56 protein-coding genes (1 of these 56 running past the window's edge) are annotated in these 56,106 nt (G+C 60.9%); 19 read left to right on the top strand and 37 right to left on the bottom strand.

The features are described 5' to 3' along the window. Window positions 1–301 carry the beginning of a helix-turn-helix transcriptional regulator gene (locus tag ACTIE1_RS00310; protein WP_439563212.1) on the bottom strand. 650 nt of this gene lie to the left of the window's left edge, so 301 of the gene's 951 nt are visible here — the first part of the coding sequence; its start codon is at window positions 299–301; its stop codon lies beyond the left edge, outside the window. Window positions 302–503: 202 nt separating this feature from the next. On the opposite strand from ACTIE1_RS00310, the gene ACTIE1_RS00305 reads away from it, so the two are divergent. Next, window positions 504–3,149 carry a cation-translocating P-type ATPase gene (locus ACTIE1_RS00305; protein WP_439560369.1) on the top strand — a complete coding sequence of 882 codons (2,646 nt, stop codon included), beginning with the start codon at window positions 504–506 and terminating at the stop codon, window positions 3,147–3,149. A 128-nt stretch (window positions 3,150–3,277) separates the two neighbouring features. After that, entirely contained in the window at window positions 3,278–4,438 is a 1,161-nt protein-coding gene (locus ACTIE1_RS00300) for a hypothetical protein (RefSeq protein WP_439560370.1), read from the top strand. A gap of 23 nt (window positions 4,439–4,461) precedes the next feature. Here the strand turns inward: ACTIE1_RS00300 and radC are convergent, their stop codons facing one another. The 3 genes from radC to dnaK form a co-directional block, all read right to left on the bottom strand. Then, window positions 4,462–5,217, bottom strand: a complete 756-nt coding sequence (gene radC, locus ACTIE1_RS00295) for a RadC family protein (protein ID WP_439560371.1) — start codon at window positions 5,215–5,217, stop codon at window positions 4,462–4,464. A gap of 56 nt (window positions 5,218–5,273) precedes the next feature. After that, window positions 5,274–6,434: a molecular chaperone DnaJ gene (gene dnaJ / locus ACTIE1_RS00290; protein WP_439560372.1), complete on the bottom strand. Its 1,161-nt coding sequence runs from the start codon at window positions 6,432–6,434 to the stop codon at window positions 5,274–5,276. A 72-nt stretch (window positions 6,435–6,506) separates the two neighbouring features. Beyond that, window positions 6,507–8,420, bottom strand: a complete 1,914-nt coding sequence (gene dnaK, locus ACTIE1_RS00285) for a molecular chaperone DnaK (protein ID WP_439560373.1) — start codon at window positions 8,418–8,420, stop codon at window positions 6,507–6,509. 261 nt (window positions 8,421–8,681) lie between these two features. Here dnaK and ACTIE1_RS00280 point away from each other — a divergent pair, with 261 nt between their 5' ends. Further along, the gene (locus ACTIE1_RS00280; RefSeq protein WP_439560374.1) at window positions 8,682–9,803 is read left to right on the top strand and encodes a baeRF11 domain-containing protein; all 1,122 of its coding nucleotides are present in this window, start codon (window positions 8,682–8,684) and stop codon (window positions 9,801–9,803) included. A 206-nt stretch (window positions 9,804–10,009) separates the two neighbouring features. Here the strand turns inward: ACTIE1_RS00280 and ACTIE1_RS00275 are convergent, their stop codons facing one another. From ACTIE1_RS00275 to ACTIE1_RS00265, 3 genes are all read right to left on the bottom strand, one after another. Next, on the bottom strand, window positions 10,010–12,016 hold the full coding sequence (locus ACTIE1_RS00275) for a M3 family metallopeptidase (RefSeq protein ID WP_439560375.1): 2,007 nt from the start codon (window positions 12,014–12,016) through the stop codon (window positions 10,010–10,012). An 89-nt stretch (window positions 12,017–12,105) separates the two neighbouring features. After that, window positions 12,106–12,543 carry an NUDIX hydrolase gene (locus tag ACTIE1_RS00270; protein ID WP_439560565.1) on the bottom strand — a complete coding sequence of 146 codons (438 nt, stop codon included), beginning with the start codon at window positions 12,541–12,543 and terminating at the stop codon, window positions 12,106–12,108. Between the two features lie 52 nt (window positions 12,544–12,595). After that, on the bottom strand, window positions 12,596–15,082 hold the full coding sequence (locus ACTIE1_RS00265) for a GcvT family protein (RefSeq protein ID WP_439560376.1): 2,487 nt from the start codon (window positions 15,080–15,082) through the stop codon (window positions 12,596–12,598). Between the two features lie 175 nt (window positions 15,083–15,257). Here ACTIE1_RS00265 and panC point away from each other — a divergent pair, with 175 nt between their 5' ends. The 5 genes from panC (at window position 15,258) to ACTIE1_RS00240 (ending at window position 19,526) form a co-directional block, all read left to right on the top strand. Beyond that, window positions 15,258–16,127 carry a pantoate--beta-alanine ligase gene (gene panC, locus ACTIE1_RS00260; protein WP_439560377.1) on the top strand — a complete coding sequence of 290 codons (870 nt, stop codon included), beginning with the start codon at window positions 15,258–15,260 and terminating at the stop codon, window positions 16,125–16,127. Continuing rightward, window positions 16,124–16,933, top strand: coding sequence for a 3-methyl-2-oxobutanoate hydroxymethyltransferase (panB, locus tag ACTIE1_RS00255; RefSeq protein ID WP_439560378.1), 810 nt, complete (start codon window positions 16,124–16,126; stop codon window positions 16,931–16,933). The genes panC and panB overlap by 4 nt, the downstream gene beginning before the upstream one ends. Window positions 16,934–17,007: 74 nt before the next feature. Then, entirely contained in the window at window positions 17,008–17,856 is an 849-nt protein-coding gene (locus ACTIE1_RS00250; RefSeq protein ID WP_439560379.1) for a methylated-DNA--[protein]-cysteine S-methyltransferase, read from the top strand. 111 nt (window positions 17,857–17,967) lie between these two features. Further along, on the top strand, window positions 17,968–18,615 hold the full coding sequence (locus tag ACTIE1_RS00245; RefSeq protein WP_439560380.1) for an OmpA family protein: 648 nt from the start codon (window positions 17,968–17,970) through the stop codon (window positions 18,613–18,615). 140 nt (window positions 18,616–18,755) lie between these two features. After that, window positions 18,756–19,526 carry an FCD domain-containing protein gene (locus tag ACTIE1_RS00240; RefSeq protein ID WP_439560381.1) on the top strand — a complete coding sequence of 257 codons (771 nt, stop codon included), beginning with the start codon at window positions 18,756–18,758 and terminating at the stop codon, window positions 19,524–19,526. 79 nt (window positions 19,527–19,605) lie between these two features. Here the strand turns inward: ACTIE1_RS00240 and ACTIE1_RS00235 are convergent, their stop codons facing one another. The 5 genes from ACTIE1_RS00235 to ACTIE1_RS00215 all read right to left on the bottom strand — a co-directional run bounded on the left by ACTIE1_RS00235 (window position 19,606) and on the right by ACTIE1_RS00215 (window position 22,151). Beyond that, window positions 19,606–20,175, bottom strand: a complete 570-nt coding sequence (locus tag ACTIE1_RS00235) for a F0F1 ATP synthase subunit B family protein (protein ID WP_439560382.1) — start codon at window positions 20,173–20,175, stop codon at window positions 19,606–19,608. Then, a complete protein-coding gene (locus ACTIE1_RS00230) occupies window positions 20,172–20,693 on the bottom strand; it encodes a F0F1 ATP synthase subunit B' (protein ID WP_439560383.1) in 522 nt (173 codons plus the stop codon). The genes ACTIE1_RS00235 and ACTIE1_RS00230 overlap by 4 nt, the downstream gene beginning before the upstream one ends. Window positions 20,694–20,766: 73 nt before the next feature. Continuing rightward, window positions 20,767–21,003, bottom strand: coding sequence for a F0F1 ATP synthase subunit C (locus ACTIE1_RS00225; protein WP_071470100.1), 237 nt, complete (start codon window positions 21,001–21,003; stop codon window positions 20,767–20,769). A 61-nt stretch (window positions 21,004–21,064) separates the two neighbouring features. Then, on the bottom strand, window positions 21,065–21,838 hold the full coding sequence (locus tag ACTIE1_RS00220) for a F0F1 ATP synthase subunit A (RefSeq protein WP_439563211.1): 774 nt from the start codon (window positions 21,836–21,838) through the stop codon (window positions 21,065–21,067). Further along, window positions 21,798–22,151 carry an AtpZ/AtpI family protein gene (locus tag ACTIE1_RS00215; RefSeq protein WP_439560384.1) on the bottom strand — a complete coding sequence of 118 codons (354 nt, stop codon included), beginning with the start codon at window positions 22,149–22,151 and terminating at the stop codon, window positions 21,798–21,800. The genes ACTIE1_RS00220 and ACTIE1_RS00215 overlap by 41 nt, the downstream gene beginning before the upstream one ends. Before the next feature lie 216 nt (window positions 22,152–22,367). Here ACTIE1_RS00215 and ACTIE1_RS00210 point away from each other — a divergent pair, with 216 nt between their 5' ends. Continuing rightward, window positions 22,368–22,718: an ArsR/SmtB family transcription factor gene (locus tag ACTIE1_RS00210; RefSeq protein WP_439560385.1), complete on the top strand. Its 351-nt coding sequence runs from the start codon at window positions 22,368–22,370 to the stop codon at window positions 22,716–22,718. A gap of 57 nt (window positions 22,719–22,775) precedes the next feature. Here the strand turns inward: ACTIE1_RS00210 and ACTIE1_RS00205 are convergent, their stop codons facing one another. The 4 genes from ACTIE1_RS00205 to ACTIE1_RS00190 form a co-directional block, all read right to left on the bottom strand. Continuing rightward, window positions 22,776–23,207 carry a TIGR01244 family sulfur transferase gene (locus ACTIE1_RS00205; RefSeq protein WP_439560386.1) on the bottom strand — a complete coding sequence of 144 codons (432 nt, stop codon included), beginning with the start codon at window positions 23,205–23,207 and terminating at the stop codon, window positions 22,776–22,778. A 17-nt stretch (window positions 23,208–23,224) separates the two neighbouring features. After that, complete coding sequence (locus tag ACTIE1_RS00200; RefSeq protein ID WP_439560387.1) at window positions 23,225–23,659, bottom strand: DUF6691 family protein; 435 nt, start codon at window positions 23,657–23,659, stop codon at window positions 23,225–23,227. Beyond that, a complete protein-coding gene (locus ACTIE1_RS00195; RefSeq protein ID WP_439560566.1) occupies window positions 23,659–24,087 on the bottom strand; it encodes a YeeE/YedE family protein in 429 nt (142 codons plus the stop codon). Before ACTIE1_RS00195 ends, ACTIE1_RS00200 begins: the two co-directional genes overlap by 1 nt. A gap of 75 nt (window positions 24,088–24,162) precedes the next feature. Beyond that, window positions 24,163–25,026 (bottom strand): MBL fold metallo-hydrolase, encoded by an 864-nt coding sequence (locus ACTIE1_RS00190; RefSeq protein WP_439560567.1) that lies wholly within the window; start codon window positions 25,024–25,026, stop codon window positions 24,163–24,165. Between the two features lie 328 nt (window positions 25,027–25,354). Here ACTIE1_RS00190 and ACTIE1_RS00185 point away from each other — a divergent pair, with 328 nt between their 5' ends. After that, on the top strand, window positions 25,355–26,173 hold the full coding sequence (locus ACTIE1_RS00185; RefSeq protein ID WP_439560388.1) for a sugar phosphate isomerase/epimerase family protein: 819 nt from the start codon (window positions 25,355–25,357) through the stop codon (window positions 26,171–26,173). Window positions 26,174–26,277: 104 nt separating this feature from the next. Here ACTIE1_RS00185 and ACTIE1_RS00180 read toward each other — a convergent pair whose 3' ends face one another. The 8 genes from ACTIE1_RS00180 to nrdR form a co-directional block, all read right to left on the bottom strand. Continuing rightward, on the bottom strand, window positions 26,278–26,877 hold the full coding sequence (locus ACTIE1_RS00180) for a superoxide dismutase (RefSeq protein ID WP_439560389.1): 600 nt from the start codon (window positions 26,875–26,877) through the stop codon (window positions 26,278–26,280). Between the two features lie 106 nt (window positions 26,878–26,983). Next, entirely contained in the window at window positions 26,984–27,550 is a 567-nt protein-coding gene (locus tag ACTIE1_RS00175; RefSeq protein ID WP_439563210.1) for a sarcosine oxidase subunit gamma, read from the bottom strand. Next, window positions 27,543–30,557 (bottom strand): sarcosine oxidase subunit alpha family protein, encoded by a 3,015-nt coding sequence (locus ACTIE1_RS00170; protein WP_439560391.1) that lies wholly within the window; start codon window positions 30,555–30,557, stop codon window positions 27,543–27,545. Before ACTIE1_RS00170 ends, ACTIE1_RS00175 begins: the two co-directional genes overlap by 8 nt. Then, window positions 30,554–30,877, bottom strand: coding sequence for a sarcosine oxidase subunit delta (locus ACTIE1_RS00165; RefSeq protein WP_439563209.1), 324 nt, complete (start codon window positions 30,875–30,877; stop codon window positions 30,554–30,556). The genes ACTIE1_RS00170 and ACTIE1_RS00165 overlap by 4 nt, the downstream gene beginning before the upstream one ends. Before the next feature lie 124 nt (window positions 30,878–31,001). Further along, window positions 31,002–32,246 (bottom strand): sarcosine oxidase subunit beta family protein, encoded by a 1,245-nt coding sequence (locus ACTIE1_RS00160; protein ID WP_439563208.1) that lies wholly within the window; start codon window positions 32,244–32,246, stop codon window positions 31,002–31,004. Between the two features lie 306 nt (window positions 32,247–32,552). Further along, complete coding sequence (locus tag ACTIE1_RS00155; protein ID WP_439560395.1) at window positions 32,553–33,011, bottom strand: nucleoside deaminase; 459 nt, start codon at window positions 33,009–33,011, stop codon at window positions 32,553–32,555. Between the two features lie 103 nt (window positions 33,012–33,114). After that, window positions 33,115–34,194, bottom strand: a complete 1,080-nt coding sequence (ribD, locus tag ACTIE1_RS00150) for a bifunctional diaminohydroxyphosphoribosylaminopyrimidine deaminase/5-amino-6-(5-phosphoribosylamino)uracil reductase RibD (RefSeq protein ID WP_439560568.1) — start codon at window positions 34,192–34,194, stop codon at window positions 33,115–33,117. Window positions 34,195–34,224: 30 nt separating this feature from the next. Further along, window positions 34,225–34,692: a transcriptional regulator NrdR gene (gene nrdR, locus ACTIE1_RS00145; protein WP_277804597.1), complete on the bottom strand. Its 468-nt coding sequence runs from the start codon at window positions 34,690–34,692 to the stop codon at window positions 34,225–34,227. Window positions 34,693–34,950: 258 nt separating this feature from the next. On the opposite strand from nrdR, the gene ACTIE1_RS00140 reads away from it, so the two are divergent. The 4 genes from ACTIE1_RS00140 to ACTIE1_RS00125 all read left to right on the top strand — a co-directional run bounded on the left by ACTIE1_RS00140 (window position 34,951) and on the right by ACTIE1_RS00125 (window position 39,686). Next, complete coding sequence (locus ACTIE1_RS00140; protein WP_439560396.1) at window positions 34,951–35,619, top strand: SDR family NAD(P)-dependent oxidoreductase; 669 nt, start codon at window positions 34,951–34,953, stop codon at window positions 35,617–35,619. 192 nt (window positions 35,620–35,811) lie between these two features. Next, a complete protein-coding gene (locus ACTIE1_RS00135; RefSeq protein ID WP_439560397.1) occupies window positions 35,812–37,131 on the top strand; it encodes a pilus assembly protein TadG-related protein in 1,320 nt (439 codons plus the stop codon). Then, window positions 37,128–37,679: a TadE/TadG family type IV pilus assembly protein gene (locus tag ACTIE1_RS00130; protein ID WP_439560398.1), complete on the top strand. Its 552-nt coding sequence runs from the start codon at window positions 37,128–37,130 to the stop codon at window positions 37,677–37,679. Before ACTIE1_RS00135 ends, ACTIE1_RS00130 begins: the two co-directional genes overlap by 4 nt. A gap of 6 nt (window positions 37,680–37,685) precedes the next feature. Further along, complete coding sequence (locus ACTIE1_RS00125; RefSeq protein WP_439560399.1) at window positions 37,686–39,686, top strand: hypothetical protein; 2,001 nt, start codon at window positions 37,686–37,688, stop codon at window positions 39,684–39,686. Between the two features lie 58 nt (window positions 39,687–39,744). On the opposite strand, the gene ACTIE1_RS00120 is transcribed toward ACTIE1_RS00125, so the two are convergent. Further along, window positions 39,745–40,467 (bottom strand): GntR family transcriptional regulator, encoded by a 723-nt coding sequence (locus ACTIE1_RS00120; RefSeq protein WP_439560400.1) that lies wholly within the window; start codon window positions 40,465–40,467, stop codon window positions 39,745–39,747. Window positions 40,468–40,638: 171 nt separating this feature from the next. On the opposite strand from ACTIE1_RS00120, the gene ACTIE1_RS00115 reads away from it, so the two are divergent. Further along, window positions 40,639–41,385 (top strand): aspartate/glutamate racemase family protein, encoded by a 747-nt coding sequence (locus tag ACTIE1_RS00115; protein WP_439560401.1) that lies wholly within the window; start codon window positions 40,639–40,641, stop codon window positions 41,383–41,385. A 23-nt stretch (window positions 41,386–41,408) separates the two neighbouring features. Here ACTIE1_RS00115 and ACTIE1_RS00110 read toward each other — a convergent pair whose 3' ends face one another. The 5 genes from ACTIE1_RS00110 to ACTIE1_RS00090 form a co-directional block, all read right to left on the bottom strand. Then, entirely contained in the window at window positions 41,409–42,404 is a 996-nt protein-coding gene (locus tag ACTIE1_RS00110; protein ID WP_439560402.1) for an ABC transporter ATP-binding protein, read from the bottom strand. Beyond that, window positions 42,401–43,417, bottom strand: a complete 1,017-nt coding sequence (locus tag ACTIE1_RS00105) for an ABC transporter ATP-binding protein (RefSeq protein WP_439560403.1) — start codon at window positions 43,415–43,417, stop codon at window positions 42,401–42,403. The genes ACTIE1_RS00110 and ACTIE1_RS00105 overlap by 4 nt, the downstream gene beginning before the upstream one ends. After that, complete coding sequence (locus ACTIE1_RS00100; RefSeq protein WP_439560404.1) at window positions 43,414–44,301, bottom strand: ABC transporter permease; 888 nt, start codon at window positions 44,299–44,301, stop codon at window positions 43,414–43,416. The genes ACTIE1_RS00105 and ACTIE1_RS00100 overlap by 4 nt, the downstream gene beginning before the upstream one ends. Window positions 44,302–44,307: 6 nt before the next feature. Then, entirely contained in the window at window positions 44,308–45,258 is a 951-nt protein-coding gene (locus ACTIE1_RS00095) for an ABC transporter permease (protein ID WP_439560405.1), read from the bottom strand. 68 nt (window positions 45,259–45,326) lie between these two features. After that, entirely contained in the window at window positions 45,327–46,955 is a 1,629-nt protein-coding gene (locus ACTIE1_RS00090) for an ABC transporter substrate-binding protein (protein ID WP_439560406.1), read from the bottom strand. Between the two features lie 327 nt (window positions 46,956–47,282). Here ACTIE1_RS00090 and ACTIE1_RS00085 point away from each other — a divergent pair, with 327 nt between their 5' ends. The 3 genes from ACTIE1_RS00085 to ACTIE1_RS00075 all read left to right on the top strand — a co-directional run bounded on the left by ACTIE1_RS00085 (window position 47,283) and on the right by ACTIE1_RS00075 (window position 48,406). Then, window positions 47,283–47,480: a CsbD family protein gene (locus ACTIE1_RS00085; protein ID WP_277806719.1), complete on the top strand. Its 198-nt coding sequence runs from the start codon at window positions 47,283–47,285 to the stop codon at window positions 47,478–47,480. A gap of 129 nt (window positions 47,481–47,609) precedes the next feature. Beyond that, the gene (locus tag ACTIE1_RS00080; RefSeq protein WP_439560407.1) at window positions 47,610–48,011 is read left to right on the top strand and encodes a DUF883 family protein; all 402 of its coding nucleotides are present in this window, start codon (window positions 47,610–47,612) and stop codon (window positions 48,009–48,011) included. 20 nt (window positions 48,012–48,031) lie between these two features. Next, complete coding sequence (locus ACTIE1_RS00075) at window positions 48,032–48,406, top strand: hypothetical protein (protein ID WP_439560408.1); 375 nt, start codon at window positions 48,032–48,034, stop codon at window positions 48,404–48,406. A 126-nt stretch (window positions 48,407–48,532) separates the two neighbouring features. Here the strand turns inward: ACTIE1_RS00075 and ACTIE1_RS00070 are convergent, their stop codons facing one another. Further along, window positions 48,533–49,708 carry an AI-2E family transporter gene (locus ACTIE1_RS00070; RefSeq protein WP_439560409.1) on the bottom strand — a complete coding sequence of 392 codons (1,176 nt, stop codon included), beginning with the start codon at window positions 49,706–49,708 and terminating at the stop codon, window positions 48,533–48,535. Window positions 49,709–49,978: 270 nt separating this feature from the next. On the opposite strand from ACTIE1_RS00070, the gene ACTIE1_RS00065 reads away from it, so the two are divergent. After that, complete coding sequence (locus ACTIE1_RS00065) at window positions 49,979–50,251, top strand: hypothetical protein (RefSeq protein ID WP_439560410.1); 273 nt, start codon at window positions 49,979–49,981, stop codon at window positions 50,249–50,251. Window positions 50,252–50,316: 65 nt separating this feature from the next. Here ACTIE1_RS00065 and ACTIE1_RS00060 read toward each other — a convergent pair whose 3' ends face one another. The 6 genes from ACTIE1_RS00060 to ACTIE1_RS00035 form a co-directional block, all read right to left on the bottom strand. Further along, a complete protein-coding gene (locus tag ACTIE1_RS00060; RefSeq protein ID WP_439560411.1) occupies window positions 50,317–51,414 on the bottom strand; it encodes an AI-2E family transporter in 1,098 nt (365 codons plus the stop codon). Window positions 51,415–51,642: 228 nt separating this feature from the next. Continuing rightward, entirely contained in the window at window positions 51,643–51,945 is a 303-nt protein-coding gene (locus ACTIE1_RS00055) for a hypothetical protein (RefSeq protein WP_439560412.1), read from the bottom strand. Beyond that, window positions 51,942–54,488: a cytochrome c oxidase subunit I gene (gene ctaD / locus ACTIE1_RS00050; RefSeq protein ID WP_439560569.1), complete on the bottom strand. Its 2,547-nt coding sequence runs from the start codon at window positions 54,486–54,488 to the stop codon at window positions 51,942–51,944. The genes ACTIE1_RS00055 and ctaD overlap by 4 nt, the downstream gene beginning before the upstream one ends. 23 nt (window positions 54,489–54,511) lie before the next feature. After that, on the bottom strand, window positions 54,512–55,177 hold the full coding sequence (locus ACTIE1_RS00045; protein ID WP_439560413.1) for a cytochrome c oxidase subunit II: 666 nt from the start codon (window positions 55,175–55,177) through the stop codon (window positions 54,512–54,514). Next, the gene (locus ACTIE1_RS00040) at window positions 55,174–55,680 is read right to left on the bottom strand and encodes a CopD family protein (protein ID WP_439560414.1); all 507 of its coding nucleotides are present in this window, start codon (window positions 55,678–55,680) and stop codon (window positions 55,174–55,176) included. Before ACTIE1_RS00040 ends, ACTIE1_RS00045 begins: the two co-directional genes overlap by 4 nt. Beyond that, a partial coding sequence (locus tag ACTIE1_RS00035) for a cytochrome c oxidase assembly protein (RefSeq protein WP_439563207.1) occupies window positions 55,677–56,106 on the bottom strand: 430 nt, incomplete at its 5' end. The genes ACTIE1_RS00040 and ACTIE1_RS00035, both read right to left, overlap by 4 nt.

Below are 56,106 nucleotides of genomic sequence, written 5' to 3'. Positions count from 1 at the left end.
CGACTGCGCGGTTATCCTTGCCCAACCATTTCATTTCCTGCGCAAGCGCGCGGTCGCGCAATTCCTCGCCCGAATATACGCGACCAGCACGCAACCCTGAAAACAACAAGGGCATTGGCACAACGTCACGCTGCATCGCGCCCGCCTTGTCCCAGCCCCAAACCTGCGGCGGCACGAAAAGCTGCACCGCGTCTGTCTGGAACACTATCGCAAATTCCTTAAGAAACCCGTCCCACGCGCATTTGTGCGACGCGGCATCGCCCAGCTTCAACAACAATGCAGAGTCTTCGGGGTCCAGCATCAGCGTTCCACAGGTCTGAGAGAGGGCGGGCAGAATATGCCTCCCCCTCCCATTTGGCAGGTTTGCCCACGTTAGGGCCGCAGCGGCGTCATGTCGACGCAAATCGTCAGGAAAACCGGCGTTGCGGGTTGCGCAGGATCAAACCATCACCCACCATAACCTGTTAGATCGGCAGACAAGCACAAGACAAGAAAGTGATGACATGCGCGAAAACTGCACAGCTTGGGCAAGCCCCGCTCAGGACGTTCTAACAGCGCTTGACAGCCAGCCCGACGGGCTGCCGCCGGAGCAGATAAGCCAGCGGCAGGACCGCCACGGCCCGAACATGTTGCCACAAGCCCCCCGCCCCGGCCCGCTGATGCGACTGGCGCGGCAGTTCAACAATGTGCTGATTCTGGTCCTGATGGCGGCCGCGCTGATTACCGCCGCGTTGGGGCACTGGATTGATACAGGCGTCATCATGGCTGTGGTCATCATCAATGCCGTAATCGGTTTCGTTCAGGAAGGCCGCGCCGAAGCGGCGCTTGACGCATTGCGCGACATGCTTGCGCCCAAGGCAAATGTCATTCGCGCAGGCAAAAGGCAGGCCATCGCAGGCGTTGATCTGGTGCCCGGTGACATTGTGCTGCTGGATGCAGGCGACAAGGTTCCCGCAGATCTGCGCTTGTTGGACGTTGCAGGGCTGTCGGTAGAAGAAGCTATTCTGACAGGCGAATCCGTGCCTGTGCGCAAGTCTGTTGCCCCTGTGGACAGCGCCGCAGATCTGGGCGACCGCAAAAGCATGGCGTTCAGTGGCACCATGGTTGCCGAAGGCACCGCAACAGGGGTTGTCACCGCAACAGGCAAAAACACCGAGATTGGCCGCATCAGCACAATGATGGGTCAGGTCCAGACGTTGAAAACCCCGCTGATCCGCCAGATGGAGGCCTTTGCGAAATACCTGACAGGGTTCATTCTGGCACTGTCCGCAGGGATACTGGCCTTCACGGTAACGTTCCGCGACACCCCTTTCGCCGAGGCATTCATGATCGTCGTGGGCCTGTTCGTGGCCGCCATCCCCGAAGGATTGCCCGCAGTGCTGACAGTCACACTGGCCATAGGCGTGCAGACCATGGCACGGCGCAACGCCATTATCCGCCGCCTGCCGATCATCGAGACACTGGGCGCGGTATCCACAATCTGTTCGGATAAAACCGGCACATTGACCCGCAACGAGATGATGGTCGCCTCGGTCGTGACTGCGGCAGACACGCTGAGTGTGACAGGCGACGGCTATTCCCCCGACGGGCACATCGATGGCGGCCACCGCGCAACGCTGGACGCGATGGCCAGAATTGCTGCCTTGTGCAACACTGCGGCCCTTGTGCAAGGCCCGCAGGGCTGGCGCGTCGAGGGGGACCCGATGGAAGGCGCGTTGCTGGCCTTCGCCGCACGGGCGGGGCGTGACCCCGACCAGCGCCCGAAGCCACGCGCCAGCATTCCGTTCGATGCGCGCTACCGCTATATGGCGGTGCTGCATGAAGGGCTTGTCCTGCTGAAAGGCGCGCCTGAACAGGTGATTGCGCATTGTGACCGGCAAATGGGGCCGGACGGGCCGCAGCCGCTGCAGCGCGCCTACTGGAATGATGCGGCCCAGACCATTGCCAATGACGGCCAGCGGGTTCTGGCGCTGGCACAAATGGACCATGGCGGCGACGACCTGAGCCATGAAACTGTGGCGAAGGGGCTTGTTCTGGTAGGTCTGGTCGGGCTGATCGACCCGCCGCGCGACGAAGCCATCGCCGCCGTTGCCGAATGCCACCGCGCCGGAATTTCCGTCAAGATGATCACCGGCGACCATGCCGGAACTGCCGCCGCGATTGGCCGCCAGATCGGGCTTGAACGCACCGACACGCCCCTGACCGGCGCCGAGATTGACCAGATGGACGACACCACGCTGGAAGCTGCGATCCGCCGCACCGACATATTCGCGCGCACCAGCCCCGAACACAAGCTGCGACTGGTGCAGGCACTTCAGGCACGCGGGGCGGTGGTGGCCATGACGGGCGACGGGGTGAATGACGCGCCCGCCCTGAAACGCGCGGATGCGGGCATTGCCATGGGACAAAAAGGGTCCGAGGCCGCGCGCGAGGCGTCGGATTTTGTTCTGGCCGATGACAATTTCGCCTCGATCGCGGAAGCTGTCAAACAGGGGCGCGCGGTCTATGCCAACCTGAAGAAGGTGATCACATTCCTGCTGCCGGTGAACGGAGGAGAGTCGATTTCCCTGATCATAGCTGTGTTGTTCGGGCTGATGCTGCCCATCACGCCCCTGCAAATTCTGTGGGTCAATATGGTCAGTTCGGTGGCGCTGGCCATGTCGCTGGCCTTTGAACGCGCCGAGGCAGGGATCATGCGCCAGCCGCCCCGCCCTGCCCATGCGCCGATCATGTCGCGCTTTATCCTGTGGCGGGTGTTTCTGGTGTCCATCCTGTTTGCCATTGGCATTTTCGGACAGTTCGGGCTGGCACAGGCACAGGGTGCAGGGCTGGATGAGGCGCGCACCATGGCGCTGAACACCCTTGTCGCCATGGAGGTATTCTACCTGTTTTCCGTGCGCTACCGGCAGGGGGCCTCCATGACATGGGACGGCGTAAAAGGCACACCGGCGGTGTTGATCGCTGTCGCACTGGTGGTGGTGCTGCAAGCGGTGTTCACATATTTGCCGGTCATGCAAACCCTGTTTGACACAGTCGCGTTAAGTGCATGGCAACTGGCCCAATGTGCGCTGGCGGGCGTGATCCTGCTGATGGTTCTGGAACTGGACAAATACGCCGCGCAAACATGGAAAAACCTCAAGACCACCTGACGCCGCATATGGATTGTCCCCCCACAGCTCGGGCAGGGACAATCTGACATAAACGTCAATCTTTGGCCCAATTCCAGCCAGAATCACCTGCCATCAGACAGGCTGAGTTTTAGTGTCTGGAGCATGTCATGAACCGTCAAATCGTTATTCGCGGAACCGCAATCGCCATTGCCGGCATCGCCGCCTCAATCTTTGCAGCCAAGGAATTCATCGGTGACGGACAACAGCACACGGCCCGGACCCAGACCAAACCTGCGGCCGAACATGGCAACGGCGGCGTTGTCGGCGCAAGCCTGATCGGTGCGGGGTCGCTGGCGGCCGAACCGGGCAATCCCGCCCCTGCCCCTGCCGCTGTCGATGCATCACAGGAACCCGTTCTGCACCTTGCCACTGACGCCGCCCCCGCCGAGATGTCACCCGCCGCAGCGGCCAACCAGCCCGAACTGGTTCTGGGGGCGCTGGATACCGATCTTCGCAGTGATGGGACACCGCGTCTGGATGCAGATTTCCGCCCCGATCTTGCGTTGGAACTGGCCGAGGCGGTCCTTGACGAACACCCCGCAGATTGCACGGCGCATATGACACTGGAGCCCAGCATCGACGCGCTTGTGAACATGAATATTGTGGCCCCGTGCCATATGTCGGAACGTGTTGTGGTCAGCCATGGTGATCTGGCATTCAGCGCTTACACCGATGAGGATGGCATGTTGTCCGCCTATATTCCCGCGCTGTCCGAAGATGCCAGCATCGACGTATATCTGGCGGATGGCACATTGTTGCAGGCCCGCACACTGGTCGAGGATGTCGCATTGCACCACCGTGTCATCGTTCAGTGGACCGGCGATATCGGCCTTAGCCTACATGCCTTCCACCGTGGCGCGGAATATGGCAGCAGTGGCCATGTCCACGCATCAAGCCCGTTTGACCCCGACCTTCAGGAAGCCTTCATCATCGGGCTGGGCGAAGCGCGCGGCCCCGAAGACATGCTGGCACATATCTATTCCGTGCCGACCGAGTTGCTGACCATGGCACGGGTGGAACTGGAAGCGGCCCATGACCTGCGCAGCTGCGGCAAGGACCTGTCCGCCTATATCTTGCAAAGCAATGGCGGGCAGACAGCGGGCCTGAAAGAACTGTCGCTGGCCATGCCCGATTGCGGACAGGATCAGGGGATGGCCGTGATTTCGCTGCCGTTCGAATATGCACAGCACGCGCAACCGCTGGACGCGGAAGATGACGCGCTGGTCCTTGCCAACAGTCAGGAAGAACCGGAAATCAGCGCACGTTAAGCGCCGCGCCAAGCGCCTTGCCGCTACAGCAACCCGCTGCTGCGAAAACTCAATTCGCACGATTGTCCGATAACAATATGATCATGCAGGGTTATCGACAACGCATCGCAGGCGGCAAGAATGGTCTGTGTCATGTCGATATCTGCCTGTGACGGGGTCGGGTCACCCGACGGGTGATTGTGCACCAATATCAACGCAGATGCATTCAGTTCCAACGCGCGGCGCAGAATTTCGCGCGGATAGACCGGCACATGATCCACCGTGCCCTGCCCCTGCGCCTCATCCGCGACAAGGACATTCTTGCGGTCCAGAAACAACACGCGAAACTGTTCCGTGTCGCGGTGCGACATGGCCGTATGACAATAATCCAGCAATGCCGCCCAACTGGAAATCACCGGTCTGTTCATGACTTTGGCGCGCGCCATACGCTGTGCGCAGGCTTCTACAAGTTTCAGTTCGGCAATCACTGCCTCCCCGACACCAGCCACACTGCGCAACCGTGCAGGCGGTGCGGCAATAACACGGTTCAGGTCGCCGAACATGTCCATCAACACACGCGCAAGCGGCTTCACATCCTGTCGCGGGATGGCACGAAACAGCAGTAATTCCAGCAATTCATAATCCGGCATCGCATCCGCGCCACCGTCAAGAAAGCGCGCGCGCAATCGTTTGCGGTGATCACGCAGGTAGGATGGCACTGCCGCGCCTGACGGCGTGGTGGCCCCTTCGGCGAAAAGGGGCAAACCCGCATCTGCAAACCCTGAACTATCCTGTTTCATGGCCAGCAGCTTGCCCGCAAAGGGCTAAGAAACCGTTAACCATGCCCAGCGCAGGGTCAGTTTTTCATGCCATCCCAGAAGCTTTTGACCTTGTCGAAAAAGCCGCTGCTTTCGGGGTTGTTTTCCGCACTCAGCTTTTCAAACTCTGCCAGCAGTTCCTTCTGCCGCGTGGTCAGGTTCACCGGCGTTTCAACGGCCAGTTCAATCAGCATATCGCCCTGCCCGCCACCGCGCAGCGCGGGCATGCCCTTGCCACGCAGACGCATTTGCCGACCCGACTGGCTGCCGGCGGGAACCTTGACACGCGAACGCCCGCCGTCAATCGTGGGCACCTCGACCTCGCCGCCAAGGGCGGCGCGGGCCATGCTGACCGGAACATGACAATAAAGCGTCACACCATCACGCTTGAATATCTGGTGCTCGGCCACATTGACGAAGATATACAGATCCCCCGCAGGGCCGCCACGCAGCCCTGCCTCGCCCTCGCCGGACAGGCGAATGCGCGTGCCGGTTTCCACGCCTGCGGGAATATTGACCGACAAGGTGGATTCCTTCTCCACGCGCCCGGCGCCGCCGCATGCCCCGCAGGGGTTCTTGACGATCTGGCCGTTGCCGCCACAGGTCGGACAGGTGCGTTCCACCGTGAAAAAGCCCTGCTGCGCACGCACCTTGCCCATGCCCGAACAGGTCGGACAAGTAACAGGTTCCGCGCCCCCTTCGGCGCCGGTGCCGTTACAGGATTCGCATTGCGACAGGCGCGGCACGCGAATGGTCTTGCGGGTTCCGCCAAACGCTTCTTCCAGCGTGATGCGCAGGTTATAGCGCAGGTCCGACCCGCGACTGGCGCGCGTGCGCGCACCACCACGTCCGCCACCGACGAAGTCACCGAACAAATCTTCAAAAACGTCAGAAAACGCGCTGGCAAAATCGCCATTGCCGCCGAAACCGCCACCGCGCGCGCCAGGATGTCCGCCCCCGCCGCCCATGCTGCCGTCAAATGCTGCGTGACCAAACCGGTCATAGGCGGCCTTGCGGTCGGGATCTTTCAGCGCGTCATAGGCTTCATTGGCTTCCTTGAACTGCGCTTCGGCATTGGGGTTGTCGGAATTGCGGTCCGGATGCAGTTCCTTGGCCTTTTTGCGATAGGCTTTCTTGATTTCCTCGCTCGATGCGGACCGGCTGACACCCAGAACTTCATAGAAATCGCGTTTGGCCATGTGGACTTACTTTCCAATGATGCAACCGGCCTGAACGGGGTCAGACCGGCTGCGGGTTTCGTGCCAAGGGGTTTAGCTGCGCTTGTTGTCGTCAAGATCTTCGAAATCGGCATCGACGATGTCATCGTCAACACTGCGCGGCTCATCTTCACCGGCATCCGCGCCTTCGGCGGCTTCTGCCTGTGCCTTGTAAATGGCCTCGCCCAGCTTCATTGACGCCTCGGTCACGTTCTGGATGCCCGACTTGATCTTGCCCGCGTCATCGCCTTCAACCGTTTCCTTCAGCGCGGCCACGGCCAGTTCGATCGCTTCAACCGTGGTCGGGTCGACCTTGTCCTTATGCTCTTCCACGGCCTTCTCGGTCGAGTGGATCAGGCTTTCGGCCTGATTGCGTGCCTCGACCAGTTCACGGCGTTGCTTGTCGGCCTCGGCATTGGCTTCGGCATCCTTGACCATTTTTTCGATATCATCATCGGACAACCCGCCCGACGCCTGAATCGTGATCTTCTGTTCCTTGCCGGTGCCCTTGTCCTTGGCAGACACGTTGACAATGCCGTTGGCATCAATGTCGAATGTCACTTCGATCTGGGGCATGCCGCGCGGTGCGGGCGGGATTTCTTCCAGATTGAACTGGCCCAGCATTTTGTTGTCTGCGGCCATTTCCCGTTCACCCTGGAACACGCGGATGGTCACGGCGTTCTGGTGATCCTCGGCGGTCGAGAAAACCTGCGATTTCTTGGTCGGGATGGTGGTGTTGCGGTCGATCAGGCGGGTGAACACACCGCCCAGCGTTTCAATACCCAGCGACAGCGGCGTCACATCCAGCAGAACAACATCCTTGACGTCACCTTGCAGAACACCGGCCTGAATGGCCGCGCCCATGGCCACAACTTCGTCAGGGTTCACGCCCTTATGGGGTTCCTTGCCGAAGAAATTGGTCACTTCTTCAATCACTTTGGGCATGCGGGTCATGCCGCCCACAAGAATAACCTCGTCAATGTCGCCTTTGGACAGGCCAGCATCTTTCAGCGCGGCGGCGCAAGGCTTCAGCGAGTTCTTGATCAGGTCGCCCACCAGCGATTCCAGCTTGGCGCGGGTCAGCTTCATGACAAGGTGCAACGGCTGGCCGGTGTTCTTGTCCATGCTGATGAAGGGCTGGTTGATTTCCGTCTGGCTGGAGCTGGACAGTTCGATCTTGGCTTTCTCGGCGGCTTCCTTCAGGCGCTGAAGCGCCATCTTGTCCATCGTCAGGTCAACGCCGTTCTCTTTCTTGAACTCACCCGCAAGGTAATTGACGATGCGCATGTCGAAATCCTCACCACCAAGGAACGTGTCCCCGTTGGTCGATTTCACCTCGAACAGGCCATCATCGATTTCCAGAATGGTAATGTCGAACGTGCCGCCACCAAGGTCATAGACTGCAATGGTGCGCGTTTCTTTCTTGTCCAGACCATAGGCCAGCGCCGCAGCGGTCGGTTCGTTGATGATGCGCAGGACTTCCAGACCGGCAATCTTGCCTGCGTCCTTGGTGGCCTGACGCTGGGCATCATTGAAATAGGCGGGCACAGTGATCACGGCCTGCGTGACCTTTTCGCCAAGATAGCTTTCGGCGGTTTCCTTCATCTTTTGCAGGATGAAAGCCGAAATCTGGCTGGGGCTGTATTTTTCGCCGCGCGATTCGACCCATGCATCGCCATTGCCCCCATCAATGATGTTATAGGGAACAAGGTTCTTGTCCTTTTCCACTTCGGCATCGGTCAGGCGACGCCCGATCAGGCGCTTGACGGCAAACACAGTGTTGGTGGGGTTGGTCACCGCCTGACGTTTCGCAGGCTGGCCGACAAGACGTTCGTTTTCCGTAAATGCCACGATGGACGGCGTGGTGCGCGCGCCTTCGGCGTTTTCGATAACCCGTGCTGCTGCCCCGTCCATGATGGCAACACAAGAGTTGGTGGTCCCAAGGTCAATCCCGATGACTTTAGCCATGATGTGCATCCTCTACTTCAAGCGATGTGGCAGCGGGCTGGTCCTGTCAGGCCCCGGCCCATCTGTTTTGCTATGCGATGCCCCAAGCGGGGCGGCTTGAGCGCTATATAGGAAGGGGTTTTGGGGGCTGCAACCGTCACAGAGCTGTGAAATTGGCCCAAAACCGGAATTCTTTCACAAAATGGTCACTGCGTCACAGTTGTGGCCCCGTAGCTGACCTGTCATTCAGGGTCATGTCATTCAAACAGGAGTTATGAGATCATGCTTTATGTAGATATTCCAAGCCAGACCGAGCTGGGCCACCTTATTTCAGCCCGCGGCGAGGCGCAGATCAGCATCTATCTGAAAACCACGCCGGAAACCCAGCATATCGATACCGCCCGCACAAAACTGAAGCAACTGACACAAGATGCCGTGGAACAGCTTGCGCAGGCAGGCGTTGCCAAGCGCACCATATGGCCGATTGAGGAACAGTTGCATGACCTGATGGATGATGATGATTTCTGGCGGCTGCAGGCCAATTCGCTGGCCATTTTCGTAACCCCTGACAGCCTGCGCAGCTACCGCTTGCCCAATCACCTGTCGGAAACCGTGCAAGTGGCCGACAGGTTTCATCTGAAACCCTTGTTGCGGGCCGTGTCCATGCCGCAGCACGCCTTCGTGCTGGCGCTGGCCGAAAACGAGGTGCGCGTGATCGAATTGCTGGGCGATCAGCCCGCGCAGGAAATCAGGCTGCCCGACCTGCCCAAGGATGCCGCATCGGTTGCGGGCACCGCAAATGTCAATTCGCGCAGCTATTCAGGGCGTCAGGGCGGTGGCGAAGGGCAGAAACACCATCTTCGCCAATATGCGCGTGCAGTTGATGCCGGTCTGCGGGCCATGCTGTCGGGCCGCAGCGAGCCGTTGATTCTGGCGGCGACGGACCCGCTTTTGTCCATGTACCGGTCCATCAACACCTACCCGCATCTGGCGCAGCACGCCATCACCACCAGCCCAGCGCGGGTGCCGGCCCATGAACTGGGCGCACAGGCGCGCGAAATTGTCGATGGCATCAATGACGCGTCAATCAAGGCGTTTGGGGCACTGTATGCCGCGCGCGAAAACGAAGGGCGCGCGACGACGCAGGTGGCCCGCGCCGCACGGGCGGCAACCTTCGGGGCCGTGGATACGCTTCTTGTGGATATGGACAGCGTGGTGCCGGGGCTTGTGGATGAAACGACCGGCGAAGTGACATTTGACACTGACCAAAGCGCCGTCAGCTATGGTGTGATTGACGAAATCGCAGGGCGCGTTCTGGCAAATGGCGGCAAGGTGATTGCCGTGCGCCGTGCGGATATCCCGCAAGAGGCAGAACTGGCGGCGGTGCTGCGCTACGCGATCTGACGCAGTTACAATGTTTGTAAAAAGTCGGGGCCGGAAATTTTCCGGCCCCTTGGCCTGAACGGGGCAGAAAGACAGCCTGCGCCAGCAGTGGGCCGGAACTGCCGGTCCGACGATCTGGGGGCCACTTTATGCAGGCGGCATACTCCAAAGCTCACGGGGCTGGTTTGCCGCCGCGCCTTTCGCATCCCGTTGCGCCCCCGTTTTATTTACGCAGCCAGCCCCCGCCCTTTTAGCATCGCGTCCACCCCCGGCATGCGCCCGCGAAAGGCGGTGTACAGCGCTTCCGCCTCGTCACGGCCACCAGCGGACAGGATGAAGCGTTCCAGATTCTGGGCGGTTTGCGCATCAAAGGCGCTGCCTGCCTCGCGGAATGCCTCGAACGCGTCCGCGTCCATCACCTCGGACCACATATAGCTGTAATATCCGCTGGAATAGCCATCACCCGAAAACACATGCGCGAAATGCGGCGTTGCATGGCGCATGCGGATCGCGCGGGGCATGCCCAAGCCTTCCAGCACCTGCGCCTGTTTCTGCATGGGGTCGGCAGGGGGCGGGCCGTCATGGAATTCCAGATCCACCAGCGCGGAGGCCACATATTCAACCGTCGCAAAGCCCTGATCGAAGTTCTGCGCAGCAAGTAGACGGTGCAGCATATCCTGCGGCATGGCCGCGCCTGTGTCCACATGGCGCGCATGGCGGGCCAGCACCTCGGGCACTTCCAGCCAGTGTTCATAAAGCTGGCTGGGCAGTTCCACGAAATCGCGTGCCACCGACGTGCCGGAAATCAGCCCATAGGTCACATCAGACAGAATCTGGTGCAGTGCGTGCCCGAATTCGTGAAACAGCGTGCGCGCATCGTCATAGGACAACAGCGCCGGATCGCCCTTGGCGAAATTGCAGATATTCACCACGATGGGCCGCACATCGCCGCCCAGCTTGCGCTGGCTGCGCATGGTTGAACACCACGCCCCCGACCGTTTGGACCCGCGCGCGAAATAATCACCAATGAACACCGCCATATGCTGGCCGTTGCGCGTCACCTCCCATGCGCGGGCGTCGGGGTGGTACAGGGGCACATCCAGCGCGCGGAATTCCAGCCCGAACAGACGGTTCGCACAGTCGAACGCGGCCGCGATCATATTTTCCAGCGACAGATAGGGTTTCAGCGCGGCCTCATCCAGATCATGTTCCGCGCGGCGCAGTTTCTCCGCATAGAACCGCCAGTCCCACGGCTCCAACGGGCCATCATAGCCATCGGCGTGCAGCATCGCTTCCAGCCTGGCGGCATCGGCCATGGCCTTGGCGCGCGCGGGCGCCCAGACTTGCATCAGCAAATCGCGCACCGCGTCTGGCGTGCCCGCCATTTCGGTTTCCAGCTTGTAGCGGGCAAAATTCACATAGCCCAGCAGGTTCGCGCGTTCACGGCGCAGCGCCAGAATTTCAGCGGCAATCGCGCGGTTGTCGGTTTCGCCGCCATTCGCGCCGCGCGCAGTCCATGCCTGATAGGCTTTTTCGCGCAGGTCCCGCCGCGTCGAAAACTGCAAGAACGGCACAATCAGCGACCGGTTCAGCGTGACGAGATGGCCATCGTGCCCCCGTTCCTGGGCCGCAGCTTTTGCCGTGGCAATCACGAAATCCGGCAGGCCCGCAAGGTCATCCAGCACCATCATCCAGTCGCGTTCATCCGCCAACAGGTTCTGCGTGAACTGCGTTCCCAAACTGGCAAGCCGCGATTTCACATCGGTCAGGCGCACCGCATCCGCCCCGTCCAGCGCAGCCCCCGCGCGCACAAACATACGGCGATACAGCATCAACACGCGCGCCTGTTCGGCGTTCAGGTCCAACTGGTCGCGGTTGGTCCATAATGTTTCAATCCGGTCAAACAGCTTGCGGTTATTCACGATCTCGGACGAATAGGCCGACAGTTTGGGCGACAAATCGCGTTGCAACGCTTCGCGCGCGGGGTTGGAATCACTGCCCGACAGGTTGAAAAACACCCCCGCCACACGGTCCAGCAGGTCATCGGCGCGTTCCATCGCGTCGATGGTGTTGGCGAATGTGGGCGCGTCGGGGTTGTCGGCAATCGCCGCATAGGCTGCGCGCCCGTCCTGCATCGCGGCGTCAAAGGCAGGCGCGAAATCCGCGTCAGTAATCGTTGCGAACGGGGGCAGCCGGAACGCGGTCTGCCAGTCAGTAAGAAGCGGGTTTGTCATGGATGGCCCTTCAGGTCTGCGGTTGCACACAAGCTAGGCGCGATAGAAGGCAGGTTCAATGCAGCGCGGGATGCCAGCGGCGCAAAAGATTACAATCCCCGCGCCGCCTGTTGTGCAACGCGGGCCACATCAAGACTAAGATTGCGCGCGCGGTCCATCTGGTTGACCGGCATCCATCTTGCATCCAGCGCATCATCTGCCGCGACAGGTTCCCCGCCTTGCCAGTCACATTGCACCGCAATCAAGGCGAAATGCTGCAAGATTACCCCGTTTGGTGTGCGGTCATAGGCATCAAGCGCCGTGAATACCCGCCGCGCGACGGCCCTGACACCGGTTTCTTCCAGCAATTCGCGTTCTGCGGCCGCCAGCAGGGTTTCACCGAATTCCAGCTTGCCCCCCGGGAACCCCCACAGGCCCGCATCTGGCGGGTTGGCGCGCTGGATCAATAACGCCTGTTCATCACGAATGACGACAGCCAGCACAGCCGGTATGGGGCGGGTTTTGGGGGCGGGTGCGGCATGCTGCATGGCGGACACGATAGCGCCCGCCTGCACGCACCGCAAGCCGCCGTTGCGCCCCTTACCCGTCCTTGCGCAGTGTCGCGTTCTCCGGGTCATACGGGCTGTCGGCAGTCACCACAGCGTCCCATAGCTGGTTCAGCATCCGCACCTTCAGCCGTGTTCCTTCTACGGCCAGATCGGGGCGGACATAACCCATGCCAATGGATTTGCCGAATACCACGGAATACCCGCCCGATGTCAGGCGCCCGACCTTCGTGTCACCATCATAAAGCGCTTCACGCCCCCATGGGTCGGCATCGGTTGGCCCGTCAATCAGAAGCGTGCAGCATTTGGCACGAATGCCGGTTTGCTGCATCGCGGATTTACCGTGGAAATCCTTGGTCATATCCACAAAGCGTGGCAGATCCGCTTCCAGTGGCGTGGCGTCGCGGCCCAACTCGTTGCCAAAGGCGCGGTAGGATTTTTCCTGCCGCAGCCAGTTCTGTGCGCGCGCACCCACCAGTTTCAGGCCCACATCCGCGCCCGCAGCCATGATCTGGTCGAAAAGGTAATTCTGCATCTCGATCGGGTGGTGCAATTCCCAGCCCAGTTCCCCCGTGTAGGCCACGCGCACTGCGCGCACAGGGCACATGCCCAATTCGATATTGCGCATCGACAGCCACGGGAAGCGCTTGTTGGACAGCACGGTCGCAGGTTCGGCATCCTTGACCAGCTTGCCCAGCAGATCGCGCGATTTGGGGCCTGCGACAGCAAAAACACCCCATTGCGTGGTCACGTCATGGATGTCGATCCAGCCGAAGTCGGCCATCTTGTCTTCGGCGGCCTTGCGCAGGTAATCCCCGTCATAGGCGGTCCATGCGCCTGCGGAAATCAGGTAATATTCATCCTGCGCCAGTCGCACGATGGTATATTCGGTGCGCGTTGTGCCGGTTTCGGTCAGCGCATAGGTCAGGTTGATGCGCCCCACCTTGGGCAGTTTGTTGCAGGTGAACCAGTCCAGAAACGCGATCGCACCGGGGCCGCGCACAAGGTGTTTGGTAAACGCGGTGGCGTCGATCATGCCCACCCCTTCGCGGATGGCGCGCGCTTCATCCACCGCATATTGCCACCAGCCGCCACGGCGGAAGCTGCGCGATGCATGGTCGTCAAAACCTTCGGGCGCGTAGTAATTCGGACGCTCCCACCCGTTCACGCAGCCAAATTGCGCGCCCTGCGCCTTTACGCGGTCATAGCAGGGTGCCGTGCGCAGCGGGCGGCAGGCTTCGCGTTCCTCGTCCGGGTGGTGCAGGACATAGACATGCTCATAGCATTCTTCATTCTTGCGCGCGGCATATTCCGTGGTCATCCATGACCCGTAGCGCTTGGGGTCAAGGGCGGCCATGTCGATCTCGGCCTCGCCCTGAACCATCATCTGCGCAAGGTAATGCCCTGTGCCGCCTGCGGCGGTAATGCCGAAACTGAACCCCTCGGCCAGCCACATGTTGCGCAGGCCCGGTGCGGGGCCAACCAGCGGATTGCCGTCCGGCGTGTAGCAGATGGGGCCGTTATAGTCGTCCTTAAGCCCCACAGTTTCCGAGCTGGGAATCCGGTGGATCATGGACATGTATTCTTCCTCGATCCGGTCAAGATCCAGCGGGAACAGATCAGCGCGGAAGGATTGCGGCACGTCATATTCAAAACACGCGGGCGCATTGCGTTCATAGGGGCCAAGAATCCAGCCGCCGCGTTCTTCGCGCACATACCATTTTGCATCCGCATCGCGCAAAACGGGGTGTTCGGGGTGGTTCTTGCGGTATTCGACCAGCATGGGGTCGGGTTCGGTGACAATATATTGGTGTTCCACCGGAATAGCGGGAATTTTAATGCCCAGCAGGCGCGCGGTGCGCTGTGCATGGTTGCCGGTCGCGGTGACAACATGTTCAGCCGTGATTTCAAACTGCTCCTCAGACGGGACCAGATTGCCGCCCTTTTCGACCATGCGGGTGCAGGACACCACCCATTCCGACCCCGTCCAGCGGTAGGCATCGACCTGCACACGGCGCACGATTTCCGCCCCGAACTGGCGCGCGCCCTTGGCCATGGCCTGCGTCACATCAGCGGGGTTTATGTAACCGTCTGTCGGGTGATAGATCGCCCCTTGCAGGTCTTCGGTGCGCACCAGCGGCCAGCGTTCCCTGATCTGTGCAGGGGTCATCCATTCATAGGGAATGCCCACCGATTCCGCCGTGCTGGCATAGACCATATATTCATCCATGCGCGCCTGCGTTTGCGCCATACGCAGGTTGCCCACAACATAAAAGCCCGCATTCAGGCCGGTCTCTGCCTCCAGCTGTTTATAGAATTTGACGCTGTAGTCGTGAATATGGCTGGTTGCATAGCCCATATTGAACAAGGGCAGCAGGCCCGCTGCATGCCATGTTGACCCCGACGTCAATTCGTCGCGTTCCAGCAGCATTGTGTCCCAACCCGCCTTGGCCAGATGATACGCAATGGACGCGCCAACAGCGCCGCCGCCCACAACAAGCGATTTGACATGAGTTTTCATTCGCACTCTCCGGCAAGGGTCATTTGCGCCTAGATTGCAAATCCTGCACACCTTTGGGCAAGCCTTGCCGACATGCGAAGGTGGAAAAACGACGCCTTGTGCGAAAGCTGCGGCACCTTGCACGCCGGTCAGCAACCGCCTAAGAAATTGGCAGGTTTTTGACGAAAGGCCCCGCATGCACATTTGCCGCACCAAGGCTGCAATCCGCGCCACAGTTCGTGACTGGCGCATCACCGGCGTGCCGGTCGTTCTGGTCCCCACGATGGGGTTCTTGCATGACGGGCATCTGTCACTGATGCGCCGCGCGCGCGAACACGCGGGCGCAGACGGGCGGGTGGTCGCCACAATTTTCGTCAACCCCACCCAATTCGGCCCCGGCGAGGATCTGGACAGCTACCCCCGCGATGAAGCGCGTGATTTCGACCTGCTGCGCGCAGAAGGCGTAGACGCCGTTTTTGCCCCTGAAGCCGGCGAAATTTACGACCCGCAGGCGCAAACCATCGTGGAAACCACCGAACTTGCGCGCATGTTGATTGGCAAACTGCGACCCGGCCATTTTCGCGGGGTCGCCACGATTGTCACCAAATTGTTCAATATCATCCGCCCCGATGCGGCCGTGTTCGGCGAAAAGGATTTCCAGCAACTGGCCGTGATCCGCACCATGGTGCGCGATCTGGATATGGATATCGACATCATCGGCGCCCCCATCATGCGCGAAGGCGACGGGCTGGCCATGTCGTCGCGCAATGTCCGGCTGACCGCGCAGGACCGCACGGCCGCCACCATTCTGGCCCGCGCATTGGGTGAGGCGGAAACCATGGCCCCCACAGGCATCACCGCATCACGCCTGCGCTCGCATGTGCGCGCCACGCTGGAACGCGAACCGCGTGCACAGGTCCAGTCCGTCGATATTCGTGACGCCGCGTCGCTGGACAGTATTTCCGGCCCCCTGACGCGGCCTGCCGTGATATTACTGGCCGTCAAATTCGGCACTGTTTTCCTGATCGATAACCGTGTCGTCCAACCCGCGAAGGAGACAACATGAGCATCACCGCACCGATCCGCCGTATCACAGTGCCGCAAATCCGCGCCAGAAAAGGCGGCGATCCGATTGTGTCGCTGACATCCTATCATGCCCATACAGCGGCCATCGTGGATAAATACGCCGATTTCATTCTGGTGGGTGACAGCCTTGGCATGGTGATGCACGGCATGGAATCGACCATCGGTGTGCCGCTGGATTTGATGATCATGCATGGCCGCGCGGTGGTGCGCGGCACCAAACGCGCGCTGATCGTGGTGGATATGCCTTTTGGCACCTATGAAGAAAGCCCGAACATGGCCTTTCGCAATGCCGCCAAAATCATGAAGGAAACGGCCTGCGGCGCGGTCAAGCTGGAAGGCGGTGCGCGCATGGCCGAAACCATCCATTTCCTGACAGAACGCGGTATTCCGGTGATGGCGCATATCGGGCTGACGCCCCAATCCAGCCATGTCATGGGCGGGTTCAAAACGCAGGGCCGCGATGAGGACACATGGGCCGCCCATATCAATGACGCCGTCGCCGTCGCCGAGGCGGGCGCATTCGCGATGGTGGTCGAAGGCGTGGTTGAACCGCTGGCCGACAAGATTACCGCCGCCGTGGACATTCCCACAATCGGCATCGGCGCATCGGCGCAATGTGACGGGCAAATTCTGGTGCTGGAAGATATGCTTGGCCTGAACCCGTGGGTGCCCAAATTCGTCAAGAAATACGGCGATCTTGGCCCCGCAATCGAACAGGCTGTGTCCGACTACGCGGATGAAGTCAAATCCCGCAATTTCCCCGGTGACGACAACATCTATCGCTGAATGCGCAGCTTTCGGGTCGAAACAACGCAGCCTGCACCATAGGCTGTGGCAGACCAATGCCGAAAGGGGGCAGGATGGATACGGACGACACACACCCCGCCAGCTATCATTACCGCGTGATGGAACGCGCCATTGCGCTGATTGACGCGCCGGGGGGACAGGCGCGCAGGCTGGATGATCTGGCGCGCGAGATGGGGATGAGTGCGGCGCATTTCCAGCGCCTGTTCAGCCAGTGGGTGGGTGTGTCGCCCAAACGCTACCAGCAGTATCTGACACTCGGGCAGGCGCGCGTGCTGATGTCCGAACGCTTCACCACGCTGGATGCCGCGCAGGAACTGGGTCTGTCGGGGTCTGCGCGACTGCATGACCTGTTTGTGCGCTGGGAAGCCATGTCGCCGGGCGACTATGCCCGCAAGGGGGCGGGTCTGGTCATCAGCTACGGGTGGTTTGAAACGCCGTTCGGGCAGGCCCTTGGCATGGCAACGCCCAAGGGCCTTTGCGGTCTGGCCTTCGCGGACCCCGACAATATGGACCACACGCTGCAAGATATGCAACTGCGCTGGCCACATGCGCAATATGTGCATGACCCCGAAGCCCCTGCCCCGCATATTGCCACAGCGTTCGAGCATCATGGGCAGCGACAGCTGCACCTGATCGGCACGCCGTTCCAGATCAAGGTCTGGGAAGCGCTGCTGCATATTCCGCCCGGCCATGTCAGCAGTTACAGCGAAATTGCGCGCAGGGTCTGCACCCCCAAGGCCGCGCGTGCCGTTGGCAGCGCCGTGGGGCGAAACCCCATCGGATATATCATTCCCTGCCATCGATGCCTGCAAAGGAACGGGGCCTTGGGGGGGTATCATTGGGGGCTGGCCCGCAAACGTGCCATGCTGGGACGCGAAGCCGCCCGACTGGAGGCAGGCTGACAACCGCCACAGACAGGAAACACAATTCCGTGGGCATTGGAACTATTTCTGACGTCCGGCGTTATGCCCTGTATAAAGCCGAAATAGTATCTGACGTCTGAAAGGTGTATCATGAGACTGTCTGCATCTGCTCTTCCTTTGGCGGCAGCGGCGCTTGCGCTGGCTGCTTGTGCGCCCGATCCCAACAACCCGCAGAACCGCACGATGACAGGTGCGCTGACAGGGGCCGCCGTGGGGGGCGTGCTTGGCGCGGCAACCGGTGATGGCGGCGGACGCCGCGCAGCCGCCGGCGCAATCATCGGCGGGACAACCGGCGCATTGATCGGCCAGCAACTGGACCGGCAAGCTGCCGAACTGCGCCGCCAGCTTGGCAATAATGTCGACATTCGCAATACCGGACAGGAACTTATCCTGACGCTGCCGCAGGATCTGCTGTTTGCGACCGACAGCGCCACATTGCGCCCCGACCTGCAACAGGATCTGCGCGTGATTGCCCAGAACCTTGTGAATTATCCGCGCAGCGATGTTGTCGTTGTGGGCCATACCGACAATGTGGGCGCGGCATCCTATAATCAGGGCCTGTCCGAACGCCGCGCGGCGTCTGTGGCACAGGTTTTGCGCAGTGCGGGTGTCGGGTCGAACCGCATCCAGACAATCGGGCGCGGCCTGACGCAACCTGTCGCCGACAATTCCACGGCAGCAGGACGCCAGCAAAACCGCCGTGTGGAAATCTTTATCCGGCCACACCAGCCTGCATAAACACTGCATTGCACCAACAAGGGGCCAGCGTCGCTGGCCCTTTTTTATTGCGCAGCCCCCCTTGCGGCCATATTCAGTATAACACAACACGCTGGCCGGTCCTGCCAATACCGGACCGGCCCATCGCGGCAGGAGGCGTGATGCCCTTTCAACGCATTCAACCCGAGAAGCTGTCACACAGCGTCGAGCGTCAGATCGAACTACTGCTGCTGCGCGGCATCCTGCGCCCCGGCGAACGCTTGCCCGCCGAACGCGACCTGGCCGAGAAGCTCGGCGTGTCGCGCCCGTCCCTGCGCGAAGCGCTTGCAAATCTGCAAAATCGGGGGTTGCTGACCGCGCGCGCGGGCGCAGGCGTCTATGTCGAGGAATTGCTGGATTCCGCCTTCTCTGACACGCTGGTGCAATTGTTCGCCGCCCATGACGAAGCGCTGTTCGACTATGTCAGCTTTCGCCGCGACATGGAGGGGATGACCGCCGAACGCGCCGCGCGCCACGGGTCGGACACCGATCTTAAAGTCGTCGATACGGTTTTCAAGCGCATGGAAGCCGCACACCAGAAGCGCGACCCGATGGAAGAAGCGAAACTGGACGCAGAATTTCACCTGTCCATCGTGGAAGCCTCGCATAACATTATCATGCTGCACATGATGCGGGCCATGTTCAACCTGCTGCATGAAGGCGTGTTCTATAACCGCCAGATCATTTTCCGCAATCCGGCCATCCGAAATGACCTGCTTGCGCAGCACAAATGCATCAATGACGCCCTGCAAGCCCGTGACGCCGCTGGTGCCCGACATGCTGCCGAAGCGCATATGGATTTTGTCGACCAGTTTCTAAGCGACATGAAGCGCAGTCAGAAAAACGAAGACATCGCCAGACTAAGGTTCCAGCACGCGCAGCAGGCAAGATAGGCCCCCCGCCCATGGCAGCGAACCACAAAAAAACCCGGCACCATGGCCGGGTTTTTCAGTCTTTTGTTCATACAATCCGTTAGTGCAGCCGTTCGTTCACAGCCTGAATTGCATTACGGACCAACGCATCACTGCGATCTGCGTCCATTTTCTTGGCGATCAGATCACCCGCTGCCGCGATGGATACCGCAGTGGCGCGGTCGCGGACTTCGCGGATTGCAGCAGCTTCAGCCGATGCAATCTGGTCTTCGGCAGCTTTCAGCCTGCGCGTGATCGACGATGCAATCTCGGCTTTGGCAGCATCCGCAGCGATTTGCGCATCAGCCTTGGCCTTCTCGACGATACGGGCCGCCTGTTCCTTGACCTCGGTGCGCTTGCGTTCAAAAGAGGCATGCAACTCCAGCGCTTCTTCACGCAGGCGGCGGGCATCTTCCAACTCGGATTTGATCGTCTCGGCGCGCTGGTCCAGCATGCCGGTAATTTTCGCGGGCACCTTGAAGTAAACCAGAATGCCCACGAAAATGATGAATGCCATAAGCACGATCAGATCGGTGTTATACAACGAAAAGAACGGATAGCCTTCCGCCGCGAATGCGGGGCTTGCCATGGCGGCTGTAGCGGTTGTGGCGAATGCAAGACGCAGCATCATGCAGCCCCCCCTTTCAGGCGTGCGGAAACCGCAGCGGTTACACTGCGTCCGTCCGCTTTCACATCGAAGGCCGACAGGATTTCCTTAGTTACGTCACCCGAAACTTCTGTAACCATCGCCAACGCGTTATCGCGAATCTCTGCGATATGCCGCTCGGATTCGGCGGAACGTGCCGCGATTTCTGCATTTGCCTTGGCAAGCTGCACATCAAGTTCCGCCTGCATTTCTGCTTTCGCGGCCTCGACAATGCTGTTCGCCTCAGTGCGCGCATCTGCAAGCGCCTGATTATAGGCTGCCTCGGCCTCCTGGGCCTTCAGCTTGAAGTCTTCTGCGGCGGCAATGTCACTGGTAATCGTGCCGCGACGATCCGCCAGAACGGCGGCAATACGCGGCAAGGCCACGCGCGACATGATGAAATACAACACCACCATAGTCACCACGAGCCAGAAAATCTGGTTCGAGAAGGTGGATAGATCCAGTTGGGGCATTCCCGGCCCCGAAGTGGCAGCGTCTGCCATGTCGTCCCCCTAAGCCCTGAATTGACCGAAGGGGCCACATGGCCCCCCCGGAGGATACACGATCGGGGTCAGATCAGACAGCGAACATCAGCAGCAAGGCGACCAGGAACGAGAAGATCCCCAGCGCTTCTGCGAATGCGATGCCGATGAAAAGCATGGCGGTCTGGCCAGCAGCTGCCGACGGGTTGCGCAGCGCGCCCGACAGGAAGTTGCCTGCAATGTTGCCCACACCGATTGCGGCGCCGCCCATACCGATGGCGGTCAGACCAACACCGATGTATTTACCCATTTCTGCGATATCGCCTTCCATGTCGTATCTCCTTGAGTTTTGGAATTGGCTGGATTTGGTATTCGACCCTTGGCCCCGCGTATCAGTGCGACGGGTGCAATGCGTCACGCAAGTAAACGCAGGTCAGAATGGTGAAAACATAGGCCTGGATGACCGCGACAAGCAGTTCCAGCGCGTATAGTGCAGTGACCGCCAGCACCGGCACGAAGAAGATCGCCCCCAATGCGCTGGCAAAGCCTGCGAAAACCTTGGCCACAGCGTGGCCCGCCATCATCGCACCGGCCAGACGAATGGAATGGCTGATGGGACGCGCGAAGTAAGAAATCAGCTCGATCAGCGCCAGAACGGGGCGCAGCGCAAGCGGCGCGGAACTGACCCAGAACAGGCCCAGAAACTTGGTTCCGTTCAGAATGAACCCCAGCGCGGTGACCGACAGGAACACCGTCAGCGCCAGAACCGCCGTCACCGCAATATGCGATGTGGTGGTGAAGGCAAACGGGATCAGGCCCAGAAGATTTGCGAACAGCACGAACATGAACAGTGTGAACACATGCGGGAAGAAGCGCACGGCGTCATGCCCTGCCACATCCTCGACCATTTTGTAGATGAAGCCATAGGCCATTTCGGCTGCGGACTGGCCACGCGACGGGATAATCGCGCGACGGCGCGCGCCCAGAACCATCAGCGCTGTCGCTGCAAGAACAGTAAGCGCCATCCACAATGTCACGTTGGTTGGTGTATACCATGCAATGTCGCCACCAAACAGCGCCTTGACCTCGAACTGGTCCATTGGCCTGATCGAGAGGCCGCCACTTTCATCCGCCACTGGTCTTGTCCCCTTTTTCCGCACCTGCATCACGCAAGGCAGTGTTTTCAGCTTGCGCCTGCAACATGCGTGCCGAACGCAACATCGTCTTTATACCGGCCGCGAAGCCCAGCATCGTGAACAGGATCAACAGGAACGGCCCGGTGTTCAGCAACACATCCAGCCCGTATCCAATCGCCGCCCCGATGCCAAGCCCCGACACCAGTTCGATCACCATTCGCCAGCCCACCTGGGCCATGGAATGATGGTCCTGTGCTGCCCTTGGCGGGTTTATCGCGGCTTTGGCCTTGGCGATCCGATCTTCAAGGGCCTTCAGCCGCTCCAATTCGTCACGCTGTGCCATGCCTGCCACCTCCGGCTGCAAGTTGCGCGGAAACTAGGCAGCAAGCCGCACAGAGTCAAGCACCTAAAGCGAGCGATGCGGAAAGTTAAGGCATTGTTTTTATTGTGCAAAATATATTCACGTCGAACCATGCGCCAATCCCGCGCGGGTTTCGCGGCAAACTTCATATTCAACCATTCAGTTGACCTTTTCGTGCGGGCAGGCAACAAGGATGGCATGACCCAAACTGCCGCCCCATCCCTGGATCAGGTTTTCATGGCACTGGCCGACCCGACACGGCGGGCCATTCTGGGAATGCTGCTGGAAGATGACATGGCCGTCACGGATGTGGCAGAGCCGTTTGACATGTCGCTGGCCGCGGTTTCCAAGCATCTTGGCATCCTTGCAGCGGCGGGCCTGATCAGTCAGGAAAAGCGCGGGCGGGTAAAGTGGTGCCAGTTGGAACCCGACGCGCTGCGCGCAGCCAGCATCTGGATGCAGGCCTTCGGCCAGTTCGAAGCGGTCAATCTGGATGCGTTCGAGCGGTTTCTGGAACAGGAACTGCAAACACCATTGCCGGATGCATAAGCGCTGCTGCGTGCGGGGTGCGGGACACGGGAATCCCCGCCGCCCCGCCTGCCGGATTTAAGCGCCGTCCCTGGCCAGTTCCTCCAGCGTGGGGCGGAAGGGTTCCAGCGCATAGCCGTATTTCGCGGGAATTGCGATCAGCTCGTCAATGGGGCGCTGGCCTGCCTGACTGAGCGCCCAGACAATCGATGACCTGTTTCCTGACGCGCAATAGGCCAGCACAGGTCCGGTGCTGCCTGTCAGGGCAGCACCTTGGGCGGTGACATTGTCCATGGTTATGGCCCCGCCAACCACAGGGTTCAGAACAAACCGCAGGCCCGCCCCCTCGACAGCGTCACGCAGCGCCGACGCCTGCACCTCGGGCGGGATTTCCCCGTCGGGGCGGTTGCAGATCACGGTTGTGAATCCGGCTTCCGCGATGGCGGGCACGTCATGCGGGGCAATCTGCGGCGATACGGCGTAAGTGTCGGTCAGGGGGCGAATGTCCATCTGGTACTCCTGCTGGGTCAGAGTGCGGCAAGTTTGTCGATGCGCACACGAATAGGTGTTGCAACAAGCATACCGCCGATCATGGCAAGGATAAAGACGATCCCGCCGGTTCCCCCCCAACTGAGCGATGCAATCGCAGGGCCGGGGCATAACCCCACCAGACCCCACCCCGCACCAAACAGCACGGACCCCACAATAAGGTTATGCCCCAGTCGCGGGTCGGGCTTGGCCGGAAATGGCACGCCAACCAGCGATTGCGCACGCCGCGTGGTCATGTTCCACGCCAGCAGCATGGGCAGAATTGCCCCGCCCAGCACGAAAGCCAGTGTCGGATCCCATGCGCCGAAAATATCCAGCCAGCCCTGAACCTTGGTTGTGTCTGTCATGCCCGACACCAGCAGGCCCGCGCCAAACAGCCCGCCCGACGCGGCGGCAAGGATTACACGTTTCATCAGATCACCCCCAGAACATGGCGGAACAGCACCATGGCGATACCACCAGCCAGCAGATAGAACACTGTCGCAACAATCCCGCGCAGCGAAAACCGCGAAATGCCGCACACCCCGTGGCCGGATGTGCACCCGTTGGCCAGCCTTGTACCAATGCCCACCAGCACCCCGCCTGCAACCACAATCCACAGGTTTTGCGTGATATTTGTCGTCACCTCGACATTGTAGAACGGCAGCAACAAGGCAGGCACCACAACCAGCGCCGCCAGAAAGGCCAGCCTCTCATCCCAGTTGGACAGTCCGCTGCGGTCCACAAGCCCGCCAATAAGGCCGCTTGCGCCCATGATGCGGCCATTGCCCAGCAGGAATATCGCCGCCGAGACACCAATCATCAGGCCGCCGACAAGGCCCCAGATCCAGTCAGTTTCAATCATGTTTTCAGTCCTGTTCGCATGGAAGCGCGGCAGATGGAACTGCCGCGCCTGTGTCCGTAAGTGTGTTTGGAATCAAAGTTTATTGACCGGCACTTTCAGATAGACGGTGCCGTTTTCTTCGGCAGGGGGCATCTGGCCTGCGCGCATGTTCACCTGCAAGGATGGCACGATCAGGCGCGGCATGGCCAGTTGCGCGTCGCGTTCATTGCGGGCGCGCACAAAATCATCTTTCGACTTGCCTTCGCCCACATGTTTGTTCAGCCGCTTTTGCGCGCCGACAGTGGTTTCCCATGCATAGCTGTCGCGCCCTTCGGCCTTGTAATCATGGCCCACGAAAATGCGGGTTTCATCGGGCAGGGCCAGAATTTTCTGGACCGAGTCCCACATCGTTTCCGCCGAACCGCCGGGGAAGTCACACCGTGCCGTGCCGAAATCGGGCATGAACAACGTGTCACCCACAAAGGCCGCATCGCCGATCACATATGTCAGGCAAGCAGGCGTGTGGCCGGGCGTGTGCATGACATCACCGCGCATCTGGCCGATATGGAAACTGTCGCCATGTTTGAACAGGGCGTCAAATTGGGACCCGTCGCGCTGGAACTCCGTCCCTTCATTGAACACCTTGCCGAACGTGTCCTGAACCACGCGAATATTTTCACCAATGGCGATCTTGCCGCCAATACGTTCCTGAATATAAGGCGCGGCAGACAGGTGGTCGGCATGGACGTGGGTTTCCAGAAGCCATTCAACCTCATAGCCCTTATCGCGCACAAAGGCCACGACCGCATCTGCCGAACGCGTATCTGTCCGGCCAGAGGCGTAGTCAAAATCCAGAACCGAGTCCACGATGGCACATTTCGCGCTGCTGGGGTCGCGCACGACATAGGTGACCGTGAAGGTGGCTTCATCAAAAAATGCGGTAACTTCGGGCTGCATGATGCGTTCTCCGTTTTCATATCCTTGGGTGTAATATAGTGGCCCCAAGACATATTGCAATAATAGAATGTATTTCATCTGCACATTCTTGAAAGTCCGTGCAGGGCCTGCCCCCATCATAGCGCACAACCAAGGGCGGAAACAGGTTTCCATTCTGCCATTTTTTCGCTAACCCTTCGGGAACCATGTCGTGCCGTTGCCTGACATACCCGCCCACCCTTTGCGCAACAGGGCGGGTTCGAGTGCCACGGGCCGGGGGCGCACACGGCAGGACAGGTGCGCCACGCGCAGCGCTGCTGCAACTGGCCATCAGATGAAAGGACAGGGCGTGACAATTCCAACAATTGGCGCAGCAATGCTGCTCGAAAACATGGATATTCTGCGCGACTGGCTTTTCGACAAGGACCGCCCGATTGAGATTCAGGACTTTGTCGGGCCGGATGTCATTGCTACTGATACCGGTCCACTGGTCGAACGCTGGCGGGCTGCATTGCAGGGCCATAACGGACCGCGCGGCATTCACGGGCCGTTCTTCGGGCTGGACCTGTCCAACCCTGATGCCGAGATGCGCGCCATTATTCAGGCCCGACTGAACAAGGGGCTGGATATCGCGCAGACGCTGGGCGCTGGCTGGATGGTGGTGCATTCCCCCTTCACCTTCTGGCACAGCCTGAATTATACGAATTACCCCCAGCTGCGCGGCAAGCTGTTTGACGCAGCCGCCGATTGCCTTGCGCCGGTGCTGGCGCGCGCCGCCGATGCGGGCATTACGCTGATGCTGGAAAATATTGACGACACGGCCCCAGCGGATCGGGGGGATCTGGTCACACAGATCAACCACCCCGCCTTGAAACTGTCGGTTGATACAGGACATGCCGATCTGGCGCATGCCAATTATGGCGCGCCCCCTGTCATTGATTTCCTGCATCAGGCGGGTGCGGATCTGGCACATATCCATTTGCAGGATGTAGACGGCCATGCCGACCGGCACTGGCATCCGGGGGACGGGCGCATCAACTGGCGGCCGGTCATGGACCTGCTGGCCAACCACCCTGCCCGCCCGCATCTGCTGTTGGAAGTGCGCAACAACCATCACCGCTTCCCGCAGACCGCCGCGTTTCTGGAAGGGCTGGCCGCGCCACAATGAACCGGCGGCAGCAGGCGGCGGGGCATACACAACCAAGTCACGCATCCTCCATAACAAAGGGGCACCCGAACGGGTGCCCCTTGCAATGCGATCCGGCGTCGGGGTCACATGCGGGATGCGACATTTTCCCAGTTGACCAGCTTTTCAAGAAAGTTGGTCAGATAGGCAGGGCGCTTGTTGCGGAAATCGATGTAGTAGCTGTGCTCCCACACATCGCAGCCCAGAAGCGCTGTCTGCCCGAAGCACAACGGGTTCACGCCGTTTTCGGTCTTGGTGACCTTCAGCGACCCATCCTTGTCCTTGACCAGCCAGCACCAGCCCGACCCGAACTGGCCTGCGCCAGCGGCGGAGAATTCTTCCTTGAACTTGTCCACGGACCCGAAGCTTTCGGTCAGCGCCTTCTCCAGTTCACCCGGCATGCCGCCAGTGCCCGGACCCATCATTTCCCAGAACTGCACATGGTTCCAGTGCTGGCTGGCATTGTTGAAAATGCCGGTCTGTGCCACAGCGCCGGACTGGTAGGTGCCGGTGATGATGTCTTCTACGGATTTGCCTTCCCATTCGGTGCCGGCAATCAGCTTGTTTCCGTTGTCAACATAGGCCTTGTGGTGAATGTCATGGTGGAATTCCAGCGTTTCGCGGCTCATGCCCAAATCGGCCAGTGCATCATGCGAATACGGAAGGTCAGGAAGTTCGAAAGCCATAATCTACCTCTTTTCGGTTATTGGTTCGCGACTGCCCTGAATAAGGGCCTTGAGGGCGCGAACGTCAAGGGGCACAGCGCGAATTCCTGCCGACAGCCCTGCTTTATCAGGAATATAGCGCGGGTTCGGAACCGGGTGCAGCCGCCGCAGATAACAGGTCGAACATATATTGCGCAACCGACCGGAAGCACACCACCGTGACCTGTTCCGGCCCCGACATCCAGACCGCAGCCGCCACCTGTGCCGCGCGGGTGCGGCGTATCTGGCCTTCGGCAAAATCGCTGAAATCCACAGGGCAGATCTTGGCCAGCGCATCGAACACCGCTGCACCTTGCAGCGTGAAAACCGCCCGCGCATCGGACACATTCGCCACTGTGGCGAATTCCCCCGCCAGCGCCTGCGCCAGCGTGTCCGCCACGGCCGCCGCCTGATCATAGGGCAGGATCAACAACACCTCATCCGGTGACATCCATGCCGCGGCCTTGTCGCCTGCAAGGCTGACACGGCGCTGTGCGGGGATGTCCAGCCCCATGGCGTCCGACACCGCGGCCGCAATAGCTGTTGACGACAAGTCCCCCCGCAGGGTGATCATGCCCCGCAACCCCGCCTCGGACACTGTCACAAAGCCCGCGAAATGCGCGCCCGGCAACGCGCTGGTAAGTGTGTCAGACATTTTGCTTCGCGCCTTCCTTGTCGATCAGCACAGGGTCGATGATCCGCGCCTTGATATCCTTGCCATCGTCACCCGCGAATGTCAGCACCTGCCCCATACGGTCAGGGCCGTTGCGGACCAGTGCCATGGCAATACCACGCCCCAGATTGGCCGAATAATAGGTTGATGTAACGCGCCCTTCGGTTTGCGCCTGTCCGTTGGCATTCTTGCCACCCGTCACGGCCAGCGCGGCATGCGGCAAGACCTGCCCGTCCAGTGTTTCAACGCCCACCAGTTTCCAGCGGTCAGGGTTGACCATCGCTTCGCGTTCCATGCCACGCTTGCCCAGAAAATCGGCCTTTTTCTTGCTGATCGCCCAATCAAGCCCCAGATCTTGCGGAATGACCGTGCCATCGGTTTCATCCCCGATCATGATGAAGCCCTTCTCAGCGCGCAAAATATGCAGGGTTTCGGTCCCGTAAGGCATAAGGCCCAGATCCGCCCCTTCCGCCACCAGACGGTCCCAGAAGGCACGCCCCTGCCCTGCGGGCACGGCAATTTCAAACGACAACTCCCCCGAGAAGCTGATGCGGAACACGCGCGCATCAAACCCGCCCAAACTGCCGCCCCGCCATTCCATGAAGGGCAGCGCGTCGCGGCTGACATCCATTCCGCCCAGACGTTCCAGCAGGATGCGCGCTTTGGGGCCAACCACCGCAAATTGGGCGAATTGTTCCGTCAGGTTGACCGTATGCACCTGCCAGTCCCACCATTCGCATTGCAGCCAGTCTTCCATCCACGCATGGATATGATCCGCCCCGCCGCTGGTGGTGTGCACAAGGAAGCTGTCCTCATCCAGCCGCGCGACAACCCCGTCATCCATCAGGAAACCGTTTTCATTGCACATCAGCCCGTAGCGGCATTTGCCGGGCTTCAGCGTGCTGATCATGTTCGTATACAGCATGTCCAGAAAACGCCCTGCATCCGGCCCGCGCACAAGTATCTTGCCAAGGGTGGACGCATCGAGCAGGCCGACATTCTCGCGGGTGTTCCTGACCTCGCGGTTGACGGCATCATGGCGGGACTCGCCTGCCCGCACATAGGCAAAGGGCCGCCGCCACTGGCCCACAGGTTCCCAATCCGCGCCATTGGCCGCATGCCAGTCATGCACCGGACTGCGCCGCAGGGGCTGGAAGATTGCGCCGCGCGCCTCGCCCGCGATGGCGGCTATGGAAATGGGCGTATAGGGCGGGCGGAAGGTCGTTGTTCCGGTTGCCGGAATGGGTTGCCCCAGCGCATCGGACAGAATGGCCAGCCCGTTTATATTGCTAAGTTTTCCCTGATCCGTCGCCATGCCAAGCGTGGTGTAGCGCTTGGTATGCTCAACCGACTGATACCCCTCTCGGGCGGCCAGCTGGACGTCGGACACTTTCACATCATTCTGGTAATCCAGCCACATTTTCATGCGCAGATCATAGCTGGCCTGCGCAGGCATCATCCAGACGGGCTGCATGGCGGCCTCGGCCGGTGCGGTGGCCTGCGCGGGCGCATCGGGCTGGCCCGCCGCCCCAACTGCCTGCGCGGCCTGACCTGCACAGGCATGGGCATCGCCCAGCACATCGTGCAATTCGCCATTGGCGGACCCGCAGGCGCGCACGAACCCCGCACCATCCGCGCCCAAGGGCGGGCGCGCAGGGTCGGGGCGGAAATAACTGCCTGCTGCATCCCACAACAATTTGCCGCCGCAATGCGACCACAGATGCACCACCGGCGACCAGCCGCCCGACATGGCAACCGCGTCGCAGTCTATGCTGCGTTCGACCACGCCGCCGCTGCTGTCCTGACGGCAGATTTCCACGCCGGTCACGCGCTTCCCGCCCTTGACCTTGCGAATGGCGCGGCCTTCCAGAACCTCGATCCCCAAGGCGCGCGCGCGCGCAGCCAGATCGCCCGATGCGACGGGGCGCGGGTCAATGATGGCGGGCACGTCAAGCCCTGCATCATGCGCGGCAATCGCACTGCGATAGGCGTCATCATTATTGGTGACCACCACAATACGCTTGCCCAGTGCCACAGCATAATTCACGATATAGTCACGCAAGGCACTGGCCAGCATGACGCCCGGTACATCATTGCCCGCAAATGACAGCGGGCGTTCAATCGCACCTGTGGCCGTGATGATCTGGCGCGCGCGCATCCGCCACAAACGGTGGCGGGGGGCATCTGCATCCGGCATATGGTCGGCCACGCGTTCATAACCCAGCACATAGCCATGATCATGCACCCCTGCCCCCATGCAACGGGTGCGCAACTGCACATTGTCCATGGCGTGCAGCCGTGCCACTGTCGCGTCAATCCAGTCCTGCGCGGGTTGGCCGTCGATCAGAACACCGTCCACAGGCGCGCGCCCGCCCCAATGGGCGGTCTGTTCCCACAGTGTGACCTTCGCACCGGTCTGTGCCGCACTGAGCGCGGCCTGAAGCCCCGCAATCCCGCCCCCGAGCACCAGAATATCCGTAAAGGCGTAAATCTGTTCATACCGGTCAGGATCGCGCGCATCAGGCGCAGGCGCCTTGCCCAACCCGGCCGAGCGGCGGATGACCGGTTCATAAACATGTTTCCAGAAGGCCCGCGGGCGCAGGAATGTCTTGTAATAAAACCCTGCCGTCAGGAACTGCGGCACCAGATTGTTGACCGACAGCAGGTCGAAGTCCAGACTGGGCCAGTGGTTCTGGCTGGTGGCCACCAACCCGTCGAACAATTCGGTCGTGGTGGCACTCTGGTTCGGTTCATACCGCGCGCCCTGCCCAAGGCCCAGCAGCGCGTTGGGTTCTTCCGCACCCGCCGCCACAACCCCGCGCGGGCGGTGGTATTTGAACGACCGGCCCAGCAGCATCCGGTCATTGGCCAGCAGACCGGCCGCGACCGTATCGCCCTGAAAGCCGGTCATGGAGGTGCCGTTAAAGGTGAATTTTCGGGGGTGCGTGCGGTCAATCAACCGGCCGCCCCTGGGCAAACGATGGCTCATGCGAAGCCCTCCCATTCGGGGCGTCTGGCCTTGATTTTGGCGGTGATGTCGGCGGGCGGTTCTGTGGTCTGCGCCGGATAGGTCCCGAAGACTTCCAGTGTCATGGTGCAGCGCGCGGCCAGAAACCACTTGCCACAGCCATAAGCATGCCGCCAGCGTTCAAAATGCACCCCGCGCGGGTTCTTGCGGTTGAACATGTAGGATTCGTAATCCTGATCGGGCGATCCCGGACCAAAGCGCTTCAGATGCGCCTCTCCTCCGGGGCTGAATTCGGTTTCTTCAGCGGTGACGCCGCAGCAGGGGCAGGTTAGGAGCAGCATGAGACCTCCTTCGGGGAAAGCCGGGGGCGCTGCCCGTCGCCAATGGCGCTCGGACCGGTGGCGCACCAGCGGCGCCCCCCTGGAGTATTTTTTGCAAGATGAAAGCTGTATCGGGAAGAACACATCAATGCGCCACCCCCGCCACGCTCTCATCAATGAAGCGCCCCTCGCGGAAGCGGGTCATGGAGAACTCTGCGGCCAGTGGTCCCGGCTCGCCCTTGGCGATCAGTTCGGCCATGGCCCAGCCGGACCCCGGTGTGGCCTTGAAGCCCCCTGTGCCCCACCCGCAATTGATGAAACACCCCTGCAAGGGCGTTTTGGATATGATGGGCGAGCGGTCGCCGGTCATATCGACAATACCGCCCCATTGGCGCAGCATCTTCAGCCGCGAGATCATGGGGAAGGTTTCCACCAGCGCGCGCACGGTTTCCTCGATATGGTGCCATGATCCGCGCTGGGTGTAATTGTTGAACCCGTCCGCACCGCCGCCAATAACCATTTCGCCCTTGTCGGATTGCGACATGTAGCCATGCACCGTGTTGGCCATGACCACCACATCCATGCAAGGTTTCACGGGTTCACTGACCAGCGCCTGCAGCGCCACGGATTCAACCGGCAGGCGGAAGCCCGCCATATCGGCCAGCGCGCCGGAATGCCCCGCCACGACGATGCCCAGCTTCTTGCACGAGATCGTGCCTTTGGTGGTATTCACGGCCGTAACCTGCCCGCCCGCAGCCTCGACGCCCGTGACGGCGCATTGCTCGATGATATGCATGCCCATGTCGGAACAGGCCCTTGCATAGCCCCACGCCACAGCGTCATGACGTGCCGTGCCCGCGCGCGGCTGCCACAGCGCCCCCAGCACCGGATAGCGCGGACCGTCAAGGTTGATGATGGGCACCAGTTTCTTGACCTCGGCAGGCTGGATGAAGCGCGTTTGCACCCCTTGCAGCGCATTGGCGCGTTCAGTGCGCAAATAGCCGCGCTTTTCATGTTCGGTCTGGGCCAGCATCATCACCCCGCGCGGGCTGAACATGACATTATAGTTCAGATCCTGCGACAGCGTTTCAAACAGCGACCGCGCCTTTTCATAAAGTGCCGCAGACGGGTCCTGCAGATAGTTTGACCGGATGATCGTTGTATTGCGTCCGGTATTGCCCCCGCCAAGCCAGCCTTTCTCGATCACGGCGACATTGGTGATGCCGAAATTGCGGCCCAGATAATAGGCCGTGGCCAGCCCGTGCCCGCCTGCGCCCACGATGACCACGTCATAGGCATTGCGCGGCTCGGGGCTGGCCCAGGCGCGCGACCAGCCCTTGTGCTGGCGAAGCGCCTCTCGGGCGATGGCAAAGGCGGAATAGCGTTTCATGCGCGGGGGCTCCTGCGGGTGGTGGATGCGCTAGGTTGCCTTGTGACCTAACGCAGATCGGTCCGATGATCCAGAAGCGTCATTTTTGCGGCGAAAACCGAAATCCGGATGCGACGGTTTGTCATCCGGTGCAGCGTGGAACCGTCGGCGGCGCGTCATGCCCGTGCGGGACCGAATTGCCATCGCGCCGCACGACCGGACAGGCAGGGCGCCGGATCAGGGCAAACGCCCCATACTGCGGGGGGTATTCGTATGTCCAACGGGAATGCCTACGGGTTTCAGAACCTTATGCCCCACCCTGTGACATCAGGGCGCGCGCAATTTGCTGAAAAACGATTTCAGCAAGAATTCAGCCTCGCTGGCGCATAGCCCGTCATAGATTTCGGGCGCGTGGTGGCATTGCTGGTGCGAAAACACCCGCGCGCCGTGACTCACCCCGCCGGATTTCGGATCACCGGCCCCGAAATACAGCCGCGCAATCCGCGCATGCGAAATGGCCATGGCGCACATCGCGCATGGCTCCAACGTGACATACAGGTCGTATCCTGTCAGCCGTTCGGTTTGCAAATCCTTGCAGGCCGCGCGGATTGCCAGCATTTCGGCATGTGCGGTCGGGTCATTCAACTCTCGCGTACGATTTCCTGCTGCGGCAATGACCTGCCCGTCGCCGCGCACGACCACCGCACCAACCGGCACTTCGCCGCGCAGGGCAGCAGCCCGCGCTTCGTTCAATGCATGGTGCATATGACTGCGGAAGGGACTCATGCTTTTTCAAATGGGCGGGAATGTGATGCAATACAAGCGAAATCCGGATGCCGCTTCATCTTGCCCCAAATACTCAACCTTTTTCTTTTTCATTCGACCGGCTTCATTCGACCGACACGCGCGACCAGACCTGCATGACGTCACCCCCAACCGGTTGCACCCGTGTCAGGTGAAACTGCGGCGCATCCGCAAGGCGCGTTAACGCAAGCCCGCCCAGCGCGGCACGCCCTTCCGCACCGATCAGCTTGCCGGCATTGAACACCACAATCTGGTCCACCAGCCCTGCACGCAGCAGACTGGCAGCCAGCGTGCCGCCCCCCTCGCAAAACACCCGTGTCAGCCCTTGGGCGGCAAGGGTCTGCATCATGGCACGCGGGTCCAGCCCGCGCCCTTGCGCCGCGACCGGGCAGGACAGCGTCTGCGCCCCTGCCCCTTGCCATGCGGCCACATCACCGGCAGGCGCTTCCGGCCCGTGCAGGATCCAGACCGGCGCATCGGGAACGGACCGCCCCAGACGACTATTGGTGTCCAGATCAAGCCTTGGGGCCGCGACAATCCGGACCGGCTGGTGCGCCGAACCAAGGTCACGCACGCGCAAATCGGGGTCATCCATGCGTGCGGTTCCCGCCCCCACCAGCACCGCGTCATGGCAGGCGCGCATGGCATGGACCGCACGCCGCGCCGCCGATCCCGTGATCCAGCGGCTTTCGCCCGATGCTGTGGCAATGCGCCCGTCCAGCGTCATGGCCAGTTTCAATGTCACGAACGGGCGGTTCTGCGTCAGCCGCAGCAAGAAACCGGCATTCGCGGCATGTGCGGCGGTGGCCTCCACGCCTTCTATCACGTCCAGCCCGGCTGCGCGCAACATGGCATGTCCGCGCCCTGCCACACGCGGGTCGGGGTCCGTCAGCGCGGTGACAACACGCACAACACCTGCCGAGATCAGGGCGTTTGAACAGGGCGGTGTCCTGCCATGATGGGCACAGGGTTCCAGACTGACATAGGCCGTGGCCCCGCGCGCATCGCAAGCGGCCAGCGCCATCGCTTCGGCATGGGGCCGCCCGCCCGGTTGTGTCCAGCCACGCGCCAGAATGCGCCCGTCCCTGACGATCACACACCCAACGGCAGGATTGGGCCAGACCCGCCCAAGGACGCGCCGGCCCAGCGCGATGGCCAGACGCATGAAGGCGGGGTCAATGCTGTCAGGCAAGGTCTATTCGGCCTCTTTGGGTTCTGGTCGCAGCTCGGACACGAATTTGTCAAAATCATCGGCTTCCTGAAAGTTCTTGTACACACTGGCAAAGCGCACATAGGCAACCGTGTCGATCCGCGCCAGCGTTTCCATGACGATCTCGCCGATCATCTTGGACGGGATGTCGGTATCGCCAAGCGATTCCAGTCGCCGGACCATACCCGAAATCATCTGGTCAATGCGCTCATGCTCGATGGGGCGTTTCTGCATGGCAATCCGGATGGAGCGTTCCAGTTTCTCGCGGTCAAACGCCTCGCGCCGTCCATTGGTCTTGACGACAACCAGATCGCGCAGTTGCACGCGTTCATAGGTCGTAAAACGCCCCCCGCAGGCCGGACAAAAGCGCCGCCGCCGGATGGCGCCATGATCCTCGGCGGGGCGTGAATCCTTCACTTGCGTGTCGGTATTGCCACAGAACGGACAGCGCATGACCTCTCCCTCGGGTTTGTTCTTGTATCTGACCCCATAACTATAGGCAAACCCCGACCGCTTGGGTAGCGCGAAATGCACACTACCAGATAGGGGCGTTGGGTTGTTGCAGGCGGGACTCAGCGCGCGGCGTGTCTGGCACCACCATCGGGTTCGGGGCGCTGCGCCAGTCCGCTGCGGGTGTTTTGCCCGTAGCAGCGCGGCCCATGCGGCAAGCTGGCCCTTGTCTTGACCGCGAACCAATGGCAATGAACGCCCATGACACAAGAACACCACAAGAAACTTGCCCTGATCACGGGCGCATCGCGCGGCCTTGGCGCTGCATTGGCAGAATCCCTTGCGCGGGCGGGCTGGCATGTCGTTGCCGTGGGGCGCACTTTGGGCGCGCTGGAAGAACTGGACGACCGCATTCAGGCTGCGGGCGGCACAGCAACGCTGGCGGCGCTGGACATCACCAATGATGACGCCATGCGCCATTTGTGCCGCGACATACATGACCGTTGGGGCGCGCTGGACCTTTGGGCGCATATGGCCATTTACGCCCCGCCCATGACGCCGGCCGACCATGTGCCGCTGAAGGACTGGGAAAAATGCGTTGCCGTGAACATGCGCGCAACGGGGTTTCTGATCCCCATGATCGCGCCGCTGCTGGCGGCCAGCGCCGGACGCGGCACCGCATTATTCGTGGATGACGTGGCCGCCTATGGGCGGTTCATGGGGGCTTACGGGGCGTCCAAGGGCGCGCAAATGGCACTGGCACGCGCATGGCAGGACGAAAGCACCAAGACCGGCCCGCGCGTCATCATCGAGGCATGCGCCCCCATGCCCACCGCCACCCGCGCGCGGTTCTACCCCGGCGAGGATCGCGCGAAACTGACCCCCTGTGCCGATGAGGCCGCGCGGCTGACAGCGCTTGTGCAAGCATAGCCCATTACGGTTGGCGCGCCACGGCACGGCGCGCCAAAGCCCTGAAATGCACCGATTTGGGCGTAATGACGCCCAAATCCCGCCACAATAAACAACTAATTTTACGAATAATTAGATGTTTGACGCGCTGCCGGACAACGGCAGTGCAGGCAGCTGTATTTCGGTTGCCGTATTGGTAACAGGTGCACATATATGCAGGTCCACATCCGCCCCCGCCAGAACAGTCGCCCTTGGGTCCGCAGCCTTGCGCTGTTTCGACGCGACGAGGATGGGGCAATCCTGATTTTCGGGCTGTTTGCGTTTGTCATCATGCTTATGGTCGGGGGCGTTGCCGTTGACATGATGCGCTATGAGGCGCACCGCGTGCATATGCAGGGCACCTCCGACAGGGCCGTTCTTGCTGCCGCGATGCTGCGCGACAATCCCGCCAATCCCGACCCGCGCGATGTGGTTCAGTCCTATTTCGATGCCGAAGGACTGGGGGATCATGTACGCGGGCGCATTGAAGTTCAGGAATCACAATCGCAAGGCCGCACTGTGACCGTTTCCCCGCAAGGGCGCTTGAACACATTCTTCATGCGCTGGAGTGGGGTCGATACACTGAACATGACCGCCCCTGCGGCCGCAAGCGAGGGGCTGGCGGCGGTCGATATTGAAATCGTCATGGTTCTCGACGTGTCGGGGTCGATGAACGACTTTAACCGTATGGAAAACCTGCGTTTGGCGGCCATCGATTTTGTCGAGGATATGTTGCACGACACCCATAACGGCAATGTGGCGATCACCTTCGTGCCCTACAGCACCGAAGTTATCATGCCCGCAGGCACGCTGGGCTATTTCAACAATCTGGCCGATCCGCATTCAGGGTCAATGCATAATGCGTTCTGCATCGATTTCTCGACATGGGACAGCGTGACAGACAGCATCAATGCCCCCATGTTCCGCCGGAATTGTGATCTGGGTTCCAACACCAGCTATCTGATCACGGACATGCCCATCCGGCCCTATGTCAACGATGCCAACACGGCGGTGAACTACATCAACTCGCTTGGGCCGAACTGGGGGACGTCCATTGATCTGGGCCTGCGTGCAGGCGCAATGTTCTTTGACCCGACACTGCGTCCGATCATCGACCACCTGATCGACAATGGCGATGTTGATCCGGTTTTCGCCAACCGCCCGCATGACTGGGACCGCCCCGCAACCGCGCGCGCCATGATCCTGATGACGGATGGCGAAAACTGCTGTTTCCACCCCGGCCACTCGGCCACGCGCAAGCCTGATCTGGAAACACAGGATGCGGACACGATTTCCGTGTGCAACGCGCTGAAGGCGCAGAATGTCCAAATCTATGGGGTCGCATTCGAGGCCCCGCCCGCCGGTGTCGCCCTGATGGAAGCCTGCGCATCCTCGCCCAACCATTTCTTCAACAGCAGTGGCGAGGAACTGATCGCGGCCTTTCAATCCATCGCCACCCATGTCCAGACCTTCTCGCTTCGGTTGACACAATGACGCAGCCCCTCCCGCCCCGTAACTGGTTCCACCGCTTTCGCCGCAATGATGATGGCGCAGCCACGGTGGAATTTGCGATCCTGTTCCCGCTGGTTCTGGCCATGATGCTAGGCGCCATCGATCTGGGGATTACCATGGTGCGTCAGGTCATGCTGGACCGCGCAGTCGATATTACCGTGCGCGATGTCCGCCTTGGCAAGGTCGGAACGAACAGTTCAGACCGCATGTCGGACCTGATTTGTGCCAACAGCCTTATGCTGCCCGATTGTGCCAACAATATAGCCGTAGAAATGATGCCCGTGAACACATCGGATTTTACGGGCCTGCACGGACCATTCCCCTGCATCGACGACCAGCAGCAAATCACCCCTGCGGTGACCTTCAACCCCGGCGCTGGCGGGGGGGCACAGGAATTGATGTTGCTGCGCATTTGCGTTGTGGCCGAACCCTTCTTGCGCGTGACCGGACTGTTTTCCGGTCTGGATATCAACCCTGACGGAAAACTTGTGCTGACCAGCAGAAGCGTCTTCGTCAATGAACCAAGGTAGCACGCCATGATGTACCGCCCTTCCCTTGCCCGCCTGACACGCCCTGTCCGTCAGTTTCGCGCCGACAATCGCGGGTCTGTCAGTGTGGAACTTGTGGTGGTTCTGCCAATCCTGATTTTCGCGTATGTCGCAAGTCTGGTGTTTTTCGACGCCTTTCGCGCCCGCAAGGATGCGCAGGTCGCGGCGCTGACTGTGGCCGATCTGTTGTCGCGCAACACCGAAGCGGTCAGCACAGCCTATATGGACGGCCTGAACGAGGTGTATGATTTCCTGACCTCAGGCAATCAGGAAACGCGGTTGCGCATGTCATCGGTCATGTGGGACCACGCTACGAATGAACCGCAGGTCATGTGGTCCTATGGCACGCGCGGCTTCCTGTCGCTGGACGATTTTGCCGCCGTGACCGCCGATGATGACAGGGCTGCGGAGTTTGCCGCAAGTCGCGGGCTGAACGTGGCCGTCAGCGATCTGGCACGGGCGCAGGCCAATGGTGGCGGCGTCGGCCTACGCGTTGCACAGGCAAGGATCAATGCGCGTCTTGGCAATGTTGATACAACGTCGTCCGCCGATAATGATATCACCCCCTCGCTAAGCGGGGATCACGGCCGCTTCAACCTGGTCGATCTGCATGCCCCTGTTGCCAACCTGCAAGACCGCATCCCGCCGGTTCTGCCGGGCGAGGCGCTGCTGCTGGTCGAGAGTTTCAGCATGTGGCAGCCATTATTCACCCAGATCCTGCCGCCCACGCGGCTGGACCCGATCGCCATCACGCGCCCGCGCTTTTCCCCGTTCATCAATTACGAAGGCAATAACACAACCTTTCCCGAAGGATTGCCTGAAATCCTGCCCGACGTCGGCGTGCCCGAAGCCCCGATCGAGGAAGAGGAAGAAGAAGAACAGCCCCCCGAACCTGAAACCAATGTGACCGTTATCGACACAGGCTTCACCAGCGGTGTGCCCGCAGGCTGGTCAACCGACACGGTGACGCAGACCGCCAACAGCACAATCGGGAATTTCCTTGGGCCGTTCGGCGGCGAGACATGGACGGCCCCTGTCACCTATGCCGTCAATCTGGGCGGACAGTCCAAATCCGCAAGGTTTGAATTCGATCTGTTCATCATCGACAGCTGGGACGGCTATGACGACAGATGGGGACGGCCCGAGGGCGAGTTGTTTGCCCTGACAGTGAATGGACAATCCATCGCTACCGAAGCGTTCCAGGCTGGCCCATGGGGCAACATGAGTGCGACGCGCCGCACTGTGGCTTCGCGCGCCGAAGGACAGTTCACCACCACCATGACCCTGTTGGACAGCAACCAGAACCATTGGGGCAACGGCTGGACCGACCAGATCTGGCGTGTGGTGGTCGATGTCGAAAACCCCGCCACCACCTTCACCATGGGGTTCAGCGCCAATCTGGACGAAGCCATCGACAATGAATCCTTCGGCCTGCTGAATTTCAAACTGACGGCGGAACGTGGCACCCATGGCAGCCATTTCATTCCGCCAGCGCATATCGCATTGAACGCCAATAACAAATTCCCGCGCTATTCGGGGTGCCCCGACAGGCGCCTGTCTGCCCAAACGCACAGTTTCAGCGTTGAAGACCTGTGGTCGCCGGAGTTGCACCACCGCGTCCGCGCAGGCGGTGGCCAGCGACTGACCAGCTGTTCAGGCTTTGGCGGATGGTTCAGCCCCTATAGCGGCTATTTCGACGCCAATCCCAGCTTTGTCATAAATTACGACAAGCAAGGTACGGACTGGAATGGCAGCCGCCTGCGGATCGAGACAGATGACGGGAATTCAGGCTATAGCTGCAATACCGCCTTGCTGGCGCGCGACTCCGTGGGGCAGTTTCATTTTAATGACAGCATCAGTTTACTGGGTTGGGCGAACAACAATGCGCGCCTGAATATGGGCCACATCCCCAGCGGTGACATTCACGTCTGGGTCGGGCGTTCGGCATCGGGGCAATGCAACACGGATATCATATTCAGCAATTACTGATGCGCTGCACCGTATGAAAACAGTGCCCTTGGGGCCTATACCCCAGGGGCGCCAACACCTACGCGCCCCCGTGCGAAGGGGCAGTGCTGTCCACGCCCAGCGCGGCACGCAAATCGGCAGCGGGTGATTTCGCATCATTCAGTTGAAGCGCCGCTTCCAGATGATGCAAATGATGCTCCATCATGCCCGCCGCGCGCGCGGTATCGCGCTGCTCGATCGCATCAACGATGGCTTCATGTTCATCCGGACCACATGTCTGCGTGGATTCGTTTTGATACATCGCCGTGATCAGGGATGTGCGCGTCGTCAGGGTGCGCAGGATTTCACCCAGAAACTGCGCATCGGTCAGCCGTGCAATCAGCATGTGAAATTCGCCCGACAAACGGATAATCGCTTCGCTGTCCTGCCCTGCATGGGCGGTGCGTTCCTTGGCAATATGGGCGCGCAGGGCTGCAATATCGTCCTGTGTGGCCGACGCGCATAACCGTTCCACCAGACGCTTTTCAATGAAACCGCGCGTGTAGAACGCATCGCGCGCCTCGGCAACGCTGGGTTCGGCGATACACGCGCCGCGGTTGGGGACCAGCGAGACCAACCCGTCCTTTTCCAGCAACGACAATGCCTGACGCACACGGGCACGCGATACGCCAAAGACTTCGGCCAGATCTTCTTCCTTCAGGCGCGTGCCCGGTCGCAGGCTGCGCTGCACAACAGCCAGCCAGACCCGATCACAGATCAGGGCGACTGTCTCGTTATTTACCGCGTCAGATAGCCAGGGCATTGCGTCATCCATATCGTTCCATGTGACTTATCGCCATATGGCCGGAATGCAAAGCCGGATCGAAAACCGGCCATGAAACACGCCAAATTGTCTACAATAAAATTGACAATCATGCCGCAAACCAACACAGTTTCCCTGTAACGGCTGCTCACCAGACCAGAAAGACGCAACTTGCAGATATTCGTTTATAACCCCAATTCCAGCGCCCCGATGACCGACCTTATCGCGCGCTCGGCGCGCGCTGCTGCGGGTGGCAATGCAACCATCATGGCGGGCGGCGCATTCGCGCCGGTCCCCCCCAGTATCGAGGGGCACCATGACGCGGCCATGGCCATCCCCGCCATGCTGGACGCGCTGCGCCGCGCCGAAGCCGCCGGCGCGCAAGCGCATGTGATCGCGTGCTTTGACGATCCGGGGCTTGCTGCGGCACGCGAGGTCGTTGCCGGTCCGGTCATCGGGATTGCACAGGCCGCGATGCAGGTTGCCACAATGCTGGCCAGCCGCTTCAGCATCGTCACCACATTGCCCCGTTCGGTTCCCATAATCGAGGATCTTGCGCTGCATTATGGCATGTCCCATGCGTTGCAGAATGTGCGCGCCGTGGATCTGCCGGTTCTGGCGCTGGATGCGGACCCGGATCATGCACATGCCCTGCTGCGCCGCGAAATTCTTGCCGCGCGCAACCAAGACGCGGCCGAGGCCGTTATACTGGGCTGTGCGGGCATGTCCGATATGTGCAAGACCCTGAGTGCGGAAACCGGCATTGCCGTGATTGACGGGGTGCATGCGGGGGTGCGTCTTGCCGTGGCCCTTGCCGGTGGCGGATACCAGACCGCGAAAACCGGGGCCTATGGCTGGCCGCGCGACAAATCGCAGGATCAGCATTCGGCCAGCCCCCTGCGCGAAGTGGCACAGTAGTCGCGCCCCGCGCCTGCGTGTTGTCACAACGCAGGCTGCGCGTGGTCGGTTTGCGCCAGTCTGCGGCAGCGGGCCTGATGTGATGGTCCCAGTTCCTGCATTTCGACCGTCCCTGTGGTGCAGGACGCATCCGCCAGAAAACAGCGCGGCGCAAACGGGCACCCGTCGGGCAGGTTCGCCAGATCGGGCGGCGCGCCGGGAATGGCCTCCAGCCGCGCGCCCTTGACCATTGCCCCGTCTGCACGGCTTTTCAGCAGGCCCAGCGTATAGGGGTGGCGAGGGTTGCGGATCAAGTCGCGCGCACTTGCCTGTTCAACGATCTGGCCTGCATACATCACGGCAATCCGGTCGGCCACTTCCACCGCCGCACCAATGTCATGGGTCACGAAAATAATCGACAGGCCCAGATCGCGCTGCAATTCGCGCAGCAGCAGCAACACCTGTATTTGCACTGTCGCGTCCAGTGCCGTGGTGGGTTCATCGGCCAGCAGCAGTTTGGGCCTGCACGACAGCGCCAGCGCAATCATGGCCCGCTGACGCATGCCGCCCGACATTTCATGCGGGTAATTGTCCAGCCGCGATTTGGCCGAAGGAATGCGCACCCGTTCAAACAACTCCAGCGCACGGGCGCGGGCGGCTTCGCGGCTTACGGGTTCATGGCGGCGTATGGTTTCGACAATCTGGTCGCCCAGCGAATAGACAGGGTCCAGCGCCAGCAGCGGTTCCTGAAAGATCATTGCCGCCTGCGCCCCGCGCAGCGCCGACATTTCGCGCGGCGTCATTTTCAGAATATCGCGCCCGCCCAACTCGATACTGCCTTGCAGTTTCGTGCGCTTTTCGGGGTTCAGCCGCATGATCGCGCGCATGGTCACCGATTTGCCCGAACCGGATTCCCCGATCAATGCAACCGCTTCGCCCTGCCCCACATCCAGTGACACATCATTGACCGCCCGCACAGGCCGCGTGCCGCCGGTGAACGCCACACCAAGGTTGCGGATCGAAAGGAACGGGGCATTCATTCGGCGGCCTCCTGCGGGGTTGGGGCGACATAGCCCGATGCGGGGTCATGGGCATGGCACGCGACAAGGTGCTGCGCGGCGCGCTGGGTCAGCGCGGGAACCTTGCGCGCGCAGACATCGGCGACCACAGGGCAGCGCGTGTGGAAACGGCAACCGGATGGCGGGTCGATCGGGTTGGGCGGATCCCCCGTCAACGCGGGTTCCTGCGTGCGGTTGTCGGGGTCCATCGACGGCATGGACGACAACAACGCGCGTGAATACGGGTGCAGCGGCGCTTCATAGAGCGAGTCTGCCGTGCCGATTTCTGCGACCTGCCCCAGATACATGACCATCACGCGGTCAGACACAAACCGCACCACATTCAGATCATGGCTGATGAACACATAGGTCAGGCCGAATTCGGCCTTCAGGTCCGCAAGCAGGTTCAGCACCTGCGCCTCCACGGATTTGTCCAGCGCCGACACCGCTTCGTCCAGAATAATGACCTTCGGGCGCAAGGCCAGTGCGCGCGCGATATTGACGCGCTGGCGCTGGCCGCCGGACAATTCATGCGGATAGCGCCCCGCAAACCGCGCAGGCGCAAGCCCCACGCGCGCCAGCAGGTCATGCGTGCGCGCCAGTGCCTCCTTGGCAGAGGTGCCATGAACACGCGCGCCAAAGGCGATGTTGTCCTCGATCGTCAGGCGCGGGTTCAGCGACGAATAGCTGTCCTGAAACACCATCTGCACCTGACGGCGGTATTCTTTCAGCGGCAGTTCGGGGCTGCCCACCAGCTTGCCCTCAAAATACAGCGCGCCCTGATCGGGGGCAATCAGCTGCATCAGCAACCGCGCGGTGGTGGATTTTCCGCAACCGGATTCGCCCACCACGCCCAGCGTCTCACCGGCGAACACCTCCAGATCGACACCGTCAACGGCATGGACATTCTTGACTGTCCGGCCAAGGATACCGCCCTTGATGGGAAAGTATTTGCGCAACCCGCGCACGGTCAGAATGGCGCCTTGGGTGGTCATTGGCGCACCTCCATCGCGGAGCGTAGCCCGTCAGACAACATGTTGAACGAAATCGACACCATGAAGATCATCGCGCCCGGCAGTGCCGCAACCCATGGCTGCACATAGATGGCCGTGCGCAAGGTATTCAGCATCAGCCCCCATTCTGGGTTGGGCGGACGGACCCCAAGCCCAAGGAAGGACAACCCCGAGGCCAGGATCATGCTGACCGCAATCAGCGAGGTCGCATAGACAAAAATCGGCCCCAGCACATTGCCCAACACATGCACGCGCACAATCGTCAGCGCGCCCGCGCCCGATGCGCGCGCAGCTTCAATGAAATCCGAACTGCGCAGCCGCGTGGTGACCGATTCCGCGACCCGCGCAATGGGCGGGATGAACACCACAGTCAGCGACAACAGCGCATTGCCCAACCCCGCGCCCAGCGCCCCCGACAGCGCAACCGCCAGCAGCACGGACGGAAATGCATAGAACACATCAACCGTGCGCATGATGATCGTGTTGGTCCAGCCGCCTGCATAGCCTGCAACAATCCCCACCGCCGACCCGATGATGAAGGCCAGCACGACAGGCGTCACCCCCATCAGCAGTGACAAGCGCCCGCCCCAGATCAGGCGCGACAGCATATCGCGGCCCAACTCGTCCGTGCCCAGCCAGTGCCCTTCGGTGCCGATGGGTTTCAGCCGGTTGCTCAACCGCCCGTCCAGCGGGTCCAGCGGCGCGACAACGGGCGCAAAGATCGCGGCCAGCAACAAGATCAGCAGCACTGCCGCCGCCGCCATGGCGGTCTTGTCGCGCACCAGACGGGCGCCAACATTCTGCCAGTAGCCTGCACTGCGCACGGCATCCGGCGGCGGGGCTTGGGTCAGGGAAATATCAGCCATGTCACGTTACCTTTTGATACGGGGGTCAAGCGCGCTTTGCAGCACGTCCACGGCCAGATTCAGCACCACGAAAAACAGCGCCAGAACCAGAATGGTGCCCTGCAACAGCGGCAGATCGCGCTGGAAAATGGCCGAATTCAGCAACATGCCCGTGCCGGGCCAGCTGAACACCGTTTCAATCAGGATGGACCCGCCCAGCAAATAGCCCAGTTGCACCCCCATAACGGCCAGCGCCGTGGGGGCCGCATTCTTGACCACATGCAGGAAAACACCCAGTTCCGACAGCCCGCGCGCACGCAGCCCGATGACAAATTCCTGCGCCAGAATTTCCGCTACCAGCGCGCGCACCGTGCGTGCGATAATGCCCATGGGAATGACGCTCATGGTCAGGGCGGGCAGCACCATGTAGCTTAGATGCTCCATGTCGAATTTCCAGCCGCTGGACCCGCCCGGCCCCGCGCCCGCTGCCGGCAACCACCCCAGCTGCGCCGAGAAAATGATGACCAGCACCATGCCCAGCCAGTAATGCGGCACCGAAACCCCGAACACCGCCGCCGCAGACGCGGCCTTGTCCAAAGGCGAATTGCTGAAATAGCCTGCGACAAAACCGAACAGGCACCCCAGCACGAAGCCGATGACAGTGGCGACAGAGGCCAGCATCAGCGTATTGGCAACCGCGCGCATGACTTCGGTGGTGACAGGGCGTCCGGTGGCGATGGACGTGCCAAGATCGCCTTGCAACGCACGCCCCAGCCATAAAATGAACTGTTCGGGATAGCTGCGGTCAAAGCCATAAAGCACGCGAAGCCGGTCTTGCAACTCGACCGAGGCATCAGCGGGCAGGATCGAGATCAGCGGATCACCGGGCGAAATATGGACCAGCGCAAAGCACACGACCGCAACCCCGAACAAGACGGGCGCGGTGTAGATGATGCGTCGCAGGGTATAGCCGAACATGGGCTGTCCTTTCGGATGGCAGGCAGGGCCAAGGCCCCGGCGCGCAGGTCCGGGGCCTCGGGAAGGGCTTATTCGATATCCATCGGTGCAATATCGATGAACCAGCTTCTGGGCTGGACCACGCCTGTCACGCGCGACGACATGGCCCGCGGGCCTGCGTCATGGGCCACCCAGACAAATGGCGCTTCTTCCACCAGCCGTTTGTGCAACCGCCCCAACGCCTCGTCACGGGCGTCATCTTCGAATGTGGTGCGCGCATCGGCGATCAGCGCATCGAATTCGTCATTGCCGAAATAGCCCCAGTTGTTGGAAACGGGCGGGAATGTGCCCGTTGAACTGAAGCGCACCATGGCAAAGAACGGGTCCATCGTTGCATAGGTCACGTTGATGGCATGCGCGCCATTCGCGCTTTCATCCGTTGCCCCGCGCCGCCAGTTGGTGAACAGCGTGTTCCATTCGATGACATCCAGTTCCACATCGAAATAGCAATCCCGCAGCGCCTGTTGCAGGTATTCGTTCATCGGGATGGGCTGCATCTGCCCCGACCCTGATGCAGATGTCTGCACTTTCACTGTCAGCGGGTTTTCTGCCGAAAAACCGGCCTCGGTCATCAGGCGCTGCGCTTCGTCCAGGTCATAGCGGATGTCGAATTCAGGATTGCCCCACCACGGATGTGTCGGGTCAACCGTGCCCTTGGGAATACCCATATACCCGCCCAGCAGGATTTGCAGGTCTTCGCGGTCAAAGCACAGGTTGGCCGCATGACGCACGCGAATGTCCAGCCACGGGCTGCCTTCTGCGAAGGACAATTGCCACGGCCACACATGCGGTTGCGGATTGGCATAGATGGTGAAACCGCGCGATTCAATCTGGGGAATGGCATCGGGCGCGGGCGCTTCGATCCAGTCCACCTGCCCTGACAACAACGCGGCTGTGCGCGCATTCGCTTCGGGCAGCGGGACCAGAACCACACCGTCCAGTTTCGGCGTGCGGTCGGGGTTCCAGTAGTCGGCATTGCCCGCCAGTTCCAGCCGTTCGCGCGGCACAAAGCCGGTCACACGGAACGGGCCGGACCCCGACGGATCAGCGGCAAAAGCGGCCCAAGCGGCTTCCGCATCGCCGGTTTCGTCAAATTTCGCCTGCCAATGGCTGGGGGATGCCATGAACAGGTTGGTCAGGTTGATGGGCAGAAAGCTGTCGGGTTCAGATGTGGTCAGTTCCACGGTGAATTCGTCAATCACCCGCGCAGACCGCAATGTGGGCATGCGCGATGCGGTCACGCCCACCTGACTTGCGTCAAAATGGGGGGCATCTTCGTCCAGAACCTTCTGGACATTCCAGACCACCGCTTCGGCATTGAAGGGGCTGCCATCATGGAAGGTCACATCGTCGCGCAGAACGAAAGTCCATTTGGTGGTGTCGTCAGGGTCAACCGACCAGCTGGTGGCCAGCGACGGGATCACAACCGAGGCTTCGTCTTCCTTGCTCAGATCCCATGCCGTCAGGCTGTCATAGATGGTCATTCCGGTGAAGCGGTTCCCTTCAAACCCCTGATCGGGCTGTCCAAGGGTGCGCGGAATATCTGCTGCTGTCATGCCGATGCGCAAAACCTTGTCCTGTGCCTGCGCCGCGACGGGAACAGACAGGACAGTGGTTGCAAGCAAGGCTGCGGTCAGGGTGAATTTGGCATGCGCCATTGTGAAATCTCCTGTTGGGCCGTTTTATAGTCTTGGGTCGCCAATGATCGGGTTGCCTACAAAATTGTCGACAATTTCAAATTTGTGGCCATTCCTCATATTCAGTCAAGTTTTTTTGCGCAGCGGCACCCGTACAGCGTGAAGTCGGGCCACAAGCACAAAATTGAAACAGCCCGTCCCGCCCGCGCCCAGAAATTGTGCAGCGGTGAATCCTGAAACCGCCATGGCGCATGGGATCGCGCACAGACCGCACGACCACAGGGAACCCGATCAGAAGTTTCGCGTTCTATCCCTGTAATCCAAATGCAACATGCACAGGAGTTTGAAATGAACTGGGATATTGTTGAAGGTAAATGGAAACAGTTTACAGGTTCCGCCAAGGAAAACTGGGGCAAGCTGACCGATGACGACCTGAATCAGGCCGCAGGCAAGCGCGACCAGCTTGTTGGCAAAATTCAGGAAAAATACGGCGTCGCCAAGGACGAGGCTGAAAAGCAGGTCGACGCTTGGTCGTCCAAGCTCTGATCGCGAAAGACGCAGGGGCGCTTGTGACACAGCCGTGCCGCAAGCGCCTTGCCAAACAGGTAAAATCACATTTTCCAATGAAATTTAAGCAGGCAAGCATGGGTTACATGCGCCTGCAGGAGGTTTGAAATGTCACGCCAACCCGCTGCAAAAGTAAAACAGGAAAGCAAGGAAACTGCCGCTAGGGTGAAAGATCACGCCGATGCCGCAGCAGATGAAATCTCTGATCTTGCAGATCTGACCTATGAAGAACTGAAAGAACAACTCGCCCTTGTCAAATCGGATCTTGCCGCACTGAGCGAGGCCACGAAGCAGGCCGGTTGGGCCAAGGCGCAACAAGCACGCGCGAAAGCCCGCCACACCGGCAGGCGCGCGGCAAGCATGGCCGAGGATGGCTATGATTATGCCGCCGAGCAACTGGATGAAGCGCTGGAAAGCGCCGAGACATTCACGAAAGAACGTCCTGCACTGGCGATGGGCATCGCCGCAGGTGCGGGCTTCCTGTTGGCGCTGGCCTTGTCGCGCCGCTGATGTTGCAATCCGTTCATCATATGAAACGGCAGGCCCAATGGCATAGCGGCAACATCGCGCTGGCAGTTCTTGCCGGCGCGATGTTGGCTGTTGGTCTGGGGTTCATGGTCGCTGCAAGCTGGATGATGCTGGCGCAACACTTCACGCCACTGGTTGCAACCTATGCAATCGGGCTGGTGTTTTTGGGCCTGTCCGGCATCTTGTTGTTGATCAAACGCCTGCGCCCTGCCCCGCCGATCCCCAGCCTTGACGCCCAGTTACGGGCGAATGCCGCGCAGGGACGGGCTTATCAGCCACGGGGTGAGTTTCCGGCCTTGCTTGAAGCGTTCCTGTTTGGCGTGAACACCTATGTTCAGGTGCGCAACCGCCGCCGCCGCCAAACAGCCGGCCGTTAAACTACCGCTGCCAGCCCCCGCCCCTACAAGCCGCCACATCAATATTGATGCTGGCGGCTTTCCAGTGCCATTGTGCCCACGCAGGTTATTTTGCCCCCTGCCGCCACGACGCGCGCGCGCGCCCCGCTACCCCGACGGCGGGACACGCGGCTGCGTGTCATCTGCCAGCAGGTTCGCAACCCTTGCCGCGCCGGGGAACTGTTCCAGAATGATACGCGCCATCACCAGCAGCGGCACTGCAATCAGCATTCCCATGAACGACCACATCCATGCCCAGAATGCGACCGACAGAAACACAAGCACACGATTCATGCGCAGCCGTCGGGCCAGCAACAGCGGGGTGACCAACTGCCCTTCCAGTGTGGTCAGCAAAAAATAGGCAAATGTCACCAGAACCACGTCTTGCAGGTTGTCGAACCACAGGATTGCAACCATGCTGGTCAATATCACGCCTGTCACAGCCCCAAGATAGGGAATGAAATTCAACGTGAAGGCCAGAACCGCAAACAGCAGCGGCACCGGCATGCCCAGCGCCCACATGGCCAGCCCGATACACAGCCCAAGCCCTGCATTGATGAATGTCACGGTTCCCAGATACCCGCCCAAATCCCGCTCGATCGTATATAGCGTATTGATCGCAATACGCTTTTGCGAAAATGCGTCGAAACTCTGGACGATTTTCAGATAGATCAGTTCACTGGAGGACAGCAGGAAAAACAGCAATATCAGCATGAACACGACCTGCGCCACCTTTGCGGGCGCTTCCGCCAGATAGGTTAATGCCCCGCTTGCCGTTGACATCACGAAATCCGCGCCGCCGCCGTCCTCGTTCTGGGACAAGGCATCATTTGTGGTCTGGCGCAGGTCAGGCACAAAGCCCTGATCGCTTTCGCCCAAGCCATTCAGCAAGGTCAGGACCGCCCCCTGAAGGGACCTTAGCCGCGCGCTGATATCACTGATGATGTCAGGCATGTTATTGGCCAGCTGCATGACAGGTCCACTTAGCAGGACAAAAACTGCGGCAATACCGGCCATCAGCCCCAGAACCAGCCCCGCCGCAACAGGTGTGCCGGGCAGTCCCAGCCCAAGCAGCCTGCGTTGCACGGGCATGAACACGAAAAACAGCAATATCGCAGTGATCACCGGCAACAGGAAATCCCGCGCGTAATGCACGGCCCCCAGCATCAGAATAATGAAAATGCCGGTCACGACGACGGGCGCGCGCGGCGGTCCGGATGCAGCGATTGTCGCGGGCGCATCCGGCGGGGCCTCTGCTGACCGGCGGTGTGACGACAGGGGCATGGTGGTCCTTTCACATATGGAACAGCCGCGCGCAGTGACAGCCAATCGATAAACGCGGCGGGCGGTCTGCGGTTCCCTGGGACGGCACATGCGCATCGGCGCGCAGCGGGCCGGACGGAACCCAAGCCCCCCCCATGCGTTTTATACCCAGATACAAATTCCTGCTGCCCTGCAATTCCTTTGCTGCGGCACAACAGGCCGGATGGCTTCAAGGCGGCAGTTTTGCCCCTTTGGCGTATGCGCACCGGCCGTCAGAAGAAAGGACAAGACATGAGTGCACCTGACACAAATCTGAAAAAGCAGACAAGGCGCCATCGCGGACCCCTTATCGGTATGGCGCTGGCCGTTATTCTTGCCGTCGCGTTTCTGGGCTGGCTGCTGGTCAGGACACTGGTTGTCGAACCCGAACAACCGGCACAGGCCCCAGCCACGCAAACCGAAAGCGACACCGGAATCCCTGCCGAAGGTACTGTCGTCGGTCCCTTGAATGATCCCGATGACGCGCCCCAGATCATTGATGAACCCACCCCGCCCGCCGAATGATCCGGCATTGACGGCGTAACGCAATAAAGGCCCCGGACACTGTCCGGGGCCATTTGCGTTTCTGCCTATGGTGCGCCACCCTGATACAGCGAACTTTGCCTGTATCGCTGCACTGCGAACCTGACGATCACCCCTGTCGCTGCGGCCAATGGCACCGCGATCAATGCGCCAACGAAGCCAAACACCGTGCCAAATGCGATGACCGCGAAAATCAGCCAGACCGGATGCAGATTCACGGCATCCCCGACCAGTCGCGGAACCAGAACCTCGCTTTCGGCAAACAGGCCAAGCCCGTAGATTGCGACAACCGCCATAATCCAGACCGGATCACCCCAGAATTGCCAGATTGCGATCCCGACCCCCAGCGATGTGCCGATAAACATGCCAAGATAGGGGATGAATGACACTGCGCCCGTCACCGCACCAACAGCAATGGCGAAGGGCAACCCCACCAGTGACAATGCCACACTGTAATAGACGATCAGGATCGAACAGACCATGACCTGACCGCGGATGTAGCCTGCCAGCGCCGCATCAATGTCGCGCGCCAGCCCGCGCAATGTGGGCGCCTGCGGGCGCGGCAACAAGCTGTCCACGGATGCAATCAGGCGTGGCCAGTCAATCAACAGATAGACCGTCACAACCGGCATGACGACCCAGAACATCAGAACAGAAACAAGCCCCGAGACACTACCGGCCATTTGCTCGGTGATGTCGGGCAATGTGCCGCGCAGCGTTTCAAGGGCCTGCCCGACCAGATCCCCCACCCCTGCAAACCGGTCCTCGACCGCATCGGGAATGGTGTCTTCCAGCTGTTCCTCGGCCTCGGCCCAGCTATCGGGCAACATGCCCATCAACTCGGCCCCTTGCGCAAAGGCAAGGGGGACCATCCCGCCCACAAGCGTCAGCAATGTCCCGAAGGTCAGTGTTGCGACAATCAAGGCAGCCGCGACGCGCGACAGCCCGCGCCGTGTCATCGCACGCACTGCCGGATCAAGGAAATAGGCCAGTATCAGCGCAATAACAAAAGGCAGCAACATCGATGACAGCAGCCACAACACCCCGCCCGCAACAAGGGCAATCCCCACCCAGGCAAAGAACTTGCGGTAGGGGTGCATCGGGTTTTCGGACGCATCGCCGCGTCTGGGGTCATGTGGTGTCATCACTCATTCCTTCATTGTCGCATTATCAGGGGGCGGCTTGCCTGTTCACGCCTGTGTGTTTTGCGGCGGCATCGGGGAACCAATCACCACAGCATGCGTTTTTATGGTGTCCCTGTTGGGGCATCAGGCTTTTTGTCCTGCCTGATGTCTTCCAGTCCCGACTTGCCCATCTTGCAGCCGGAAGGTTTGCAAGATGGGCCTTTTCTTGTGCGGACCACCGGACGCCCCCTAACAACTGCTCAGCAGCAGGACCGGAAACAGCGTGAATGCCGTTGCGCCCAGTCCGATCCACGCGCCCGCATGCGGCAGGTTTTCCGCAAGCCCGCCTGCACGGCGGGGCAGCGCGCGCAGCAGCGCAATATGCGCCCCCAGACCTGCAATCCACAGGGCAGCCAGACCAAAGCGCGCGCCGCCCCCCATAGTTTCGGGCAGCACGGCCCCCGCACAGGCCACACCATGCAGCGCATAAAGGGCAACAAACATCACCGCCCACAGTGTCGGACCGGCAAGGGACAGGGCAAGCCACCTCATGTGACACCTGCCTGCACCATGAACACCGCCACGGTGATACCCGTTGTCACTGCCGTAAACATTTGCCAGTTGGCCCATGCAGGGATCGCGCCACCGCCTGTCGCAACCGCGATCTCGCCGCGCCGGAACTGGTCGGCGGCGAAGGCCGCCATGGCTGCGGCAACCAGAATATGCAGACCGACATACCCCGCCATGGCCGCGCGCAGCGCGTCGCGGGCATGGATGCGCGGGTCATCCAACTGGAACGCGACCCATGCCAGCAGGACCAGCGCAACAAGGTTGCACACCACCCCTGCCCAAGGCCAAAGCGGCGAAGCTGTCGCCGCCGCCGCCGCCGCGCCCCGCGCCAGCCTTGCACTGGCCGCAGCCAGCGCAAGGGCGCAAACGATGCTGGCAAGCGCCAGCCCAACGCCGCCCCCCCCGGCCAGCGGCGGGGGGGCTGGCGGCCCCTGGGTCACGACCGACAGGAACCCCACCCCGAACAGCAAGGATGCAAACAACGCCCCGTCCGCGACCAACAGGGCCTGAAGGCCCGATTGCGCCAATGTGGGGCTACGCGCATGATGATGCACTGGCAAACGCAATTCCGGCGCAACTGCAACAGGGTGCAAGTCCCCCATAGGGGCCATTCCCCGCACCCAGACCCAGACCAGCACCGCCACCGGCACAAGGGCCAGTGCCGCCAGCACATACAGGCTGCCCAGCATCAGCAGGACAAACACCCCGATACTGGCCGACAGCACCAACGGCAGCGCCGTGTTCCCCGGCAGCAGCGCAACATGGCAGGGTCGCGCATTGGTGACACTGGTGACCAGCACTTCACGCCGTGCGCGCGGCGCGCCCGCAAGCGCGCCCTCCCCGCGCGCAAGGGCCTGAATGGCATCGCGGGCAGGCATGTTCTGATGACGCAGCAAAGGCAGGGCTGCAAAATTGTAGTTGGGCGCTGGCACCAGCATCGCCCAATCCAGCGTCGGCGCCTGCCACGGGTCGCGGCGTGCGCGTTTGCCAAGGCAGGCCTGCAAGATCAGATCCAGCGCGAACATGGCAAACCCGATGGTCAGCACAAAACCGAAGATCGACGATGTCAGGTTCAGCCCCACCCATTCGGGATTGTCGGGATACACATCAATCCGGCGCGGCATCCCCAGCAGCCCCGTCAGGTGCATGATGAAAAACGTGCCATGAAACCCCAGCAGGATGACCCAGAACGCGGCCTCTCCCAACCCGTTGACGCGGGCCTTGCCGGTGATCAGGGGCATCCAGTATGTGGCCGCCGCCATCATGGGAAAGACAAATCCGCCAATCAGCACATAATGCAGATGCGCGGTCACAAAGGCCGTGTCATGGGCCTGCCAGTTGAAGGGCACGATGGCCAGCATCACCCCCGTCAGCCCGCCCATCACGAAGGTCAGGAAGAACCCCAGAATATGCAGCATCGGCAAATGCAGTTCCGGCCGCCCCTTCCACATGGTGCCGATCCACGCAAAGACCTGCACCGCCGTGGGCACCGCCACCAGCACCGATGCGGCCGAAAAGAACGCAAGCGCCATATGCGGAATGCCCACTGTGAACATATGGTGCACCCACAACCCGAAGGACAAAAACACCAGCCCCAGAATGGCCGCCACAATCGCGCCATAGCCCAGAATGGGCGTGCGACACATGACCGGAATGATGGTGGACATGGCCCCCGCCGCGGGCAGGAAGATGATATACACCTCCGGATGGCCGAACAGCCAGAACAGGTGTTGCCACAGCAGCGGGTCGCCCCCGCGCAGCGGGTCGAAGAACGGCCAGTCAAACGCGCGCTCCACCTCCAGCAACACTGAACCCGCAATCAGCGGCGGAAAGCCCACCAGCATCATCACACTGGTGCCCAGCATGTACCACGCAAACAGCGGCATTTCGGTCAGCTTCATGCCCGGCGCGCGCTGGCGCAGGATGGTGACAGTGATCTCCACTGCCGCCGCAATCGCCGAGATTTCCACAAAGGTCACCCCCAGCAGCCACACATCGGCATTGATGCCGGGGCTGTGCGTGGCATCCGACAGCGGCGTATACATGAACCAGCCATCACGCGGGGCCACGCCGAACAAAAGCGCGGTCAGCATGATCAGCCCGCCAAACAGATAGCACCAATAGCCCAGCGCGGTCAGGCGCGGGAATGCCATGTCGCGCGTGCCCAGCAGTTTCGGCAACAGCCAGATGCCCAGCCCTTCCAGCATGGGAATGGCGAACAGGAACATCATGATGCTGCCATGCATGGTGAAAATCTGGTTATACAGTTCCGTGTCCAGAAACGCGCCCTGATGGGTGGCAAGCTGCGCGCGGATCAGCATGGACAGGATGCCGCCAATGGCAAAAAACACAAACGCCGTCGCCATGAAGCGCAGGCCCAGCGTCGTGTGACTGACGGCCGTGATCTGGCCCCAAAACCCGCGATCATTGGCCCAGACGCGCGACAATTCGCGGTGCAGCCGCAAGGCGGGTTGCGGCGGGTTGGGTGCAATGTCTGCGGCAGCCGTATCGTCGGTTGGTGACATGCGATCGTGGTGTGACGCGTCGGTCATGGCCCCTCCGGACTCTCTGGATCAACGGGGGGCCAGGTGTCATGGGCGACCACCTCGAAGCGCATGGCCGCATGGCCCAGCCCGCAAAACTCGGCGCATAGCCCGTCAAAGCGGCCTGCGCTGTCGGCCTGCACACGCAAGCGGTTCTCGCGTCCCGGGATTGCATCCAGCTTGCCACCAAGGCGCGGCACCCAGAAGGAATGGATAACATCCTGCGATGTGATCAGGATATCCACCGGCTGGCCTGCCGGAATATGCAAGATCCCCTCGGACTCGACCGGCTGGCCATCCGCGCCGTCATGGCTGAAGGTCCAGCCCCATTGAAACGCATGCGCCTGCACTGTGACCGCACCGTCATCACGCGGCAGGATGCGTTCGCCCACCCAAAGCCCTGCCGCCAGCACCGCGCCCAGCACGGCCATGGAAAACCACAGCCCCAGCCCGTAGACCCAGCGCCCTTGCGTGGTTGCGCGGGGCCGCCCCATGGCCAGCACCAGCAAAACCAGCACGAACACCGTGATTGCCCCTGCCCCCGCCAGCATACCCCACCATAACAGGGCAATATCGCGCGCGGCATGCCCGACGGGGTCCAGCGTTGACAACGGCCCCGAACACCCCGCCAGCGCCACGGGCGCGGCCGATATCATGCGCAGCGCCTTCATAGGGGGTCCAGCCGCGCGGGAATGGTATGCCCGCGCGGTTCACGCAGCATTTCGGGGAACAGGGCGATCACCTCATCCAGTGCGGGCTTGGCCAGAACCAGCCACAAAACCGCGCCCATCAGGGGCAGCAACACCACCAGCACCAGACCGGCAGGCGGCAAACGATAGGCATCGCGCCGCGCCCCCGCCAGACCGATCACATGACCCAGCCATGCGTGTACCAGCACCATGCCGGTCACCACGACCAGCTTGGCCAGCAACCAGATGTCCAGAACCTCCAACACGAAAATCAACACTGTTCCTGCCGCGACCGCAACAACCGCAGCGGGCGTCACGACCAGCCGGTAGGCATGATGTGTCAGCCAGCGGAATTCTGTAAAGCCCGCCTGATTGCGGGATGCATGGCTGCGGCGGTAGCCGTGAATGACGATTGGCAGCAATATCAACCCCGCACACCAGACCGACAAGGCAGCGATATGCAGCGCCTTCCACAAGGCAATCATGCGCGCGCCCCCCGCCACAGCGCCTGCCAGATCATCAGTGCAGCAAGCGCCGCAACCGGAACCATGCCCGGCACCCACATCACCAGCCCCGCAAGCTGCTGGTCTTGCAACGCATCCAGACCGAAACGTGGCGCATGGGCCAGATGTTCCAGATAGAATGCGCGCGGCGCAAATGTCAGCAACGCCCCCAGAATACCCATTTGACCGACCAGCGAGACCAGCCAGACCACACCCGACACTGTGTCGCGCCCCTGCCCAGTGCCACGCCCCTGCCCCAGAACCGCCGACCAGAACACCCAACCCGGCAGGATCAACGCCATTTGCAGCGCCCAATATACCGCGGCACTGTCCCATGCAGCACTGTAGGCAACCGGAAGGTGCCAGATCCAGATTGCCGCCGACAAACCCAGAAAGGCCACGGCCCCG

The organism is Roseinatronobacter sp. (genome assembly GCF_051859525.1).
Lineage (GTDB): Bacteria > Pseudomonadota > Alphaproteobacteria > Rhodobacterales > Rhodobacteraceae > Roseinatronobacter.
The sequence above is the reverse complement of the archived record's forward strand: the minus strand, read 5'-3'. Positions and strand labels throughout refer to the sequence as shown.

Bases quoted from the DNA above. Each gene is read 5' to 3' on its own strand.
- ACTIE1_RS00305 (WP_439560369.1), top strand. From the start codon at position 504: ATGCGCGAAAACTGCACAGCTTGGGCAAGCCCCGCTCAGGACGTTCTA.
- ACTIE1_RS00300 (WP_439560370.1), top strand. From the start codon at position 3,278: ATGAACCGTCAAATCGTTATTCGCGGAACCGCAATCGCCATTGCCGGC.
- radC (WP_439560371.1), bottom strand. From the start codon at position 5,217: ATGAAACAGGATAGTTCAGGGTTTGCAGATGCGGGTTTGCCCCTTTTC.
- dnaJ (WP_439560372.1), bottom strand. From the start codon at position 6,434: ATGGCCAAACGCGATTTCTATGAAGTTCTGGGTGTCAGCCGGTCCGCA.
- dnaK (WP_439560373.1), bottom strand. From the start codon at position 8,420: ATGGCTAAAGTCATCGGGATTGACCTTGGGACCACCAACTCTTGTGTT.
- ACTIE1_RS00280 (WP_439560374.1), top strand. From the start codon at position 8,682: ATGCTTTATGTAGATATTCCAAGCCAGACCGAGCTGGGCCACCTTATT.
- ACTIE1_RS00275 (WP_439560375.1), bottom strand. From the start codon at position 12,016: ATGACAAACCCGCTTCTTACTGACTGGCAGACCGCGTTCCGGCTGCCC.
- ACTIE1_RS00270 (WP_439560565.1), bottom strand. From the start codon at position 12,543: ATGCAGCATGCCGCACCCGCCCCCAAAACCCGCCCCATACCGGCTGTG.
- ACTIE1_RS00265 (WP_439560376.1), bottom strand. From the start codon at position 15,082: ATGAAAACTCATGTCAAATCGCTTGTTGTGGGCGGCGGCGCTGTTGGC.
- panC (WP_439560377.1), top strand. From the start codon at position 15,258: ATGCACATTTGCCGCACCAAGGCTGCAATCCGCGCCACAGTTCGTGAC.
- panB (WP_439560378.1), top strand. From the start codon at position 16,124: ATGAGCATCACCGCACCGATCCGCCGTATCACAGTGCCGCAAATCCGC.
- ACTIE1_RS00250 (WP_439560379.1), top strand. From the start codon at position 17,008: ATGGATACGGACGACACACACCCCGCCAGCTATCATTACCGCGTGATG.
- ACTIE1_RS00245 (WP_439560380.1), top strand. From the start codon at position 17,968: ATGAGACTGTCTGCATCTGCTCTTCCTTTGGCGGCAGCGGCGCTTGCG.
- ACTIE1_RS00240 (WP_439560381.1), top strand. From the start codon at position 18,756: ATGCCCTTTCAACGCATTCAACCCGAGAAGCTGTCACACAGCGTCGAG.
- ACTIE1_RS00235 (WP_439560382.1), bottom strand. From the start codon at position 20,175: ATGATGCTGCGTCTTGCATTCGCCACAACCGCTACAGCCGCCATGGCA.
- ACTIE1_RS00230 (WP_439560383.1), bottom strand. From the start codon at position 20,693: ATGGCAGACGCTGCCACTTCGGGGCCGGGAATGCCCCAACTGGATCTA.
- ACTIE1_RS00225 (WP_071470100.1), bottom strand. From the start codon at position 21,003: ATGGAAGGCGATATCGCAGAAATGGGTAAATACATCGGTGTTGGTCTG.
- ACTIE1_RS00220 (WP_439563211.1), bottom strand. From the start codon at position 21,838: ATGCAGGTGCGGAAAAAGGGGACAAGACCAGTGGCGGATGAAAGTGGC.
- ACTIE1_RS00215 (WP_439560384.1), bottom strand. From the start codon at position 22,151: ATGGCACAGCGTGACGAATTGGAGCGGCTGAAGGCCCTTGAAGATCGG.
- ACTIE1_RS00210 (WP_439560385.1), top strand. From the start codon at position 22,368: ATGACCCAAACTGCCGCCCCATCCCTGGATCAGGTTTTCATGGCACTG.
- ACTIE1_RS00205 (WP_439560386.1), bottom strand. From the start codon at position 23,207: ATGGACATTCGCCCCCTGACCGACACTTACGCCGTATCGCCGCAGATT.
- ACTIE1_RS00200 (WP_439560387.1), bottom strand. From the start codon at position 23,659: ATGAAACGTGTAATCCTTGCCGCCGCGTCGGGCGGGCTGTTTGGCGCG.
- ACTIE1_RS00190 (WP_439560567.1), bottom strand. From the start codon at position 25,026: ATGCAGCCCGAAGTTACCGCATTTTTTGATGAAGCCACCTTCACGGTC.
- ACTIE1_RS00180 (WP_439560389.1), bottom strand. From the start codon at position 26,877: ATGGCTTTCGAACTTCCTGACCTTCCGTATTCGCATGATGCACTGGCC.
- ACTIE1_RS00175 (WP_439563210.1), bottom strand. From the start codon at position 27,550: ATGTCTGACACACTTACCAGCGCGTTGCCGGGCGCGCATTTCGCGGGC.
- ACTIE1_RS00170 (WP_439560391.1), bottom strand. From the start codon at position 30,557: ATGAGCCATCGTTTGCCCAGGGGCGGCCGGTTGATTGACCGCACGCAC.
- ACTIE1_RS00165 (WP_439563209.1), bottom strand. From the start codon at position 30,877: ATGCTGCTCCTAACCTGCCCCTGCTGCGGCGTCACCGCTGAAGAAACC.
- ACTIE1_RS00160 (WP_439563208.1), bottom strand. From the start codon at position 32,246: ATGAAACGCTATTCCGCCTTTGCCATCGCCCGAGAGGCGCTTCGCCAG.
- ACTIE1_RS00155 (WP_439560395.1), bottom strand. From the start codon at position 33,011: ATGAGTCCCTTCCGCAGTCATATGCACCATGCATTGAACGAAGCGCGG.
- ribD (WP_439560568.1), bottom strand. From the start codon at position 34,194: ATGCGTCTGGCCATCGCGCTGGGCCGGCGCGTCCTTGGGCGGGTCTGG.
- nrdR (WP_277804597.1), bottom strand. From the start codon at position 34,692: ATGCGCTGTCCGTTCTGTGGCAATACCGACACGCAAGTGAAGGATTCA.
- ACTIE1_RS00140 (WP_439560396.1), top strand. From the start codon at position 34,951: ATGACACAAGAACACCACAAGAAACTTGCCCTGATCACGGGCGCATCG.
- ACTIE1_RS00135 (WP_439560397.1), top strand. From the start codon at position 35,812: ATGCAGGTCCACATCCGCCCCCGCCAGAACAGTCGCCCTTGGGTCCGC.
- ACTIE1_RS00130 (WP_439560398.1), top strand. From the start codon at position 37,128: ATGACGCAGCCCCTCCCGCCCCGTAACTGGTTCCACCGCTTTCGCCGC.
- ACTIE1_RS00125 (WP_439560399.1), top strand. From the start codon at position 37,686: ATGATGTACCGCCCTTCCCTTGCCCGCCTGACACGCCCTGTCCGTCAG.
- ACTIE1_RS00120 (WP_439560400.1), bottom strand. From the start codon at position 40,467: ATGCCCTGGCTATCTGACGCGGTAAATAACGAGACAGTCGCCCTGATC.
- ACTIE1_RS00110 (WP_439560402.1), bottom strand. From the start codon at position 42,404: ATGAATGCCCCGTTCCTTTCGATCCGCAACCTTGGTGTGGCGTTCACC.
- ACTIE1_RS00105 (WP_439560403.1), bottom strand. From the start codon at position 43,417: ATGACCACCCAAGGCGCCATTCTGACCGTGCGCGGGTTGCGCAAATAC.
- ACTIE1_RS00100 (WP_439560404.1), bottom strand. From the start codon at position 44,301: ATGGCTGATATTTCCCTGACCCAAGCCCCGCCGCCGGATGCCGTGCGC.
- ACTIE1_RS00095 (WP_439560405.1), bottom strand. From the start codon at position 45,258: ATGTTCGGCTATACCCTGCGACGCATCATCTACACCGCGCCCGTCTTG.
- ACTIE1_RS00090 (WP_439560406.1), bottom strand. From the start codon at position 46,955: ATGGCGCATGCCAAATTCACCCTGACCGCAGCCTTGCTTGCAACCACT.
- ACTIE1_RS00085 (WP_277806719.1), top strand. From the start codon at position 47,283: ATGAACTGGGATATTGTTGAAGGTAAATGGAAACAGTTTACAGGTTCC.
- ACTIE1_RS00080 (WP_439560407.1), top strand. From the start codon at position 47,610: ATGTCACGCCAACCCGCTGCAAAAGTAAAACAGGAAAGCAAGGAAACT.
- ACTIE1_RS00075 (WP_439560408.1), top strand. From the start codon at position 48,032: ATGAAACGGCAGGCCCAATGGCATAGCGGCAACATCGCGCTGGCAGTT.
- ACTIE1_RS00070 (WP_439560409.1), bottom strand. From the start codon at position 49,708: ATGCCCCTGTCGTCACACCGCCGGTCAGCAGAGGCCCCGCCGGATGCG.
- ACTIE1_RS00065 (WP_439560410.1), top strand. From the start codon at position 49,979: ATGAGTGCACCTGACACAAATCTGAAAAAGCAGACAAGGCGCCATCGC.
- ACTIE1_RS00060 (WP_439560411.1), bottom strand. From the start codon at position 51,414: ATGACACCACATGACCCCAGACGCGGCGATGCGTCCGAAAACCCGATG.
- ACTIE1_RS00055 (WP_439560412.1), bottom strand. From the start codon at position 51,945: ATGAGGTGGCTTGCCCTGTCCCTTGCCGGTCCGACACTGTGGGCGGTG.
- ctaD (WP_439560569.1), bottom strand. From the start codon at position 54,488: ATGTCACCAACCGACGATACGGCTGCCGCAGACATTGCACCCAACCCG.
- ACTIE1_RS00045 (WP_439560413.1), bottom strand. From the start codon at position 55,177: ATGAAGGCGCTGCGCATGATATCGGCCGCGCCCGTGGCGCTGGCGGGG.
- ACTIE1_RS00040 (WP_439560414.1), bottom strand. From the start codon at position 55,680: ATGATTGCCTTGTGGAAGGCGCTGCATATCGCTGCCTTGTCGGTCTGG.